The 45,182-nt window shown below is 73.3% G+C and carries 39 protein-coding genes and 1 pseudogene (1 of these 40 only partly in view); 20 read left to right on the top strand and 20 right to left on the bottom strand.

Annotation, left to right across the window (positions count from 1 at the left end):
• Positions 1–74 precede the first annotated feature (74 nt).
• Genes AB0881_RS15240 through AB0881_RS15225 form a run of 4 tightly spaced genes read left to right on the top strand, consistent with a single transcriptional unit; the run spans position 75 to position 2,727 of the window.
• On the top strand, positions 75–806 hold the full coding sequence (locus AB0881_RS15240) for an endonuclease/exonuclease/phosphatase family protein (protein ID WP_366617427.1): 732 nt from the start codon (positions 75–77) through the stop codon (positions 804–806).
• Between the two features lie 37 nt (positions 807–843).
• Entirely contained in the window at positions 844–1,338 is a 495-nt protein-coding gene (locus AB0881_RS15235) for a GNAT family N-acetyltransferase (RefSeq protein ID WP_366617425.1), read from the top strand.
• 17 nt (positions 1,339–1,355) lie between these two features.
• Entirely contained in the window at positions 1,356–1,952 is a 597-nt protein-coding gene (gene coaE, locus AB0881_RS15230; protein ID WP_366617423.1) for a dephospho-CoA kinase, read from the top strand.
• A 22-nt stretch (positions 1,953–1,974) separates the two neighbouring features.
• Positions 1,975–2,727, top strand: a complete 753-nt coding sequence (locus tag AB0881_RS15225) for an integrase (protein WP_366617422.1) — start codon at positions 1,975–1,977, stop codon at positions 2,725–2,727.
• Between the two features lie 15 nt (positions 2,728–2,742).
• Here the strand turns inward: AB0881_RS15225 and AB0881_RS15220 are convergent, their stop codons facing one another.
• Positions 2,743–8,613 carry a TIR domain-containing protein gene (locus AB0881_RS15220; RefSeq protein ID WP_366617421.1) on the bottom strand — a complete coding sequence of 1,957 codons (5,871 nt, stop codon included), beginning with the start codon at positions 8,611–8,613 and terminating at the stop codon, positions 2,743–2,745.
• A gap of 68 nt (positions 8,614–8,681) precedes the next feature.
• Here AB0881_RS15220 and AB0881_RS15215 point away from each other — a divergent pair, with 68 nt between their 5' ends.
• On the top strand, positions 8,682–9,905 hold the full coding sequence (locus tag AB0881_RS15215) for an SLC13 family permease (RefSeq protein WP_366617419.1): 1,224 nt from the start codon (positions 8,682–8,684) through the stop codon (positions 9,903–9,905).
• A gap of 1 nt (position 9,906) precedes the next feature.
• Here AB0881_RS15215 and AB0881_RS15210 read toward each other — a convergent pair whose 3' ends face one another.
• From AB0881_RS15210 to AB0881_RS15200, 3 genes are read right to left on the bottom strand one after another with little or no spacing between them, the layout of a single operon-like run.
• Positions 9,907–10,872 carry an inositol monophosphatase family protein gene (locus AB0881_RS15210; protein ID WP_366617417.1) on the bottom strand — a complete coding sequence of 322 codons (966 nt, stop codon included), beginning with the start codon at positions 10,870–10,872 and terminating at the stop codon, positions 9,907–9,909.
• Between the two features lie 52 nt (positions 10,873–10,924).
• On the bottom strand, positions 10,925–11,743 hold the full coding sequence (locus AB0881_RS15205) for a hypothetical protein (protein ID WP_366617415.1): 819 nt from the start codon (positions 11,741–11,743) through the stop codon (positions 10,925–10,927).
• Entirely contained in the window at positions 11,743–12,792 is a 1,050-nt protein-coding gene (locus tag AB0881_RS15200; RefSeq protein WP_366617412.1) for a hypothetical protein, read from the bottom strand. The genes AB0881_RS15205 and AB0881_RS15200 overlap by 1 nt, the downstream gene beginning before the upstream one ends.
• Positions 12,793–12,904: 112 nt before the next feature.
• On the opposite strand from AB0881_RS15200, the gene AB0881_RS15195 reads away from it, so the two are divergent.
• Together AB0881_RS15195 and uvrB are read left to right on the top strand one after the other, a co-directional pair.
• Positions 12,905–14,065 carry a histidine kinase gene (locus tag AB0881_RS15195; protein ID WP_366617410.1) on the top strand — a complete coding sequence of 387 codons (1,161 nt, stop codon included), beginning with the start codon at positions 12,905–12,907 and terminating at the stop codon, positions 14,063–14,065.
• A gap of 70 nt (positions 14,066–14,135) precedes the next feature.
• A complete protein-coding gene (gene uvrB, locus AB0881_RS15190; protein ID WP_366617408.1) occupies positions 14,136–16,253 on the top strand; it encodes an excinuclease ABC subunit UvrB in 2,118 nt (705 codons plus the stop codon).
• A 61-nt stretch (positions 16,254–16,314) separates the two neighbouring features.
• Here the strand turns inward: uvrB and AB0881_RS15185 are convergent, their stop codons facing one another.
• Complete coding sequence (locus AB0881_RS15185) at positions 16,315–19,890, bottom strand: WD40 repeat domain-containing serine/threonine-protein kinase (protein ID WP_366617406.1); 3,576 nt, start codon at positions 19,888–19,890, stop codon at positions 16,315–16,317.
• A 181-nt stretch (positions 19,891–20,071) separates the two neighbouring features.
• On the opposite strand from AB0881_RS15185, the gene AB0881_RS15180 reads away from it, so the two are divergent.
• Both AB0881_RS15180 and AB0881_RS15175 read left to right on the top strand, forming a co-directional pair.
• Positions 20,072–20,587 carry a GNAT family N-acetyltransferase gene (locus tag AB0881_RS15180; protein ID WP_366617405.1) on the top strand — a complete coding sequence of 172 codons (516 nt, stop codon included), beginning with the start codon at positions 20,072–20,074 and terminating at the stop codon, positions 20,585–20,587.
• 95 nt (positions 20,588–20,682) lie between these two features.
• Positions 20,683–21,315 (top strand): DedA family protein, encoded by a 633-nt coding sequence (locus tag AB0881_RS15175; protein ID WP_366617403.1) that lies wholly within the window; start codon positions 20,683–20,685, stop codon positions 21,313–21,315.
• 36 nt (positions 21,316–21,351) lie between these two features.
• Here the strand turns inward: AB0881_RS15175 and AB0881_RS15170 are convergent, their stop codons facing one another.
• Positions 21,352–21,546 carry a DUF397 domain-containing protein gene (locus AB0881_RS15170; protein WP_366617401.1) on the bottom strand — a complete coding sequence of 65 codons (195 nt, stop codon included), beginning with the start codon at positions 21,544–21,546 and terminating at the stop codon, positions 21,352–21,354.
• Complete coding sequence (locus AB0881_RS15165; RefSeq protein WP_366617399.1) at positions 21,543–22,397, bottom strand: helix-turn-helix transcriptional regulator; 855 nt, start codon at positions 22,395–22,397, stop codon at positions 21,543–21,545. Before AB0881_RS15165 ends, AB0881_RS15170 begins: the two co-directional genes overlap by 4 nt.
• A gap of 155 nt (positions 22,398–22,552) precedes the next feature.
• Here AB0881_RS15165 and AB0881_RS15160 point away from each other — a divergent pair, with 155 nt between their 5' ends.
• Positions 22,553–22,810 carry a hypothetical protein gene (locus AB0881_RS15160; protein ID WP_366617397.1) on the top strand — a complete coding sequence of 86 codons (258 nt, stop codon included), beginning with the start codon at positions 22,553–22,555 and terminating at the stop codon, positions 22,808–22,810.
• A pseudogene (locus AB0881_RS15155) lies at positions 22,723–23,127 on the top strand (ATP-binding protein); the annotation flags it as partial. The gene AB0881_RS15160 and the pseudogene AB0881_RS15155, both read left to right, overlap by 88 nt.
• Before the next feature lie 105 nt (positions 23,128–23,232).
• Here the strand turns inward: AB0881_RS15155 and AB0881_RS15150 are convergent.
• Complete coding sequence (locus tag AB0881_RS15150) at positions 23,233–23,808, bottom strand: DUF4126 domain-containing protein (protein ID WP_366617440.1); 576 nt, start codon at positions 23,806–23,808, stop codon at positions 23,233–23,235.
• A gap of 138 nt (positions 23,809–23,946) precedes the next feature.
• Here AB0881_RS15150 and AB0881_RS15145 point away from each other — a divergent pair, with 138 nt between their 5' ends.
• Positions 23,947–24,966 carry an SGNH/GDSL hydrolase family protein gene (locus AB0881_RS15145; protein ID WP_366617439.1) on the top strand — a complete coding sequence of 340 codons (1,020 nt, stop codon included), beginning with the start codon at positions 23,947–23,949 and terminating at the stop codon, positions 24,964–24,966.
• A gap of 7 nt (positions 24,967–24,973) precedes the next feature.
• Here the strand turns inward: AB0881_RS15145 and AB0881_RS15140 are convergent, their stop codons facing one another.
• Genes AB0881_RS15140 through AB0881_RS15130 form a run of 3 tightly spaced genes read right to left on the bottom strand, consistent with a single transcriptional unit; the run spans position 24,974 to position 27,670 of the window.
• Positions 24,974–26,116, bottom strand: a complete 1,143-nt coding sequence (locus AB0881_RS15140; protein ID WP_366617396.1) for a nitronate monooxygenase — start codon at positions 26,114–26,116, stop codon at positions 24,974–24,976.
• A 4-nt stretch (positions 26,117–26,120) separates the two neighbouring features.
• A complete protein-coding gene (locus AB0881_RS15135; RefSeq protein ID WP_366617394.1) occupies positions 26,121–26,501 on the bottom strand; it encodes an OB-fold domain-containing protein in 381 nt (126 codons plus the stop codon).
• Between the two features lie 2 nt (positions 26,502–26,503).
• Complete coding sequence (locus tag AB0881_RS15130) at positions 26,504–27,670, bottom strand: thiolase family protein (RefSeq protein ID WP_366617392.1); 1,167 nt, start codon at positions 27,668–27,670, stop codon at positions 26,504–26,506.
• Between the two features lie 127 nt (positions 27,671–27,797).
• On the opposite strand from AB0881_RS15130, the gene AB0881_RS15125 reads away from it, so the two are divergent.
• Positions 27,798–29,096, top strand: coding sequence for an MFS transporter (locus AB0881_RS15125; protein ID WP_366617391.1), 1,299 nt, complete (start codon positions 27,798–27,800; stop codon positions 29,094–29,096).
• A 13-nt stretch (positions 29,097–29,109) separates the two neighbouring features.
• Here the strand turns inward: AB0881_RS15125 and ehuA are convergent, their stop codons facing one another.
• The 9 genes from ehuA to pip form a co-directional block, all read right to left on the bottom strand.
• Positions 29,110–29,988, bottom strand: a complete 879-nt coding sequence (gene ehuA, locus AB0881_RS15120; protein ID WP_366617389.1) for an ectoine/hydroxyectoine ABC transporter ATP-binding protein EhuA — start codon at positions 29,986–29,988, stop codon at positions 29,110–29,112.
• Entirely contained in the window at positions 29,975–30,628 is a 654-nt protein-coding gene (ehuD, locus tag AB0881_RS15115) for an ectoine/hydroxyectoine ABC transporter permease subunit EhuD (RefSeq protein ID WP_366617388.1), read from the bottom strand. The genes ehuA and ehuD overlap by 14 nt, the downstream gene beginning before the upstream one ends.
• Positions 30,628–31,335 (bottom strand): ectoine/hydroxyectoine ABC transporter permease subunit EhuC, encoded by a 708-nt coding sequence (gene ehuC, locus AB0881_RS15110; RefSeq protein ID WP_366617387.1) that lies wholly within the window; start codon positions 31,333–31,335, stop codon positions 30,628–30,630. Before ehuC ends, ehuD begins: the two co-directional genes overlap by 1 nt.
• Before the next feature lie 3 nt (positions 31,336–31,338).
• Entirely contained in the window at positions 31,339–32,232 is an 894-nt protein-coding gene (gene ehuB, locus AB0881_RS15105) for an ectoine/hydroxyectoine ABC transporter substrate-binding protein EhuB (protein ID WP_366617386.1), read from the bottom strand.
• 165 nt (positions 32,233–32,397) lie between these two features.
• Positions 32,398–33,306 carry an ectoine hydroxylase gene (gene thpD, locus AB0881_RS15100; protein WP_366617384.1) on the bottom strand — a complete coding sequence of 303 codons (909 nt, stop codon included), beginning with the start codon at positions 33,304–33,306 and terminating at the stop codon, positions 32,398–32,400.
• Complete coding sequence (locus tag AB0881_RS15095) at positions 33,303–33,698, bottom strand: ectoine synthase (RefSeq protein WP_366617383.1); 396 nt, start codon at positions 33,696–33,698, stop codon at positions 33,303–33,305. The genes thpD and AB0881_RS15095 overlap by 4 nt, the downstream gene beginning before the upstream one ends.
• 67 nt (positions 33,699–33,765) lie before the next feature.
• On the bottom strand, positions 33,766–35,028 hold the full coding sequence (gene ectB / locus AB0881_RS15090) for a diaminobutyrate--2-oxoglutarate transaminase (RefSeq protein ID WP_366617381.1): 1,263 nt from the start codon (positions 35,026–35,028) through the stop codon (positions 33,766–33,768).
• Positions 35,029–35,155: 127 nt separating this feature from the next.
• On the bottom strand, positions 35,156–35,695 hold the full coding sequence (gene ectA, locus AB0881_RS15085; RefSeq protein WP_366617379.1) for a diaminobutyrate acetyltransferase: 540 nt from the start codon (positions 35,693–35,695) through the stop codon (positions 35,156–35,158).
• Positions 35,696–36,186: 491 nt separating this feature from the next.
• Positions 36,187–37,158: a prolyl aminopeptidase gene (gene pip, locus AB0881_RS15080; protein WP_366617377.1), complete on the bottom strand. Its 972-nt coding sequence runs from the start codon at positions 37,156–37,158 to the stop codon at positions 36,187–36,189.
• Between the two features lie 318 nt (positions 37,159–37,476).
• On the opposite strand from pip, the gene AB0881_RS15075 reads away from it, so the two are divergent.
• The 7 genes from AB0881_RS15075 to scpB form a co-directional block, all read left to right on the top strand.
• Positions 37,477–38,904 carry a hypothetical protein gene (locus AB0881_RS15075; RefSeq protein ID WP_366617375.1) on the top strand — a complete coding sequence of 476 codons (1,428 nt, stop codon included), beginning with the start codon at positions 37,477–37,479 and terminating at the stop codon, positions 38,902–38,904.
• Between the two features lie 258 nt (positions 38,905–39,162).
• Positions 39,163–40,848 carry a CTP synthase gene (locus AB0881_RS15070; protein ID WP_366617374.1) on the top strand — a complete coding sequence of 562 codons (1,686 nt, stop codon included), beginning with the start codon at positions 39,163–39,165 and terminating at the stop codon, positions 40,846–40,848.
• On the top strand, positions 40,845–41,495 hold the full coding sequence (locus tag AB0881_RS15065; protein WP_366617372.1) for an NUDIX hydrolase: 651 nt from the start codon (positions 40,845–40,847) through the stop codon (positions 41,493–41,495). Before AB0881_RS15070 ends, AB0881_RS15065 begins: the two co-directional genes overlap by 4 nt.
• Before the next feature lie 4 nt (positions 41,496–41,499).
• On the top strand, positions 41,500–42,549 hold the full coding sequence (locus AB0881_RS15060) for a site-specific tyrosine recombinase XerD (RefSeq protein ID WP_366617370.1): 1,050 nt from the start codon (positions 41,500–41,502) through the stop codon (positions 42,547–42,549).
• 187 nt (positions 42,550–42,736) lie between these two features.
• Positions 42,737–43,612 (top strand): ParA family protein, encoded by an 876-nt coding sequence (locus AB0881_RS15055; RefSeq protein WP_366617437.1) that lies wholly within the window; start codon positions 42,737–42,739, stop codon positions 43,610–43,612.
• A 222-nt stretch (positions 43,613–43,834) separates the two neighbouring features.
• Positions 43,835–44,662 (top strand): segregation/condensation protein A, encoded by an 828-nt coding sequence (locus AB0881_RS15050; RefSeq protein WP_366617434.1) that lies wholly within the window; start codon positions 43,835–43,837, stop codon positions 44,660–44,662.
• A protein-coding gene (gene scpB, locus AB0881_RS15045; RefSeq protein ID WP_366617369.1) for an SMC-Scp complex subunit ScpB crosses the window boundary here: on the top strand, positions 44,659–45,182 show its 5' portion. It continues 154 nt past the right edge of the window; only the first 524 of its 678 coding nucleotides appear in the window; it begins with the start codon at positions 44,659–44,661; the stop codon falls past the right edge of the window. The genes AB0881_RS15050 and scpB overlap by 4 nt, the downstream gene beginning before the upstream one ends.

Genomic DNA, 45,182 nt, shown 5'->3' with positions numbered 1-45,182 from the left:
GTCATAGGCCACATATCCGAGTCGTTCATAGAGGGCGCGGGCCCTGGGATTGGACTCTTCCATCGATCTTCACGGTGGCGGCGCCGGACGGCACCGCCAGGGCCGCGGCCGCCGACGGCCGGGTCCGGGTGCTGAGCTACAACATCCACGACGCCGTCAACCAGAGCGGCGAGCTCGACCCCGAGGGCGTCGCGAAGACGATCGAGGGGCAGCGCGCCGACGTGGTGCTGCTGCAGGAGGCCGGGCGCGGCTCGCTGCTGTCGGGCACCACGGACGTGGGCGTGTGGCTGTCGCGGCGGCTCGGGATGAAGCTGCTGTGGGGGCCGGCCGCCGACGGGCAGTTCGGCAACGCGATCCTGACCTCGCTGCCGGTGGTGCGGTCGGGGACCGGCCGGATGCCCAAGGGCGACTGGTCGCAGATCCGCGGGTACGTGTGGGCCCGGCTGAAGGTCGGCGGGCAGACCATGGACGTCTGGTCGACCCACCTGGAGGGCGGCGCCGACGAGTCCCGCGAGCGGAGCCGCGAGATCGCCGGGCTGCTGCGGGCCTGGGGCGGCGCGCCCCGCACGATCATCGGCGGCGACTTCAACGCCGAGCCCGGCAGCACCGAGATCGCCTCGATGCTGACCGGCACCGAGCTGCGCAGCGCCGCGGTCGGCGGCGACGCGTCCCCGACGACGGCGGACGGGCGCCGGGTCGACTGGGTCTTCGGCACCGACGACCTGCTGTTCGGCGACTACGACGTGCCGCGGTCGGCGGCGTCCGACCACTATCCGGTCGCGGTGACCGTCCGGATCGCCGGTTGACCGTCCGCGCCGTGCCCGTCCCGCTAGGGTTCGCCCCATGAGCGAACAGGCGGCGGTCTCGATCGGGAGGGCCGGGCCCGGCGACGCGGGCGAGATCCTCACCGTGCAGCGCGCGGCGTACGTCGCCGAGGCCCAGCTCTACGGCGATCCGTTCATCCCGCCGCTGGTGGAGTCGTACGACCAGCTGCGCAGGCTGATCGCCGGCGACGCGGTGGTGCTCGCGGCCCGGTCCGGGCCGCGCCTCGTGGGGGCCGTCCGGGCGCAGTTCAGCGACCACACGTGCCTGGTCGGCCGGCTCGTCGTCGCCCCGGACATGCAGGGCCGCGGCGTCGGGAGCGGCCTGATGGAGGCGCTGGAGGCGGAGGTGGCCGGCCGCGCGGACGCGTGCGTGCTGTTCACCGGCCACCTCAGCGAGGACAACCTGCGCCTGTACCGGCGGCTCGGCTACAGCGAGACCCACCGGGAGCGGATCGCGGCCCACCTCACGCTGGTCCACATGCGCAAGCCCCTCGTGGCGGCGGCCGCGGGCTGACGCTCTACTGTGGTCCCGTGCTGAAAGTGGGACTTACCGGCGGTATCGGGTCGGGCAAGAGCGCGGTGTCGGCGCTGCTCCAGGAGCGCGGCGCGGTGATCGTCGACGCCGACAGGATCGCGCGGGAGGTGGTCGAGCCGGGGACGCCCGGACTGGCCGCGGTGGTCGCGGAGTTCGGGGACGGCGTGCTGCTCCCCGACGGTTCCCTGGACCGGGAGCATGTGGGGCGGATCGTGTTCGCCGACCGCGACCGGCTCGCCGCCCTGAACGCCATCGTGCACCCCCTGGTGGGGGCGCGGATGCAGGAGCTGGAGGACGCCGCCGCGCGGGACGCCGTCGTCGTCCACGACGTCCCGCTGCTCACCGAGAACGGCCTGGCCGCCGCGTACGACGTGGTCGTGGTCGTGGACGCCCCGGTCGAGACGCAGGTGGAGCGGCTGACCGGCCCGCGCGGCATGGCCGAGGAGGACGCCCGCGCCCGGATCGGGCACCAGGCGTCCCGCGAGGCCCGCCGCGCGATCGCCGACCACGTGATCGACAACTCCGGCTCGCTGGACGACCTCAAGGCCCAGGTGGACGCCCTCTGGGAGACCCTGACGCGCCGCGCCGCCTGATCCGTTCGGGCATGATGGCCCGATGCGGGTGACGTGGGCGACGGATCAGGGCAGTCCGGACCGGCGGAACGAGGACTTCGTGGCGGCCGCCCCGGGCGCGGTGGTCGTCCTCGACGGCTGCGGGCTGCCGCTGGGCACCGATCTGGGCTGCGTGCACGGCACCGCCTGGTACGCCCGCTCGCTCGGCATGAGGCTGCTCTCACGGCTCGTGGACGGGCTGGGCGAGGCTCCGCAGGCCGCGCCCCCGGTAGGGCCTCCTGAGGGCGCTCACAGCCCCGGAGAGCGTCCTCTGGTCGCCCGGCTGGCCGGCGCGATCGCCGACGTGGCGGCGTCCCACCGCGCGACGTGCGATCTGTCGTACCGGACGACGCCCGCCGCCACCGTCCTGGCCCTGCGCGTGCGCGGCGATCTCGTCGACCACCTCGTCCTGGCCGACTCGACGCTCCTCTTGGAGGGCCCGGACGGACTCCAGGAGATCACCGGCGGCCCGTACTACGCCGCCGCCGACCCCCGCGCCGCCGAGTACGCGATCACCGGCACCGTCCCCCTGGCGGATCTCCGCGACGCCTACCTGCTCACCGACGGCGCCACCCGCCTCGCCGACCTGTTCGGCGCGACCGACTGGCGCGGCCTCGCCGGCCTGATCGCCCGCGAGGGCCCCGCGGCGCTGATCGCCCGCACCCGCGAGGCCGAGCGCACCGACCCCGCGGCGACCCGCTGGCCCCGCTCCAAACCCCACGACGACGCCACCGCCGCCCACGTCTCCTTCCGGTAGGACGCGGACGCGCGGTCAGAACTCGGCGTCCAGGGGGATCTGGCGGACGTCGGGGAGGTAGGCGTCGAGTTCGCCCGGTTCGAAGCGGCACATGGCGATCGCGTACCAGAACTCGCCCGAGGCGTCGCCCTCGCGCTTGTAGCGGCCTTCGGGGGACAGCGCGGCCCAGCCCTCCGGGAGGCCCAGGAGGGTGGCGCGGCGGGCGGGGGCGCCCTCGGCGGGGACGTTCCAGACGATCACGGCGCCGTCGTCGCCGGCGCTGGCGAGCAGGGAGCCGTCCGGGCTGAAGGCGACCGACCAGACGCGCTGGGTGTGGCCGGTGACCGCGTGCAGGTGGCGGCCGGTGCGCGGGTTCCAGAAGCGGATGGCCAGGTCGTCGCCCGCCGTCGCCAGCAGGGTGCCGTCGGGGCTGAACGCGCACGTCCACAGGCGGCCGGTGTGCCGGGTCAGGACGTGCGTGGCGGTGCCGGCGCGCACGTCCCAGACGCGGGCGGTGCCGTCGTTGCTCGCGCTGGCCAGCAGCTCGCCGGAACGGTCGAACGCCACCCGGTAGACGCGGTCGCCGTGGCCCTCCAGGGCGGTGAGGCACTCGCCCGTACGGGTGTCCCAGACGCGGACGAGGCCGTCGTCGCAGCCGGTGGCGATGGTGCTCCCGTCCGGGCTGAAGTCGATCGAGCGGACGCGGCCCCGGTGGTCGGCGAGGTTGACGGTCTCGCGGCCGGTCGTCCAGTACCAGAGGCGCACGCTGTCGTCGTCGTTGGCGGTGGCCAGGACGTCGCCGTCCGGGCCGAACGCCTGCGCCCACACGTGGTCGGTCTCGACGTTCAGCTCGCGCTCGAACGTGCCGGTGCCGGCCTGCCACAGGTGGACGCCGCCGTCGTTGGTGGCGGTGGCCAGCTGCGTCCCGGCCGGGTTGAACGCGGCGGAGGTGAGGTTGTCGGCGACGCCGTGCAGCTCGCGGACCAGGCGGCCGGTCCGGGGCTCCCAGAGGCGGACGAGGCCGTCGTTGCCGCTGCTGGCGAGGAGGGTGCCGTCGGGGCTGAACGCCACGCCGGTCGCGCGCCGGCCGTGGCCGCGCAGGACGACGCGGCACTGGCCCGTCTCGGCGTCCCAGATCCGGGCGGTGCCGTCGTTGCTGGTGGTGGCCAGCTGGGCGCCGTCCGGGCGGAACGCGAACGGCCACACCGCGCCCCGGTGCCCGGCCAGCTCCAGCCGCTGCCGGCCCGTCTCGGGGTCCCACAGCCGGACGGATCCGGCGCTGTCGGCGGTGGCGAGCCGGGCGCCGTCGGGGCTGAACGTGGTCTGGTAGATCGCGCCGCCGTGGCCGGGCAGCGCCGCCCTGGGGCGGCCCTGCTCCCAGAGCCGCACCGAGCCGTCGGTGTCGCCGGTGACCAGGAGGTCGCCGCCGGGGTGGAAGGCGATCGCGTAGACGCGGCCGGTGTGGCCGAGCAGCTCTTCGCGGATCTCGCCGGTGCGGATGTCCCACAGGCGCACGACGCCGGCCTCGTCGCCCGCCGCGAGGAGGGCGCCGTCCGGATGGAAGACGGCGCGGAACACCGCCCCCTGGTGGCCGGTGAGCGTGCGCCGTAGTTCGCCGGCGGCCAGGTCCCACACGCGCAGGGTCCCGCCCGCGTCGCCGGTGACCATGAGGGAGGCGGCGGGGTCGAACACGGCCGTGTAGACGGGCGCGTCGTGGCCGGGCAGCTCGTGCCGCAGGGCGCCGGTGGCGGAGTCCCAGACGCGGATCGTCCCGCCGGCGTCCCCCGCCGCGACCAGCGGGTCGGGGCCGGGGCCGACGACGACGGGCCAGACGCCGTCGGGGTGGACGGTGAGGGTGTGCGCGGTGCGGCCGGTGGCGAGGTCCCAGATCCGGACCGTCCCGTCGGCGGCGCCGGTGACCAGGCGGTTCCCGCCGGCGTCGAACGCGACGGCGTACGCGCGGCCGCGGTGCCCGAGGAGGGTGCGCAGCGGCGCGCCGGTGACGGCGTCGCAGATGATCACGCCGCCGTCCTCGCAGCCCACCGCCAGCACCGAGCCGCCGGGGCTGTAGGCGAGCGGGCGGGGCAGCCGGCTGGTCTTGAAGTGGAACCCGTACGGGACGCCCACCGCGGCCGGCGCGACCTGGATGTCGATCGGGCGCCCGGGGGCGACCGCCGCCTCGCGCAGCTCGGGGGAGCGGGCGATGCGGTCGGGCAGGTCGGCGGCGATGAGCGCGGCACGCGTCCAGCGGCCGCCCGCCACGTCGGCGTCGCGCAGGTCCGCGCGGGCGAGGCGGGCCCGGGACAGGTCGGCGCCGCGCAGGTCGGCGCCGGTCAGCCGGGCCTCGTCCAGCCGCGCCCCGGCCAGCGAGGCGTCCCGCAGCACGGCCCGCGACAGGTTCGCGCCGACCAGCTGCGCGTCGGTCAGGTCGGCGCCGGTGAGGTCGACCTCCTGCAGGTCCCGGTACGACAGGTCCTCGCCCTGGAGGCGGGCGCCGCGCAGGTCGGTGCGGGCGGGCGTGCGCAGCCGCGTGGTGATCTTGATGGCGTTGGCGCGGGCGGTGTCGGCGGCGGCCGGATCGGCCAGCACCCCGGCGGCCCAGTCCTGGCAGGCGCGGGTGTCGGCCAGGTCGCACAGGAAGTCCACGGTGAGCTGCGACAGCGGGCGCAGCGACAGCGCCCGCGGCGCGCCGCCGGCCGCGAAGTCCCGGGCGATGTGCCGCGCCACCAGCCACTCCATCACCGACGCGTGGATGAACCCGAACAGGCCCTCCTCGGTACGGACCAGCAGGCTCCCCGCGCCCATCGCGTGGGTGACCTGGTGCGGCGACAGCCGCCCCTCAGCGAGGCCGCTCAGCGCGCCGGCGACGTCGGCCAGGTCCGCCAGCCGCAGGAACTGCTCGTCGCCCTCCCACAGCCGCAGCGCCAGCGTGTCCACGGCCCGCCACATGTCGTCGGCCGCGAGCCCCGAGGGCCCGCCCGTCTGCCGGACCCGCTCGGCCTCGTACGCCAGCCAGGACGACAGGATCTCGTGGTACAGGTCGGCGGGGCTGACCGTCGAGCGCGCCTGCGCCACCGCGCGCAGCCGGTCCTCGGGGAGCTCGGCGATGAAGCTCAGCATGCGCGGGTTGCCGGTGAGGTTCAGCAGCTCCTCGATCTCGCCGAGCGTGCGCAGCCGCTCCTCGGCGGCGGCCACGTCCCCGTCGTACCGGCCGACCAGGTACGAGCGGACCTGGCCCGGGTCGAACTCCTCCAGGCCGAGGACGCGCCGGTGCGGCAGCACGCCCACCTTCTCGCCCAGCGCGGTCAGCACCTGCGCCTGCGACTTGAAGTGCTGCGTGCGGCTCGCCACGACGATCTTCGCCTTGTCCTGCGCCGCCTGGAGCAGCGTGTCGAGGTGGTCGGCGGCCTGGTCGTAGGTGACCCGGGTGACCAGCTCGTCGAACCCGTCGAACAGCAGCACGATGCGGCCCTGCCGCAGCATGTAGTGGAACGCCTTGAGGTCGATGAGCTCCTCGCCGTGGTTGGCCAGGTGCGCGGCGACCAGCCCGTCCACCGAGTGCGCCTTGTCGAGCGCGCGCAGCTCGATGAGGATCGGGATGACGTGCGGCAGCTCCGCCGGGATGCGGCGGGCCAGCTCGCGCAGCGCGAACGTCTTGCCGCGGCCGAAGTCGCCGAGCAGCAGCAGGAAGCGCCCGTGGTCGGCCGCCAGCAGCCGCAGCATCTCGCCGACCACGTCCTCTTGCACGTCCTCTTGAACGCCGTCCTGGACGCCGCCGCGCGCCTCCGCGGAGCGGTCGGGGAGGCGGTCGAGGTCGCGGTACCGCTGCGGCACGTACAGGGACGGCGGGTACAGCGCCCCGGAGGCGAGCCGCGCCGTCTGCCCCGACACGTACTCCGACAGGTCCAGCAGGCCCTGGAACTCGGTCAGGCTGCGCAGGCGGATGCCGCGCCGCAGCGCGTCCTCGCGGAGGGAGCGCGGCGGCGCCGGCCCCAGGAACACCAGCTCGGACCCGTAGTCGGCGCCGTCGGCGTGCACGTGCCGGACGAACGCGTCGACGTCGTCCTCCGTCACCTGCCCGACGTGCGCGCCGATTCGGTACTGGCGGACGAAGCCGTCCTCCATGTGCGCGAGCAGGAGGTGCGGCGGGTCCGCCTGGATGCGGCGGATGGTGGCCTTCTCGAACCGGGTCTCGCACGCCTCGGTGATGCGGTCGAGGAGCCGTTCGGTGGGGTCGGGCGTCGGCTCGACGGGGCCGCCCGCGTCCGCCCGGGCGCCGTCCGCCGGGGCGAACGGCGGCTCCACGGCGGGGCGCTCCGGTTCCCGCGCCCGCGGCACGGGGAACGTCCCGGACGCCTTCGCCCACTCCCGGTCGAGCCGCTCGGGGCCGCGCCGTGCCGCGTCCTCGGGGACCCAGCGCTCCAGGCCGTCCCGCTTGACCACGAGGACCTGGTGGCGTCCCGGCCCCAGCGCCGGCACGGACGGCACGCCCGTGCCCGTCAGCGGGATCGCCCCGAACTCGGTCCCGGTGCCCTGGAGGAAGACGTTCACGTGCCCTCCCAGCAGGGAGTCCACCGCGTCGGCGTCGCGCAGCGCGCCCGGCTCGCCGGCGACCGGCGCGTGCTCCACCGCCGCGAGCCGCAGCCAGCCGTCGTCCTCGAAGTGCCGCAGCCGCTCGGTGAACCAGGCGGTTTGCGCCTGCCCCACCTGCCCGTACCGGTCCTCGGGCCGGTGCGACTGCGGCAGCGTGGAGTTCAGGCCCGCCACCACGACCTTCAGATCGGCGACCGGGAACAGCGTCCACGGCTGGGCGCTGTCGAAGATCAGCGCGTCGAGTCCCTGGTAGAACTCCTTGAACAGCCCCGAGAAGTGCCGCCACTTGGGCCAGTACGGCGGCTGCGGGTCGATGTCGTCGGCCTCGCAGCTGGAGAAGTACGCCTGGCAGGCCGCCCGCGTCACGTCGTGCGTGCCCGGGACGACCACGACGCGCTGCGCCTCCAGCCCCAGCAGCGCGCGCAGGCTCGTCAGGAACGACAGCGCCTCGCCGAACTCCTTGCGGCTCCCCGAGTGGGTGAGGTTGCCCGTGACGACGAGCAGCTCGGGGCGCGGGACGCCCATGTCCGCCAGCCGCGTCACGTCGCTGTAGATGTGGTCCTGCAGTTCGGTCGCCGTGGTGGGCTCGCCCGGCTCCGCCAGGGTGCGGCCGAAGCGCGGCCCCGGGATGTGCAGGACGCTCAGGTGCTCGCGCGGCTCCTCGCCCCCGCCTCCCGCCTCGGCGGGGAACGCCGGCGCGACCACGGGAGCGCGCCGGAGAGGGCGTTCCCCTGAGGCGCCGGGGAGCCGGCCGTGGGCGGCGGGGTCCTCGGGCTCCGGCTCGACACGTCCCTGCAGGGAGGGCCGCCCGGAGGGGGGCGCGTCCCCTCGGCCTCCTCCGGGGAAGCCGGGGCCGTCCAGCGGGCGGGCGTGCCCCGCGAGCGCCTCGCCGATCCGCCGCATCAGCAGCCCGCGCGCCTGGTCCGGGTCGTCGACGCCCACCAGGTCCACGTACGTGATCGTGGACAGCAGCCCGTCGATCGGGCACTCCTCGATCCGCACCGTCACCAGCTTGCTCGCCGGATCGTCCGGGTCGGCGCGCAGCGCCGTCATCCACTCCCACCGGCCGTACCGCGACCGCAGGTAGTTGCGCGACAGCACCGCCACCACGACCTTGGCCTCCGACAGGCCGCGGTCCATGAAGTCGATGAAGTTGGTGCCCGGGACGAAGTCCCACGCCTGCATCATCGTCCGGTGCCCGGCCGCCTCCAGCTGCCAGGCGATCCAGGACGCCCAGCGCTCGTCGGCCGGCGAGTAGCTGATGAAGAAGTCGGTCGGGCGCTCCTGCCGCGAGGGGTCACCGGGGGGTGTCATGCGGTCAGTATCGCGCGCGATCGCCGGGTCCCGCAGGGCGGCGCGCGGCCTATGGGATCATGGCCCGCGTGGTGACGCCCGGCCCTCCCCTCCGCCGCCTGGTGCGCGGTGCGAGCGCGCTCGACTGGATCCGCGTGGGGCTGCTGGTCCTGGGCCTGGTGTTCGTGGCGACCGGCCTGCTGCCCGCGCACGAGGCCGAGGCCAGCCTGGGGCGGATCCTGCCCATGCTGGTGTTCCTGTTCGCCGTCGTGGTGCTGGCCGAGCTCACCAAGGAGGCGGGGGTCTTCGACCTCATCGCCGAACGGATCGCGCGCGCCGGCCGCGGGGCCTACGGGGTGCTGTTCCTGCTGTGCGTCGCGTTCGCCTCGGTGACGACCGTGTTCCTGAACCTCGACACCACGGCGGTGCTGCTCACGCCCGTCATGCTCGCGCTGGCGGCCCGTACCGGCATCGCCGCCCTGCCGCTGGCCATGACGACCGTGTGGCTGGCCAACACCGCGAGCCTCCTGCTGCCCGTCTCCAACCTCACCAACCTGCTCGCCTCGGACCGGGTCGCGCTGAGCACGCCCGAGTTCGCCGCGCGTATGTGGGCGCCGCAGATCGCGTCCCTGGCCGTCACCATGGCGCTGCTGTGGGCGTTCTACTGGCGGCGGGGCGCGCGGGGGCAGGACCGCTACGAGCCGCCCGCGCCCACTCCCGTCCGCGACCGGGTGCTGTTCGGCGGGACGGGACTGGCCTGCCTTGCGTTCATCGGCGCCGTGCTGGCCGGCGCCGAGACCGGCTGGGAGATCGCGGTTGCCGCGAGCGTCGCGGCCGTCATCGCCGTGGCGGCCTTCGCCGTACGGGACCGCTCGCATCTGAAGCCCGCGCTCATCCCGTGGCAGCTGCTGGTGTTCGTCACCGGCCTGTTCCTGGTCGTCCCGACCCTGAGCCGCTACGGGCTCGACACGGTCATGCGCGGCCTCGTCGGCGAGGACGGCGGGGCGGGCGGGGCGGTCCGTGCCGCGTTCTCGGGCGCGGGCCTGTCGAACGTCCTGAACAACCTGCCCGCGTACGTGGCGGGGGAGGGCGTGATCCCCGCCGGCAACCACGACCAGCTGCTCGCGCTCCTCATCGGCACCAATGTCGGGCCGGTCATCACCCCGTGGGGGTCGCTGGCCACGCTGCTGTGGTTCGAGTGGTGCCGCCGGCGGGGCGTGACCGTTCCGATGCGCCGGTTCGTCCTCACGGGAGCGGCCCTGGGCGTGCTGGGCTGCGCCGCCGCCACCGGCGCGCTGCTCCTCACCGGTTGAGTCACCAGAGGACGCGGAACCCGCCGTCCGGCCATCCGGCGGCGTCGCGGGCCAGGTCCGGCGCCCCCGCCGTCGTCTCCAGCAGGCGGTCCAGCAGCGCCGGGCGGGCCGCGACGAAGCTGAGCTCGGCGGGGGAGCGGCCGAGGCACGCCTCGTACGGGGAGCCGTCCAGGCCGCGCAGCTCCGCGCCCGCCTCCGCCGCCAGCAGCGCCCCGGCGGGCAGGTCCACCATCTCCGGCCGGTAGCCGACGATGCCGTCGATGTCGCCGCGCGCCAGCATCGTCCACGCCACCAGCGGTGCCCACAGCTGGAGCAGCCGGCCGCAGCGCGCCTCCAGCCGCGACCTGAGGAGGAACGCCACCGGATCGCGGCGGCCCACCGGGTGGCCCTGCGTCCACGCCAGGACGGGGTTCTCGGAACGGCCCGGACGCCCCGGCCCGTCCAGCAGCAGCGGCTTCCCCGCGGGGCCGAGCGTGCCCTCGCCCCGGACGGCCGACCAGGTGCGGCCGCTCACCGGGTCGTGCACCACGCCCAGCACCGGGACGGAGTCCGCGCACAGCGCCAGGCCCACCGCGTACACCGGCATGCCGATCGCGACGTTGTTGGTGCCGTCGAGCGGATCGACCAGCCACACCAGTCCGCCGTCGCCGTCGCCGTCGCCGCCGTCACCGCCGCTCGCCCCGGATTCTTCGGCGATGATCCGGTGCCCGGGGAACGCGGCGCGCAGCCGCTCCAGGATCAGCGCCTCCGCGGCCACGTCCAGCTCCGTCACCACGTCCCCGGCCGCGTCCTTGAGCCGCACGCCCGGAACCTCGCCCCCCGAGCCCCCCGGGCCCCCTGAGCCGCCCAGCCGCGCGCGCAGCAGCGCCCCCGCCGCCTCGGCGGCCGCCACCGCCACCGAACGGGCGGCGGCGAGAAGGGCCGGAGACGCGGGGCGCGCGGAGCCGGCGGGGCTCGGTGTGGTCATGGTGGCTCTCCAGTCGGCTCGCGGCCGGTCGGGCCGGAACGGGCTCGGGACGTCAGCGCCGGGCCCCGCCGGAACCCGGCCGGGCGGCCGGGCTGCGGTACGGGCCGGGCGGGTCGCATTCCGGCGCGGCGCGCCCGCCCGCCGCCCGCGCGGCGTCGTCCAGCACGGCGTCGTCCAGCGCGGTGTCGTCCGGCGCGGCCAGGGACGGGTGGGCCGCCTCGATCCGGCGGGCCGAGCGCAGCGCCGCCCGCGCCGTCTCGTCCGGCCCGCACCGCAGCCGGCGCGACTCGTGCGACGCGCCCTCCAGCGGCCCCAGCGACAGGTCCCCGCGGCCCGGGTCCTGCCGCCCCAGCGCCACCGTCGCGGCGTCCGGGCCGCCCTCGATCACCGTGCTGTGGAACACCCCGGCCGGCAGGCTGTAGACCGCGCCGGTGCCGTGCACGCCGGCGTCGCCCTCCGCGTACCGGACCGTGCGGGCCGTGGCGCGCAGCTCGTCCACCTCGCCCCGGCTCACCACCTCGAACACCCGGTGGGTGGCGCCGCCGGGCCCGGCGGCGGGGGCGTCGGCCACGTCCGCGCGCGTGTTGCGCACCGAGCCGTACAACACGAAGCTCACCAGCTCCCAGCTATGGCAGTGGACGGCGGACGTGGTCGCCCGCACGGGCTCCACCTCCGGGGACCAGATGTGCAGGCACACCCCGAGATCGCCGCTGCGCTCCACCGGGATGCACAGGAAGCCGAGCGGGTGCCGCACCGCGCTCGCCGCCGCCCGGCCCGCGCCGATGTCGCCGAGCACCCGCCGCGCCCAGTGCGGCAGGGACTCCGCCGCCGTGCCGGCGGCGATCTCGCGGCGGATGTCGGCGTAGCGCATCACTCGTACGGGTCCTTGGGCCGCAGCGCCTTGCGGACGATCTCGACCACGTCCCGGTCGGTGTACCCCTGGGCCAGCTCGATGCCGATCACGTCGAACAGCTTGCGCACCTCCTCGACCGTCGGCTCGTCGTCCAGCGGCGCCAGCCGGGCCTGCTCCACCGGGACCCGGCGGGCCTGGTCGAGGCTGATCTGCAGCTCCGCGCTCACCCAGCCGTAGTAGAACTTGCCGCTGTCGACCACCAGCGCCTCGCCGCGCGGGTCGTCGCGCGTGACGACGACGCGGGAGGCGGACAGGTCGTACCGCAGCGTCGTCATCGTCCGGGACAGGCCGATGTCGATGTCGAGCATCCCGAACCGCTGCTTGTGCCAGCACGCCGCCAGGATCGTCGCGTACGCCTCCTTGCGGGTGCGCTCCAGCGTCCACGGCTCGCCGGTGGCGTCCGGGCCCTCGGCGACCGAGCGCCGGTGCCGCGCGTAGTCCTCGCAGACCGCCGCGTCCGACGGGTCGATGATCTCCATCCGGAACAGCAGCGCGCGCCGCTCCCGGCGGGCCGCGGCCACGCACTCCGGCAGCGTCCGGGCGCGGATGTAGGTGCCGGTGCCGCCCTTGAAGAACCACCGGTCGGTGTCGCGCCGGGCCTCCTCCAGCACCTGCGCCACCTGGGCGCCGCTGATCACCCGGACGACCGCGCTCTCGTCCAGCGCCCTCCGGGTGCCGGCCACGACCTCCTCGAACGACTCCAGCCGGTCCAGCTTGCGGTCGAGCCCGTCCAGCGTCGCCGACGACGACCGCAGCGTGTCCCTGACCTCGGCCTCCACCGGGGCCCGGCGGCCTCTGTCGCGCAGCACGGAGGTGGCCAGCAGGCCCACCACCGCCAGCACGGCGCTGTTGGTGATCTCGTCCTCGTTCGGCATGTTCACGCCGAGGCCGAGCACGGCGACGACCACGGCCAAGATCAGCGCGATGAGGGCGTCGGCGTTCTTCCCTAGCCAGGTGGCGAAGCGGGTCATCGTGTGCGGCATCCCCGTCCTTGTCGGCGCCGTCATGGTAACCACCCCGTCCGGCGCCGGGCCACCGCCCCAGGGCCCGCCCCGCCGCGCCTCCCGGGCGGCGGCGGCCCTTGCGGGGCGGCCCCTCCGCTGGCTATAGGCTCCTGCCATGGGTTTCCGGGGCTGGTGGACGGGGCTGTGGCCGACGCGCCGCTCCCGCGTCCTGGACATCGCCCTGGCGGTGACCGCCGCGGCGTTCGACCCCGCCTGGCTCTGGTTCGCGCCGCAGGACTTCTGGCTGCCCCGGTGGGAGGTCTCGGCCGCCAGCGCCGTCCTCGGGCTGGCACTGGTCGTGCGCCGCCGCCACCCGGTGGCGCTCGCCCTGGGCGGCACCCTGTTCGCCACCGTGACCGGCGGGGGCGGCGTGTCCGCGCTGATCATGATGTACTCGCTGGGCGCGTACACGACCTGCCGGCGCGCGATCATCGCGATCACGGTCCTGAGCTACCTGCTGTTCCTGGCCTTCCCGTCGCCCACCGCCACCGCCGACTCGTTCCTCGTGCAGGCGATCTCGGGGTTCGCGTTCACCGCGCCGCCCGTGCTGCTCGGCCTCTACATGGGCACCCGGAAGCAGCTCTTCGCCTCCCTCCAGGAACGCGCCGAACGCCTCGAACGCGAGCAGCACCTCCTGGCCGAGCGCGCCCGCGGCGAGGAGCGCACCAGGATCGCCCGGGAGATGCACGACGTCGTCGCCAACCGCGTCAGCGTCATGGTCGTCCACGCCGGCGCCCTCAAGGCCGTCGCCCGCCGCGACCCCGACCAGGCCGCCGAGACCGCCGCCGTCATCGGCGACATGGGCCGGCAGGCCCTGGAGGAGCTCCGGCAGGTGATCGGGGTGCTGCGGCAGGGCGAGGAGGCCCTCGCGCAGACCTCGCCCACCCTCGACGACGTCCGCGACCTCGTCCACCAGTCCACCGCCGCCGGGCTCACCGTGGAACTGGCCGTGCGCGGCGAGGAGCGCCCGATGCCCGCCGCCGTGGGGCGGACGCTGTACCGGCTCGTCCAGGAGGCCCTCACGAACGTGCACAAGCACGCCGGGGACGCCGACACCGCGATCGTCGTGGGCCTGGCGCCCGAGGCGGTCGAGGCCGAGATCAGCAACGCCGCGCCGCGCGAGGCGCCCCGGCACGGCCTGCCCAGCGGCGGGAACGGCCTGCTCGGCCTGCGCGAGCGGGTGACCGCGCTCGGCGGCACCCTGGAGGCCGGCCCCCGCGACGGCGGCTTCGCCGTCAGGGCCCGCATCCCGCTCCCCTCTGACCTGCGGAAATAAACCGCCGTCCCGGATTGTCGTCCCCCCTGCATACAGTTGGGGGACGGGACTTTCAGGGGAAGAGGCGAGGATGCGGCCGATCACGGATTTGCAGCGGACGGTGGCGCCGTTCGAGGTCGTCACGGAGATGACGCCCTCCGGCGACCAGCCGGCGGCCATCGCGGGCCTCGTCGAGCGGGTGACCCGCGGCGACAAGGACAGCGTGCTGCTGGGCGCCACCGGCACCGGCAAGACCGCCACGATCGCCTGGCTGGTGGAGAAGCTGCAGCGGCCCGTCCTGGTCATGCAGCCCAACAAGACCCTGGCCGCCCAGTTCGCCAACGAGCTGCGCGAGATGCTGCCCAACAACGCCGTCGAGTACTTCGTCTCGTACTACGACTACTACCAGCCCGAGGCGTACATCCCGCAGACCGACACCTACATCGAGAAGGACTCCTCGATCAACGACGAGGTCGACCGGCTGCGGCACTCGGCGACCAACTCGCTGCTCACCCGCCGCGACACCATCGTGGTCGCGTCCGTCTCCTGCATCTACGGCCTGGGCACCCCGCAGGAGTACGTCGACCGCATGATCAGGCTCCGCGTCGGCGACGAGATCGACCGCGACGACCTGCTCCGGAGCCTGGTCGGCAGCCAGTACACCCGCAACGACCTCGCCTTCACCCGCGGCACGTTCCGGGTGCGCGGCGACACGATCGAGATCATCCCGCAGTACGAGGAGCTCGCCGTCCGGATCGAGATGTTCGGCGACGAGATCGAGAAGCTCGCCACCCTGCACCCGCTGACCGGCGAGGTGCTCAGCGAGGACCAGGAGCTGTACGTCTTCCCGGCCTCCCACTACGTCGCGGGCCCCGAGCGGATGGAGCGCGCGATCCGCGACATCGAGGCCGAGCTGGAGGAGACCCTGGCCCGGATGGAGTCCCAGGGCAAGCTCCTGGAGGCCCAGCGCCTGCGCATGCGCACCACGTACGACATCGAGATGATGCGCCAGGTCGGCACCTGCTCCGGCATCGAGAACTACTCCCGCCACATGGACGGCCGCGGCGCCGGCACCGCGCCCAACACCCTCCTCGACTTCTTCCCCGAGGACTTCCTGCTGGTCGTCGACGAGTCGCACCAGACCGTCCCGCAGATCGGCGCGATGTACGAGGGCGACGCCTCCCGCAAGCGGATGCTCGTCGAGCACGGCTTCCGGCTCCCGTCCGCGATGGACAACCGCCCGCTGAAGTGGGAGGAGTTCCTGGAGCGCATCGGCCAGACCGTCTACCTGTCGGCCACGCCCGGCTCGTACGAGATGAACCGCGTCCAGGGCGACGTCGTCGAGCAGGTCATCCGCCCCACCGGCCTGGTCGACCCCGAGATCGTCGTCAAGTCCACCAAGGGCCAGATCGACGACCTCGTCCACGAGATCCGCGAGCGCACCGAGAAGGACGAGCGCGTCCTGGTCACCACCCTGACCAAGAAGATGGCCGAGGACCTCACCGACTACCTCCTCGAACTCGGCATCCAGGTCCGCTACCTGCACAGCGAGGTCGACACCCTGCGCCGCATCGAGCTGCTGCGCGAGCTGCGCGCCGGCGAGTTCGACGTCCTGGTCGGCATCAACCTGCTGCGCGAGGGCCTCGACCTTCCCGAGGTGTCCCTGGTCGCCATCCTGGACGCCGACAAGGAGGGCTTCCTGCGCTCCGAGACGTCCCTGATCCAGACGATCGGCCGCGCGGCCCGCAACGTCTCCGGCCAGGTCCACATGTACGCCGACACGGTCACGCCCTCGATGGAGCGCGCGATCGACGAGACCAACCGCCGTCGCGCCAAGCAGATCGCGTACAACGAGGAGCACGGCATCGAGCCCACGGCCCTCCGCAAGCGGATCGCCGACATCCTCGACTCGCTGGCCCGCGAGGACGCCGACACCGAGACCCTGATCGGCGGCGCCGGCCGCCAGCAGAGCCGCGGCAAGGCCCCCGTCCCCGGCCTGGCCTCCCGCACCCGCGAGGCGGGCCGGCACGCCGCCGACCTCGTCGGCGAGCGCCCCCGCGAGGAGCTGGAGGGCCTCATCGAGCAGATGACCGCCCAGATGCACCAGGCCGCCACCGACCTCCAGTTCGAGCTCGCCGCCCGCCTCCGCGACGAGATCAAGGAACTCAAGCGCGAGCTCCGCGAGATGAAGGAGGCCGGCGTCAAGTAGCCCGCGCCCGCCGCGAACGGCCGGAGCGCCCGCCGCGAAGGGCCGGGGCGGCGCCCGCCGCTCACTGCCCGGGGGCGCAGGTGTCGCGGTGGTCGAGGGACGGCAGGTGGTGCCGCCACTCCCGCTCGGTCAGGCCGCCGCCGGTGCTCTCGCACACGGCGGCGATGTTGCGGGCGGGGGAGAGGTCGTGGGTGATGACGGTGCCGGCGTCGGCGACGCTCTGGAGGGCGCCGCCGTCCGGGGAGAAGGCGAGGGCGCGGATCTCGGACTGGTGGCCGGTCAGGGCGACCGCGTAGAAGCGGCCGGAGCGGACCTCCCACAGGCGGATCGTGCCGCCCGCGTCGCCGGTGGCCAGGAGCCTCCCGTCGGGCGAGAACGCCGCGGCCCGGACGTAGCGGCCGTGGCCGCGCAGGACCAGGCCGTTGGAGCGCAGCGTCCCGCCGTCCGCGAGGAGCACCTTCTGGTCGTCCTCGGCGCCTTCGGCCGCGGCGATCGTGCGCCCGTCCGGCGCGAGGGCGAGGGGCGTGCCGAGCGCCTGGTCGTTGGTCCGGGCGAGGACCCTGCCGGACGGGTACTCCACCAGGCCGGACCTGCCGTCGGCGAGGACCGCCTTGCCGTCGGCGCGGAAGAGGAGGCGCCTGCTGTGCGTGCTGGGCGCGGCCGGCACCGAGCGGATCCGCTTGAACGTCCGCAGGTCCCAGAACCGGAGCTCCTGCGCGGGGCCGCGCTTGACCAGCAGGGCCAGGCCGGCGCCGTCCGGTGACAGGGCCATGAGCCTGACGTCCTCGTCGAGGTGCGGCAGGACGATCGTGCGCAGGGCCGTGCCCTTGCGGGCGTCGGCGATGGTGATCGTGCGGGGGTCGATCCGCACGGCGAGCCTGCGGCCGTCCGGGCTGAGGGCGAGGCCGGTGTTCTCGCCGGTGGACAGGATGTCGCGGGGGAGGCCGAGCGCCCCGCCGGCGGGGCGCTGCCGGCGGACGTCCCAGAAGCGCACCTGGCGGCCCTGGACGTAGGCCATCGCGGAGGCGTCCGCGGAGATCGCCGCCTCCAGGGACATGCCGCCGTGCTGGATCGTCCGGGCGCCCAGGAACGGCCCGACGTCGAGCGAGGCCACCTGGCCGGTCGTCGGCTCGACGCAGCGCAGCGTGCGGTCGCCGACGAAGCGGGTCTGGGAGCAGCCGCTTCCGGAGGCGTACCGGACGACCGGCGGCAGGGCCCGCGTCATGCCGGGGCCTTGGCGTTCGAGGCGCCACATGGTGCGGCCCTGCGCGAGGAAGCGGCCGTCCCGGCTGAAGGCCACCGCGGCGTTGGACACCGCGGGTCCGAGCACGGCGAACGGCGCGTCGGCGCGCACGTCCCAGACCACGATCTCGGCGGGCCTTCCCGCACCGCCGGAGCGCACCACCGCGAGCAGCGCGCCGTCGGCGATCAGCTTCTGCGTGCCCGCGTAGCGTCCCTTGAGCTCGGCTTCGAGGCGGGGGAGCCGGGCGGCGGCTCCGGGCGTGCGGGCGAGGGCCACCCCGCCCTTCGCGGTGACGCTCGCGATCGTCCGGCCGTCGGCGGTGGCGGAGAGCGTCTCCAGGCCGTCCTGCTCGCGCCGCCCGCCCAGCGGGACCTGCCTGAGCGTCCGCAGGTCCCAGGCGGTGCGGGTCTCGCGGCCGTTCACCAGGAGGAGGGTGCCGGACGGGTTGAGGTCGATGCCGTGGAAGACCGTCTCCAGGCCCTCGCCGGCGGGCAGGCGGCCGCGCTCCTTCCCGGTCGCGGTGTCCCAGACGTGCGCGACGCCGTCGTTCGTCCACGTGATCAGGGTGCGGGCGTCGTCGGTGACCGCCACGTCGCGGATCCGCGGGCCCGGCACCGGGAAGGCGTGCAGCCTCCTGCGGGCGCCGACGTCCCAGACGGTGACCGAGGCGCCGGCCTCCTCGTCGCCCGGCGCCGGGTCCGCCACCGCCAGGACGCGGCCGTCCGGCGACGGCTCCCGCAGATGCGTCGTGCTCACGCCCGGCGGGGCGAACATGTCGCTCTCCCACTGGTAGCGCAGCGCGACCAGCGTCTCCCGCGTCTCCCGGGTGTCGGCCAGGGCGGCGGCCGCGACGGCGAGCCGCCGGGCGGTGCGCGGGTCGTTGCGGCGCATGGCCACGGCCAGGGCCGCCAGCCGCCGGGCCTCCGCCTCGTCGCGCTGGTCGGCCACGGTACGGCCCTGCTGGAAGACGAGCCCGCCCGCGCTGATCGTCAGGACGAGCAGCACGGCCAGGACGCCGGAGACCGCGGTGCGCAGCGTCGACCGGCGGCGGGCGGCGGCGCGGCCGGCGTCCAGGAACGCCTGCTCCAGCACGTTGACCGCCAGGTGGCGGCGGCCGCTGACGGCCCAGCTCAGCGCGCGGTCCAGCCGGGTCCCCTGGAAGAGGTCGCCGGTCTTGCGGCCGTGGCCGTCCCACAGCCGGATGCCGGCGACCAGTTCCTGGTGCTCGGCCAGGCCTGAACGTTCCGCGTCCGCCCAGTCCCGCAGGCGCGGCCAGGCGCGCAGCAGCGCCGCGGTGGCGAGGGTGAGGTGCCGCCCGTCCCAGGTGAGCAGCCCGGCCCGGCCGAACGCCCCCAGCACGGAGTCGATCACCTCGGCCGGCGTGCGCCCGTCGTCGAACTCCTCGCGCGCCGCCGGCCGGACGAGCTCGTCGCCCGCCGCCACCATCCGGAGCAGCACCTGCGGCACCGCCTGCCGCGCCGCCGGGTCCAGCCCCTCGAAGATCGCCTCGGCGCGCTCGCCCAGCGTGGGCGCGGCGGCCCGCGGCGTGCGCCCGGCGGCGGCCGCCCGCTCGCCCTGCCGCAGCAGATCGGCGTCCGGTGCCCCGCCGAGAAGGTCCAGCAGCAGCCGCGGCGCGTCCGGCCGCCGCCCGGGGTCCTTGGCCAGTGCCGCCGCGACGATGGGGCGGAGCCGCTCGGGCACCGCGGAGGTGTCCGGTTCGGTGGTCGTCACCGCGTGCATCAGCGAGGGCAGCGTGTCGCCGGCGAACGGGGCGTGCCCGGACGCGGCGAACAGGATCGTCGCGCCCCACGCCCACACGTCGACGGCGGGCCCCGGGTCCCGGCCCCGGAACACCTCCGGCGCCATGTACCGGGGCGTGCCCTTGACGCCGGTCGCGCTCTGCGACATGTCCTCGTGGCGGGCGATCCCGAAGTCGATGACGCGCGGCCCGTCCGGCCCGAGCAGCACGTTCGCCGGCTTGAGGTCGCGGTGGACGACGCCCGCCCGGTGGATGGTCGTGAGCGCGGTCGCGATCCCGACCGCCAGCCGGTACAGCTCGTCGGGCGCGTGCGCGCCGCCCTCCTCGACCGCCTGCTGGAGGGTGGGGCCGGCGACGTACTCGCTGACGACGTACGGGGGCGCCGACTCCAGGTCGGCGGCCAGCACCCGCGCCGTGCAGAACTGCGAGACGCGCCGGACCGCCTCCACCTCGCGGGCGAGCAGGTGGCGCTGCCGGAGCGAGTAGTCGCCGTGCAGGGCCTTGACCGCGACGCGCGTCCCGTCCGGGCCGTACGCCTCGTAGACCACTCCCTGCCCGCCCGCGCCCAGCCGGCCGGCGAGCCAGTAGTCACCGAGCCGCGCGGGCTCGCCGGGTGTCAGGGGGACTGGGGCCACGGCCGCCTCCTGGAGCTTGACAGACATGATCGTCTCTGGATGACGCGACCCGGTACCGCGATGTTCGAGCACCACCGGGACGGGGCCACATCCGGCCCCGTCCCGGGCAGCCGCCCCAGTGGCCCGCGCACGCGGATCCATTGGTGAGGCGGTGCGGGCGGTCCGGCCTTACGATCGCGGGATGGAACTGGCGCCTCGTACGGCACGTCCGGTCGATCTGCCGCTTCTGGTCGCGATCGAGGAGAGCGCGGACGGGATGTTCGGCCCGCTGGGGATCGAGTTCCCGGCCGGGCCGACGGTGATCGAGACGATGATCGAGAAGGGCGGCGGCGAGATCGTGGTGGCGGGGGACCCGCCGCTGGGGTTCGCGGCCGTGCAGGAGCTGGACGGGGCCGTCCACCTGGAGCAGATCGCCGTGCACGCGGACCGGGTGCGGCAGGGGATCGGCGCGCTGCTGCTGCGCGAGGTGCTGGAACGGGCCCGGCGCGCCGGGGCGCCCGGGGTCTCGCTGCTGACCTTCCAGGACGTCCCGTGGAACGCGCCCTGGTACGCGAAGCACGGCTTCGAGGTCCTGCCCGCGGAGCGCTGGGGACCGGGCCTGCGCGGCCACTGGGACGACGAGGTCGCGGCCGGCCTGCACGACCTGGGGCCGCGCGTCGTCATGTGGGCGCCCCTCGGCCAGGGCGGCGACGCGTAGGTGTGATCGGCACCGCGTTCCGGACGGCCGAGGACGAGTGATCTTGCGGCTAGGCTGGCCCGGGGCGGCACGACGAGGTCGTGCGAGGGTGCGGAATGGAATGGGTCGCGGAGACCGTCCGGACATTGGGGGATCTTTCGCTCGCGCCACTGCTGGCGGTCGCGTGGCTGCTGGCGTTCGCCGAGTCGGGGCTCGGGATTGGAACGCTCGTTCCCGGCGAGACGGCGGTGCTGGTGCTGGGCGCGTCGGCGGCGGAGCCGGTCCGGTTCGCGGCGATGCTGCTCGCGGTCGGGCTGGGCGTGACGGCGGGCGACCATGTCGGCTACCTGATCGGGCGCCGGTACGGGGAGGCCATGGGCCGGACGCGGATCGTGCGCAAGGCCGGGCAGCGGCACTGGGACCGGGCGATGGCGGTGCTGCGCCGGCGCGGCGCCGCCGCGGTGCTGCTCACCCGCCTGGTGCCGGTGGTGCGCACGCTCACGCCCGCCGCCGCCGGGGCCGCCGGGGTCCCGTACGCGCGCTTCCTGCCCGCCTCGCTGGCCGGTTCGCTGGTGTGGGCGGCCGTGTACGTGGGGATCGGCGCGTTCGCCGGCGCGTCGGCGGAGCGCATCGAGGCGCTGGTGGGCCGGGGCGGCCTCGCGGTCTTCGCGGCCGCGGCCTGCGCGGCCGCCGCGGTGGCGGTGCTCCGGAGGAGGCGGCGCCGTTCCGGAGTGCCCGCCGATGAGTGATGCGCCGAGCATCCCGCAGCCCACCGGAGGCCGTGGTCAGTGGTTCTTGAGATCCTGTAGCAACGAGCGCCAGGTGGCCGCGTGGAGGGCGAGGACGGGCCCGTCCGGGTTCTTGGAGTCTCGTACGGCCACGCGGGCCTTCCATTGTGCGACTTCGACGCACTCCGAAGTCTGCGCTTGGCTGTGAGTGCTGGTGCGCCAGGCGGCATTGGACAGTTCTGGTCCGCTCATGCGTCCGACATTATTCGCTGGATCAGGTCCCGGGAGCGCGTTTCGCTGAGGGCCGCCATTCGTATTCGGCGGAAGGCGTTCCGGTAGCGTTCGACGCTTGTGGAGTCGTCGAGCATCAGGCGTCCCGTGAGATAGGTGATCAGCACCGTGCTCAGCACACTGGGATCTCCGATGTCCAGCAGCCAGAAGGATTCGTTGACGCCCGGGTCGGCGGTCGAGGCGAACGGGAGGACCTGAATGGACAGTCGCTCCCGTTCCGACTCGTTGACCAGCCGTTGGAGCTGCGCCCGCATGACCGCAGGCCCGCCCCGTGCTCGACGCAAGGCGGCCTCATCCAGCACGAGCCGGATCTTGGGTGGGTCGGGCTGGTCAAGTATGCGCTGACGGGCCATCCGGAACGCGACGAACCGGTCCGCGCGTTCGGGCGGGATCTCGGGGACGTGCGCTCGCATGATGGCGAGTGCGTAGTCCTCGATCTGAAGGAGTCCGGGGATGAAGCCGGTCTCGATCGCGTCCAGGGCCGAGGCGTCGCGCTCCAACGAGGCGTAGTCGCAGTCGGAGCGGGATGCGATGTCCTTGAAGGCGCACCACCACCCTGACCGGTGCTCTTGTTCGGCGAGCGTCATCAGGGCTTTGTGCAGGTTCGCGTCAACGCCATAGGCATCGAGGATGAACCCGAGGTCGCGGAGGCGCAGTGACTGCAGGCCGTTCTCGATCAGGCTCAGTGAGGAGCCCGAGCGTTCGAGGCGGCGGCCCGCTGCCTGGAGGGTATAGCCCGAGTCTTCGCGTACTTGGCGAAGTGCTCGGCCTATCCGGCGGAGGCGAGCGGATGACGGGGGGTCTTCCGGCATGTGTTCATACTGTCACGCTTAGTAGCTGGAGGAGATGGGATCCGCTGGAGACTCAAAATCCAGTGGCTGGACGTCGCGAGGCATGTCGAATGCCTGGTGGGGGCCGCGCAGTGCGATGAATCTGGGTGCGTGACGGTCCGGTGGAAGGGGATCTGATGGCGCCGAGTGAGATGCGGTATTCGCTCCTGGCGGGGCTGGCGTGGCGGTTGTGGACGGTCTCGCTGAGCTGCCGGCTGGACTTCCCGCAAGGGACGCAGCCGGTGCTGTTCGTACGGTGCGGGAACGCGCGATGGGAGCCGGTCCTCGCCGTCGAGCGCGGCCGGGCATGGCTGCTGCTGTGGCGGCGGGCGGAGCTGAACGCGGCCCGGCTGGACGAGGCGGCGCTGCGGATCGCGGCGGGGGCCGGCGCGTGAGCGCGACGCTGGACGGGGCCCTGTGCGTGACGCTGCCGGGCCTGGAGCGTTCGGCCGTGGAGGCCCGGGCGTTCGTACGGGACGTGCTGGGGGAGGGGCATCCCCTGCTCGATGACGTCCGCACGTGCGTGAACGAGGCGTTCACCAACGCGGTGGAGCACACCGCTTCGGGGCGGGGCGGGCGGGTGTCCGTCCGTCTCGCGGTGGCGGGCGGGGCGCTGGTCGCGGAAGTGGGTGACGACGGGGCTGGGGGCGCGCGGCCCCGGCTGCGGGACGACCCGATGGGCGAGGACGGGCGGGGCATGCGGATCATTGATGCGCTCGCCTCGGGCTGGGGCGTGCGTGTGGAGGGCGGCCGGTGCGTGGTGTGGATGCGTTTCGTCCAGTCGTCCCGCGTGAGGCCCGCCCGGAGTGAAGGGCGGTCAGGTGGGTGCCGCTCGGCGCCTCCGGAGGCGGCGGCGGAGCCGCAGCAGCCGGTACGCGGCGTACGCCAGCACGGCCAGCCCCGCCAGCGCGACCAGCGGCGCCAGTACGGCGAGCAGGCTCATGCCGAGGGAGATGGCGTCCTCGACCGTGCTGGCCACGGGCGCGCCGGTGCCGAGCGTTCCGGCGTTGACGACCGGGCGCACGGACGCCTTGGCGAGGTGGAACAGCAGGGCGACCGCGATGCCGGCGATCCAGCCGAGCCACGGGGTCTGCTCCTCCAGGCGGGCGGCGGCCTCGGTGGCGGCGAACGCGGCGCCGCCGGAGGCGGGGCGGATCGCGGTCTGGATCGCGTCGTTGACGGTGTCGACGGCGGGGATCTTGTCCAGGACGATCTCGGCGGCCAGCAGGACGGCGAGCAGGGCCAGCGTGCGGCCGTCGGCGAGCCAGCCGAACTCGGCGGGCAGCCGGACGAGGTCGGTGTGGCGGTCGAGGAGGCCGACCACCAGGAGGGGGATGTAGGCGTTCAGGCCGGCCGCGGCCGACAGGCCGAGGCCGGTCAGTGCGGCGAGCATGGCCCTCCCGGACTAGCGTGTCGCTCCAGGATCCACCACCGGCGGGCCCGCCGGGTGCGGTTCTTAATAATCTACAATGTAAAGGCGGGAACCCGCGAGGCGCCGGAGGCGTCTGGACAGGGCGAGGGGAGGCAACGGATGCGCATCGGTGCACGCGGCCGGTCCGTCGCGATCCTGGTCGGGCTGCTCCTGGTCGCGATCACTCCGCTGGTGGCGCTGCCGGCGGTGCGGTGCGAGGTCTTCGGGATCGGCTGCCCCGAGCCGGTGAAGGCGGCGCACGCCGACCCGGCGAGGACGCGCGAGCGCCAGCCGATCAGCCCGATCGAGGCGGCCACCGGGGGAGCGTACGTGGCGCTGGGCGACTCGTACTCGTCGGGCCTGGGCGCCGAGGCGACCGCCGCCGACCACAACCCGCTGGCCCGCTGCCAGCGGACGTCCAAGGCGTACTACCACCAGGTCGCCAAGGCCTACCCGTTCAAGGCCACGGCGTTCTGGGCGTGCTCGGGGGCGACCACGCGGACGGTGCAGACCGGCAAGTCCGGCGAGCCGTCCCAGCTGACCCGCATCGACGCGAACACCACCCTGATCACGATCAGCGTGGGCGGCAACGACGTGGGCTTCTCCAAGATCCTGGCGGGCTGCGTGGTCAAGCTGCCGTGGAGCAAGAGCTGCTCGGAGCAGGGCGGGGACGTCGCCCAGCGGATGGCAGAGCTGCGCACCACGCTCCCCGACCTCTACCGGAAGATCGCCGAGAAGGCGCCGAAGGCGCGCCTGATCGTGATGGGGTACCCGCGGGCGTTCTCCGAGACCGACGGCGCGGGCGGCGACAACATCAGCGTCGCCGACCAGCAGTGGCTGAACGCGCGGCACCGGGAGCTGAACGAGCTCATCCGGCAGACGGTGGCCGAGGCCGACCAGCGCGTCGCGGCGACCGGCGGTGCGGGCAGCGTCGAGTTCGTCGACGCCTACAGCGCGTTCGCCGGGCATGAGGTGGGCAGCCCGGACCCGTACATGAACGGCCTGGCGGTGAGCGTGTCGCAGCTGGCGGCCGAGCCGCGCAGCTTCCACCCGACGGTCCGCGGCCACGAGGCGCTGGCCCGCCTGTTCACCGACCAGATCCGCAAGGGCCCGGGCCGCCCCCTCAACCAGTTCTACTGAGCCGCTCTCACTGGGAGATGGTGTTGAGGCGGTCGAGGGCGTCGGCGAACTCCTCGACCATGTCGTAGACGACCTGGCGGGCCGGCTTGACGGTGTTCATCTGGCCGACGACCTGGCCGACGTAGTAGTTGGCGAGCTGCCGGGCGCCGGGGTTGCCGGACTGGGCGATCTTGTCGATCTGGGCCATGGCGCCGTGCGCGATGATCATCTGGAGCGGCATGCCGAGCGGGCCGGGGCTGTCCGGGCCGTCCCACTCGTCGGTCCAGGCGGAGCGGAGCTGGCGGGCGGGCTTGCCGGTCCGGGAGCGGGACCGGACGGTGTCGCGCGACGTTGCGGCGAGCAGCTTCTCCTTGACGGGCGGCGGGGTCTCGGCCTCCTCGGTGGTGAGCCAGACCGAGCCGCACCAGACGCCGGAGGCGCCGAGGGCGAGGGCGGCGGCCATCTGGCGGCCGGTGCCGATGCCGCCGGCGGCCAGTACGGGGACGGGGGCGACGGTGTCGACGACCTCGGGGACCAGGACCATGGTGGAGATCTCGCCGGTGTGGCCGCCGGCCTCGCCGCCCTGGGCGACGATCAGGTCGACTCCGGCGGCGACCTGGCGGCGGGCGTGCTCGGCGGTGCCGACGAGGGCGGCGACGGGGACGCCGGCGGACTTGGCCTTGTCGACCATGAGCGGCGGCGGGGTGCCGAGGGCGCTGGCGATCAGGCGGATCGGGTGCGCCAGCGACACCTCGATCAGCTCGGTGGCGCCCTCCTTGGTGACCTGCATGCCGCCGCGGGAGCGGCTCTTGCGGGCGCGGTCCAGGTCCGGCGGCGGGATGTCGTACTTCTCGAAGAGGCTCTGGAGGAACGTCCAGTGCTCGGCGGGGACGGCGGCGAGCATGGTGTCGAGGCCGCCCCCCTCGCGGCCGGCGCGCTCGGCGGACTCGTCGATCTTGCCGGGGACGAGGACGTCGACGCCGTACGGGCGGCCGCCGACGTGGTCGTCGATCCAGCGCAGTTCCTCTTCGAGGCGTTCGGGGGAGTAGGCGACGGCGCCGAGGACGCCCATGCCGCCGGCGTTGGTGACGGCGGCGACGACGTCGCGGCAGTGGCTGAACGCCAGCAGCGGGAACTCGATGCCGAACATGTCGCAGATGTCGGTTCGCATGGCTTCAGGCTCCCTTGAACAGCACGTAGGACTCGCCCTCGTCCGGGTGGACGAACGTGGCGCGGAGGGGGAGGCCCTCGCGCAGGCCGGCGGTGTCGAGGCCGTCCAGCCGGGCGTGCAGCCAGGGTCCTTCGGCCAGTTCGACGAGGGCGAGGGTGGCGGGCTCGCCGGTGCGGGCGTGGGCGACGGTCCATGTGATGAGGGTGGCGGTGCCTTCGGCGTCGGCCCAGGTGAGGTCCTCGCTGCCGCATTCGGGGCAGGCGGTCTGGTCGGGCGCGTACCAGCGGTCGCAGGGCTCGCAGCGCCGGACGACCAGCTTGTCCGCGGCGGTGCCGTCGAAGAACGGGTCGGTGCGGCCGTCGCGGCGCAGGATGCCGATCTCCATGCTCAGGCCCCCTTCGGGTGCGGGCTGACGATCATCGTGGAGTGGTGGTCGAGGATGCCGCCGTTGCCGCTGACGAGGATGACGTCGTTGCGGTCGGCCTGGCGGTCGCCGCCGTCGCCGCGGGCCTGGATGACGGCCTCCGACAGCGGTGTCATGCCCCACATGTAGTACGCCGACAGCTGCCCGCCGCCGGTGTTGGTGGGGAGGGCGCCGCCGGGGCCGAGGGCGCCGGACGCGGCGAACGGGCCGCCCTCGCCCTTGGCGCAGAAGCCGTAGTCCTCCAGCGTGACCAGGACGGTGTAGGTGTAGCAGTCGTACAGCTGGGCCTGGCTGATGTCGGCGGGGGTGACGCCGGCCATCTTCATCGCGATGGGCCCGGAGGTGAGCGCGCCGGTGGTGAGGCCGAACTCGCTGCCGCGCTCCTTGCGGTGCCCGGGGTGGCCCTGGCCCCAGCCCCACAGGTGGACGGGCGGCCGGGCGAGGTCGCGGGCGCGGTCGGCGGAGGTGATGACGACCGCGATGGCGCCGTTGGAGACCAGGCAGCAGTCGAGCAGGTGGAGCGGTTCGGCGACCCAGCGGGACGCCTGGTGGTCGGCGAGCGTGATCGGGTCGCGCATCTGGGCGAGGGGATTGCGGGTGGCCCAGTCGCGGGTGCTGACCGCGATGGCGCCGAGCTGCTCGCCGGTGGTGCCGTACCGGTTCATGTGCCGCTGGGCGGCGAGGGCGTAGAACGCGTTGACGCTGCGCAGGCCGAGCGCGGCGGTCATGCCGCCGAAGCCGTACCATTCGCGGGCGTCGCGGTGGTACGCCGAGCCCGAGGACTGCTTCGGTTTGAGCGGGGCGTCGGAGAAGACGCAGGCCACGGTGGTGGCGGCGCCGCTGAGGACGGACATCGCGGCGTAGGAGACCATGGCGCCCGCGGTGGCGCCGTAGGAGTTCATCTGACTGAGCAGGCGCAGGTCGCGCAGGCCGAGCGTGTCGGCGACCTCGATGCCGGGGGAGCCGCCGAGGCCGTGGCTGACGAGCAGCCCGTCCAGGTCGCCGAGCGCGAGTCCGGCGTCGGCGACCGCGAGCCGTACCGCGTCGGCCGCCAGCCGCCGGGGGCTGCGCCCGTACACCTTGCCCAGCTCGGTCATGCCGAGTCCCGCGATGGCCGTGCCGTCAACCATGGGTCACCGCCGTGCCTCCTTCGTGTCGTTGCCCACCGCCACCGTACCGAATGACGTTCTATTTAACATCGACAGGTATGAAGTGCTCGTTTGGACATGTTGTCGCCGGTGCTGTAGCAACGATCGTGTGACATCCAGTGACAGGCCCGCCCCCGCGTCCCGCGACGACCGGCCGGCGCCGGCCGCCCCCGCCTCCGGGCTGGCGGGACGCGACTTCCTGCTCCTGCTGGCCGGCACGCTCGGGATGTTCTCCAACCACGCCGTCCTGCTGTCGGTGGTGCCGCTGTTCTCGGTCGGCGGCGGCGCCGGCCACGGCGGCGCGGGCGCGGCGACCGCGACGTTCATGGCCGCCACCGTCCTCGTCCAGCTCGGGATGGGGCGGCTGACCCGCCGGTTCGGCGCGCGCCCGCTGCTGGTCGCCGGGGCGTTGCTGCTGGGCGTGCCGGCGTTCGGGTACGCCGCGTCGGCCGCGCTGCCGTGGGTGCTGGCCGTGTCGGCGGTACGCGGCGCGGGCTTCGGGATCGTCACGGTCGCGGGCGCGGCGCTGGTGGCGGCGCTCGTCGCGCCCGACCGCCGCGGCCGCGCCCTCGGCCTGTACGGCCTGACCATCGGCCTGCCGCAGGTGCTGGTGCTCCCGGCGGGCCTGTGGGCGGCCGGACGGTACGGCTTCGTCCCGGTCTTCGTGGCGGCCGGGATCGTCAGCGTCCTCGCCGTCCCGCTGGCCGCGGCGATGTCCCGCCACCCGGCCCTGGCCCCGGACCGCACACCGCGCCCGCGCGGCCCCCGGACGGCGCCGTCCGCGCGGAGCGCGAGGCGGGCGGCGCGCCGGTACGCCGGGCCCTGGACGTCGCTGTTCGTCTCCTCCTGCGCGTTCGGCGGCGTCGCCTCGTTCCTGCCGCTCGCCCTGGACGCCGCCACGGCGGCGGTCGCGCTGCTCGCGCTGTCGGCGGCGATCATCGCCGGGCGGTGGACGGCGGGCGTGTGGAGCGACCGCGCGGGCGCCGGGCGGCTGGCCGGGCCCGGTGTCGTCGCCGGCGGGCTGGGGATGGCGGGGCTGGCGGCGGCGGCCGCCGCGGACGGCACCGGCGCGGCGGTCACCGCGGTCGCCGCGGCGACGCTCTACGGCCTGGGATTCGGCCTGGTCCAGAACGACACGCTGGTGGTGATGTTCCAGCGCTCCGGGCCGGCCGGGCACGGCTCGGCGAGCGCCGCGTGGAACATCGCCTTCGACGCCGGCACCGGCGCGGGCGGGGCCGTGATCGGGCTGCTGTCCGGCGCCCTCGGCATCTCCGTCTCGTTCGCCGCGGCCGCCGCCGGGATGGCCGCGGCGCTCCCGCTCGCCTGGCTGGACGCCCGCCGCGGGCGGGTGGGACCGCCCGCGCCCCGGGGCGACGGAGGCGCGGGCGGTCCCATGGCGGCTTCCTAGCCGGCCGGGCCTCCTAGGAGGCCAGGACCGCCTGGAGGAAGTCGCGCGTGCGCTGCTCGGACGGCTCGCCGAAGATCTGCTCCGGCGGGCCCTCCTCGACGATCTGCCCCTGGTCGAACATCAGGACCCGGTCGGAGATGTCCTTCGCGAAGTGCATCTCGTGGGTCACGCACAGGATCGTCAGGTCGCTCTCGCGGGCGATGTCGCGCAGCAGGTCCTGGACGCCGACGACGAGCTCGGGGTCCAGCGCCGAGGTGACCTCGTCCAGCAGCAGCACCCGGGGCTCCATCGCCCGGGCGATCGCCACCCGCTGCTGCTGGCCGCCCGACAGCTGGGTCGGATGGGCGTTCTCCTTGTCGCCCAGCCCGACCAGGTCCAGCAGCTCCCGGGCCTTCTCGGCGGCCTCGTCCTTGGACTTGCCGAGCACGTGCACGGGCCCTTCGGTGAGGTTGCGCAGCACGTTCATGTTGGGGAACAGGTTGAACTGCTGGAACACCATCCCGACCTGCTTGCGCATCTCGTGCAGGTGCTTCTCGTTGGCCGGGACGAGCTTCCCGCCCTTGTCCATGTGCGACAGCGGCCGGTCGCCGACCCGGATCACCCCGCTGTTGAGCCTCTCCAGCGTCATCAGCAGCCGCAGGATCGTGGTCTTGCCCGAGCCGCTGGGCCCGATCAGGGTCACCCGCTCGCCCGGGGCGACCGTGAAGTCCAGCTCGCGCAGGACCACGTTCGACCCGAACCGCTTGACGACCTTCTCGAAGACGATGCCCGGCGCGGTGCTCTCGCCCTTCTTGAGCGGTACGGCGGAGGACTTGGCCTCGCCCTTCGGCTTCCCCTTGGAGACGGGGACCTCGGGCGAGGAGTCCTCGGGTGTGGTGTCAGTAGGTGGCATAGCGCCTCTCCAGGCGACGGACGAGGATCGAGGACACGACGCTGACGACGACGAACAGCAGTCCCACGACCGTGATCGGCTCAAGGAACTTCAGCGTCTCCGCGCCGATGTGGTACGCGGCGCCCAGCATCTCCGCGACGTTGATCGCCAGCAGCAGCGGCGAGTCCTTGAACATGGCGATGAGGTAGTTGCCGAGCGTCGGCACGACCTTGCGGACGGCCTGCGGCAGGATCACGTCCAGCCAGACCCGGCTCTTGGGCAGGTTGAGCGCGACCGTCGCCTCCCACTGCCCGCGGGGGACGTCGGCGATCCCGGCCCGGTACACCTCCGAGGTGTAGGCCGAGTAGTGCAGGCCCAGCCCGATGATCCCCGCGGTGAGCGGGCCCAGGGTGAGCCCGAACGAGGGGAACACGTAGAAGATGAAGAACAGCTGCACCAGCAGCGGCGTGCTGCGGATGAACTCCACGACCCAGCGGGTGGTCTGGCTGACCAGCGTGATCGGCGACCGGCGCAGCAGCGTCCACACCAGGCCGAGCACCAGCGCGAGCAGGTAGCCGAGCACGGTGGCGACGATCGTGACGCGCAGCCCGTTCAGCAGGTCGGGCAGGATCTCCCCGGTGTAGGTCCAGTCCCAGGTCATCAGCCCGTCACCCCCGCCCCGGTGCCGGCCGTGGCCGGTACCGCCTTGGCGCTGGGCCGGCGGCCGAGCATGCGGTCAACGCGCCGCTCGGCGTACCGCACCAGCAGCTGCAGCAGCTGCGCGATCACGAAGTAGATCACCAGGATCGCGACGTAGGTCCACAGCGTCTCGCCGGTGGAGGACTGGATCTGCTTGGCCCGGAACGTCAGATCGCCGATGGTGATCAGCGAGACGATCGCGCTGCCCTTCATCAGCTCGATCAGCAGGTTGCCGAACGGCGGCAGCATCAGCGCGACCGCCTGCGGCAGCAGCACCCGCCGCATCCGCTGGACCGGCGTGAAGTTCAGCGCGATCGTGGCCTCGTGCTGCGCCTTCGGCACCGCGTTGATCGAGCCCCGGACGACCTCGGCGCCGTACGCGCCGACGTTGAGCCCGAGCGCGAGCACCGCGGCGGCCATCGGGGTGAAGCGGAGGCCGATCAGCGGCAGCGCGTAGAAGAACCAGTACATCAGCACCAGGGTGGCCGTGCCGCGGAAGAACTCCACGTAGACGCGGTTGAGAACGCGCACGGCACGGTTCCGCGAGGTCCCGGCCAGGCCGAAGACCAGCGCGAGCACCAGGGCCAGCGCACTCCCGTACACCGTGAGCTGGACGGTGATCCACGCGCCCTGGAGCAGCTGCTGGTAGCTGTCGAGGACTTCGCCCACGGGTCAGACCGCGCAGAACTTCGCCGCCGTGTCACCGGCGCCGGGCAGCTCGGCCTGGCTGAAGCCGAACGGCTGGATGATCGGCAGCAGCTTGTTCTGCTGCTTGAACTCGGTGAGCTTGTCGTTGAAGGCCTTGAGCAGGTCGGTGTCGGCCTTGCGGAACGCGAAGCCGCCCGCGCCGAACTGCTCCTTGCCGTCGATGACCGGGACGAACGCCTCGGTGACCTCGTACGGCTCGCCCTGGTGCTTGGACAGCAGGTCGACCAGGGAGATGCGGGTCAGCGCGATCGCGTCGATCCGCTCGGCCTTGAGGCCCTCGTACGCGCTCGGCTGGTCCGCGAAGGTCTTGATCTGGCCCTTGGGAACGCCCAGCTTCTCGGCGTAGCCGCCCTCCACCGCTCCCGTCAGCACGCCGATGTTGGCCTTGGTCTTGGTGACGTCCTCGAACTTCAGGATCTTCTTGGGGTTGCCCTTGGGCACCATGAACGCGGTCTTGGCCACGTAGTCCGGGTCGGAGAACGCGACCTCGGCGCAGCGCTCCTTGTTGATGAACATGCCGGCCGCGATCACGTCGAACCGCTTGGCCTTCAGCCCGCCGATCAGCCCGCCGAAGTCGACCTGGACGCCCTCGACGTTGTTGATCCCGAGCTCCTTGAAGATGGCCCGCGCCAGCTCCGGTGCCTCGCCGGTGAGCTTGCCGGACTTGTCGGTGAAGCCGTACGGGGCCTCGTTGGCGAAGCCCACCCGGATCTTGCCCTCCTGCTTGGCCTTGGCCAGCGTGCCGCCGCCCGCCTTCTCGGCCTCCGGGTCGGTCGTCGTGCAGCCGGCCGCGGCGAGCGGGATCGCCCCCGCGAGCAGGGTCGCGGTACGCAGGAAGTGGCGTCTCGAGGAAGTCATCTTTGATCTCCTGTGTAATGGCGGCGACCGCCGGGGGCCGGTAATCGGCCCCCGGCGGTCGCGCGCCCGATGGGTCGGGGACGCGGGGATCGGGAACGGTCGGAGTCGAATGGTCGGAGTATGGCCGGAGTCGAGTCGATTGAGTTAGGACGGCAGGGTAGACCCCTACGCGCCGACGGGTGTGAAATCGCGCGCACCGATGAACGACGGACGCGGCGCTGAGGCCGAGAACGGCTCGGTACAGGCGTTGTCGACGCTGTTGAACACGATGAAGACGTTCGACCGCGGGAACGGCGTGATGTTGCCGTTCGAGCCGTGCATGCAGTTGCAGTCGAACATGGTGGCGGACCCGGCGGCGCCCGTGAACAGCTCGATCCCGTGCTTGTCGGCGAGGATCGAGAGGCTGTTGGGATCGGGCGTGCCGATCTCCTGGTTCTTCAGAGAGGACTTGTAGTGGTCGTCGGGCGTCTCGCCGACGCACGACACGAACGTCTTGTGCGAACCCGGCATGATCATGAGGGCGCCATTGTGCACGAAGTTCTCGGTGAGCGCGATGGAGATGCTCACCGCGCGCATGCGCGGCATGCCGTCCTCCGCGTGCCAGGTCTCGAAGTCGGAGTGCCAGTAGAAGTCCGTGCCGGTGAAGCCTGGCTTGTAATTCACCCGGCTCTGGTGGACGTAAACCTCCGAGCCGAGGATCTGCCGGGCCCGGCCGACGACGCGGGGGTCGCGGACCAGCTCGGCGAAGACCTCGCTGATCTTGTGGACCTCGAAGATGGAGCGGACCTCGTCGGACACCCGCTCGGTCACGGTGCGCTCGTCGCGGCGGACCTCCGGGTCGGCGGACAGGCGGCGCAGCTCGGCGCGGTAGTCCTCGACCTCCTCGGGCAGCAGCAGCTGGTCCACCGAGAGGAATCCGTTGGTGTCGAACGAGTCGAGCGTCGCGGCGTCGATCGGCCCGTCCTCGGGGCCGCCGTACACGACGGGGTCCTGCCGGTACAGCAGGGCCGCCTCGCCGCACTTCCGGGTCGGATAGGCGTCGTCGATCGTCGGATGGCTCTCGATGATGCTCATGCGTCCTCCTCAGTGATCAGCGGGTAGACACCGTTCTCGTCGTGCACCTCCCGGCCTGTCACCGGCGGGTTGAAGACGCACACGGTGCGCACGTCCGTCTTGGCGTTGAAGGTGTGGCGGTCATGCTCGTTCAGCAGGTACATGACGCCGGGCTCGATACGGTGCTTCTCGCCCGTCTCCCGGTTGACGAGCTCGCCCTCGCCCTCGACGCAGTACACCGCCTCGATGTGGTTCGCGTACCACATGTCGGTGCTGGTGCCGGCGTACAGGATGGTCTCGTGCATCGAGAACCCGACCTTGTCGCCGGCCAGCACGAAGCGGCGGCTGCACCACGTCGGGGCCTGCACGTCGCGCTCGGTGCCGATGATGTCCTTGAGAGAACGGACGATCACTTCTGGTGTTCCTTTCCTCGGGTCGAGCCGGTACGGCCGGCGGTCGCGATCGCGGCGGGGGCCGCGGTCAGACCGCCACCGTCGCGCGCACGGCGCGGACCGACTCGGCGATGATCTCCAGCCCCGTGGCGAGCTCCTCGGCGGTCGTGGTGAGCGGCGGCAGCAGCTTGACCACCTCGCCCTCCGGACCGGAGGTCTCCATGAGCAGGCCGCGGCCGAACGCCTCGGCGCAGACCCGCGGGGCCAGGTCCGCGTCCCGCATGACCAGGCCCCAGGCCAGGCCGCGGCCGCGGACGGTGTCGACCGCGCCGGCGTGCTCCAGCGCGATCTCGTTCAGGGCGCGCTCGACCTGCTCGCCCTTGGCGAGGGTCTGCTTCTCCATGCCCTCGCCGGTCCAGTAGTCCTCCAGCGCGGCGGTGGCGGTGACGAACGCCGGGTTGAAGCCGCGGAAGGTGCCGTTGTGCTCGCCGGGCTCCCACACGTCCAGCTCGCGGCGCATGAGCGTGACCGCGAACGGCAGCCCGTAGCCGCTGAGCGACTTCGACAGGCAGACGATGTCGGGCGTGATCCCGGCCTCTTCGAAGCTGAAGAACGCGCCGGTGCGGCCGCAGCCCATCTGCACGTCGTCGACGATCAGCAGGATCTCGTGCCGCCGGCACAGGTCGGCGAGGCCGCGCAGCCAGTCGGCGGTGGCGACGTTGATGCCGCCCTCGCCCTGGATCGTCTCGACGATCACGGCGGCGGGCTTGTCGAGGCCGCTGCCGCTGTCGTCGAGCATCGTCTCCAGCAGGAGGAAGTCGGGGGTGCGGCCGTCGAGGTAGTTGTCGTACGGCATCGCGACGCCGTGGCCGAGCGGGACGCCGGCACCGTCGCGCTTCATCGAGTTGCCGGTGACCGCCAGCGCGCCGAGCGTCATGCCGTGGAAGGCGTTGGTGAAGCTGATGACGCTCTCCCGGCCGGTGTATTTCCGGGCCAGTTTGAGCGCCGCCTCGACCGAATGGTTTCCGGCGGGGCCGGGGAACTGGACCTTGTAGTCGAGCCCGCGCGGCTTCAGCACGATCTCCTGGAACGTCTCCAGGAACTTCCGTTTCGCGACGGTGTACATGTCGAGGCCGTGCACCACGGAGTCGCTCATGAAGTAGTCCATGAGCCGCTGTTTCAGCTGCGGGTTGTTATGGCCGTAGTTCAGCGTTCCGGCACCGGCGAAGAAGTCGAGGTAGGTCTTGCCGCTCTCGTCGGTCATCGTGCTGCCGCGGGCGGTGTCGAACACGGTCGGCCAGCCCCTGCAGTAGCCGCGGACTTCGGATTCGAGGTGAGCGAAAACATCCATTGTCTGCCTCCCGGGCAGGTGGGGTGGATGGGCGGTGTGGTCTACGGGCGGCATGCCGTACGGCACGCTGTACGGCACGTCGCGTGGCGCGGTGGTGACACGGGGGTGCCGGCCGCCGAGCCGGGGGCTAGGCCGCCGGCAGGGGGCCGATGCGGAAGAGGGCCTCCGGCTCGTGGCCCTCGGGGAAGTGCTCGCGGCCGAACAGCGGGGTCCGCTCCAGCGCGCAGCCGCGATTGCGGGCGAAGGACTCGAACATCCTGGTGGAGGGGGTGTTGTCGGGGGTGACCGTGGCCTCCACGTACCCGCCGCCGCGGGCGGCGACCCGGTCTCCGAGGTCGTCGAGCATGCGGCGGGCCAGGCCCTGGCCGCGGTGGTCGTCGTCGACGGCGACCTGCCAGACGAACAGCGTGTCCGGGGCCGCCGGGCGGGTGAAGCCGGTGATGAAGCCGCACGGCCGGCCGGTTCCGGCGTCCCGGGCCACCACGGAGGTGCCGGCGAAATCCCGGCACCAGAGCACGTAGCTGTAGGGCGAGTTCACGTCCAGAACCCGCGAGTCCCGTGCGAGCCGCCACAACTCCGGCCCGTCCTCTAGATGCGGTTCCTCCAGCCGTATGGCCGAGTTGTGTCCGGATCGGTCAGGGGGCGATTGCAGGGGTTGCGCTGCCATGTCCAGGTAAGTTACCCAAGTTCGGGCCCTGATCGCTACGGAATGTTATATGCGAGATGTTTAGAGTTTTCCGCAGCGGGTATAACAATACGCTTGTTATTTTCGGGGTCATTTTCGGCGCCGCGGGACGCGATCGGCGGGCGCCATTCCCTGCGATACGCAGGGGTAACCGGGGGGACGGGCAGGTGGGCGCGCGGAGGTGCCGTCGCGGGTCACTCTAATGATTTGTTACGGCGAGATGACGAAATCTTTGTCTCATTTTTGTGACGTGAATCACACCGGACCTGTGTCAACGTGCCGCGTGAGGTCGGCGTCACGTTGCGTCGATCGAGGTGGGAGGCGTGCGGCGGGCCCCGTGCGCCGCACGGGGCCCGCGGGGACGCGGCTCCGGCCCGCCGGCCGGTTGTCAGGTTTCCGTCAGGCCGGAGCGTCAGATGGTGTAAGGGGGCGGCCGGGCGCCGCCGCGGGGGCGCCCGGCCTGCCCGGCCCGCTCAGCCCGCTCTGCCGGCGAAGCGGTCGGTGGCCTCGATCAGCCGGTGCAGGATCCCCGGCTCGCTGTAGGCGTGCCCCGCGTCGCCGACGATGTGGAAGTCGGCCTCGGGCCAGGCCCGGTGCAGGTCCCACGCCGTCGCGGCCGGCGTGCACACGTCGTACCGGCCCTGGACGATCACCGCGGGGATGTGCCGGATCTTGTCGACGTCCCGCAGCAGCTGCTCCTCCTCGAAGAACCCCTCGTTGACGAAGTAGTGGTTCTCGATGCGGGCGAACGAGACCGCGTAGTCGGGCTCGCCGAACCGGTCGGCCCGCTCCGGGTCGGGCAGCAGCGAGACCGTGCGGCCCTCCCACTGCGACCACGCCCGGGCCGCGGCGACCCGTACCTCGCGGTCGGGGGAGTGCAGCCGCCGGGCGTACGCGGCGATGAGGTCGTCGCGCTCGTCCTCGGGGATCGGCGCCAGGAAGTCCTCCCACAGATCGGGGAACAGCAGCGACGCGCCCTCCTGGTAGAACCAGTACAGCTCGAACGGCCGCAGCATGAAGATGCCGCGCAGCACCAGCTCCGAGGTCCGGTCCGGGTGGGCCTGCGCGTACGCCAGCGACAGCGCGCTGCCCCACGAGCCGCCGAACACCAGCCACCTGTCGATGCCCAGGTGTTCACGCAGCCTTTCCATGTCGGCCACCAGGTTCCAGGTGGTGTTGTTCTCCAGCGACACCGCGGGGTCGCCCGCGTGGGGCAGGCTGCGGCCGCAGTTGCGCTGGTCGAACAGCACGATCCGGTACGCCGCGGGGTCGAACTGCCGTCGGTGCTCCGGGCTGCACCCGCCGCCCGGCCCGCCGTGCACCATCACCGCCGGCTTCCCGTCCGGGTTGCCGCTGACCTCCCAGTAGATCTGGTCGCCGTCGCCGACGTCGAGCAGCCCGGAGTCGTACGGCTCGATCGGCGGATACAGGGTCCGAAACTCCATGACCGGTGATTGTCCCATCGGGGTGAGGTCGCGGCCGGGAACGCCCGTACGCTGGGAGTCGCGGCGTTCTATGCGTGCGAATAGACCGCGGGGATCAAGAAACTAAACCCCAAACTGGGCAAACGCCTTGCTGGTCGGCACTAGAGTGCCTTGGGTGAGCGAAGCGACGAGCCGCCGGGCGGACTTCGGCCGCCGGGCGAGGAGTGCGGCGAACACCATGGGTACGGCGACGGGTACGGCGATGTGTACGCCGATGTGCACGCCGATGCGCATCAGGGCCCCGCGAACGCGGCACCGCGCCGCCAGGCGAGGAGACACGTGAGCGAGCTGAACGGATCGGGGTCGCGCCCCGTCCAGAACACCGGCACGCCCTGGCCCGCCACGGCCCGGGACGCGGCCGCGCAGCCGATCAAGGCGGCCGGGCGGCAGCCCGGCGACGCGGCCCGCACCGAGCCCGAGCGGCAGGAGGCGCAGCCCTGGGACATCGTCGAGCGGCTGCGCCAGATGGCCGACCTCATCGGCGACGCCCTGTCGGCGGGGGAGCGCAAGGTCAGCGAGGCGCAGACCGACGCGCAGAACCAGATCTCCGCGATCCAGGCGGAGAAGGAGTCGGCGCAGCGGGACGCGGCGGCGGCGTGGGGCGAGGTGCAGCGGGCGCGGGGGCAGGCCGAGCAGGCCGACCGGCGCGCCGTGGAGGCCGAGCGCCGCATCACCGAGGCGCAGGCCGAGGCGTCCACCCAGATCTCCGCGATCCAGGCGGAGAAGGAGCAGGCGCAGCGCGACGCCGCCGCGGCCTGGAACCAGGCCCAGCAGGGCCGCGCCCAGGCCGACCAGGCCCGCGGCCAGGCCGAGCAGGCCCGGGTGCAGGCCGACCAGGCGCGCGCCCAGGCCGAGCAGGCCCGCTCCCAGATGGAGCAGGCGCAGGCCGGGATGGAGCAGGCCGACCGCCGCGCCGCCGACGCCGAGCGCCGCGCGGGCGAGGCGGAACGGCGCGTCGCCGAGGCCGAGGCGACCGTCCGGCAGGCGATCACCCAGCGCGACGCCATGAGCGAGGCCCGCGACGACGCGCTGCGCGCCGTCGAGGACGCCGTCGCCGGCCGCCGCACCGCCGAGGGCGAGCGCGACCGGATGGCCGAGCAGGCCTCCGAGCTGTCGCGGGCGCTGGAGGCGGCGCACGGCGAGATGTCGGGCCTGCGGGCCAAGCTCGCCGACGCCGAGGTGAAGATCCAGAACCTCCAGCACGCGGTCACCGGCGCCGCCAAGGAGGCCGAGGACGCCCGCCGCCGGCTGCAGGCCGCCGAGTCCGAGCGCGAGCAGGCCCTCGACACCGCCGCCCAGTCGCTGGAGGCGGCCAAGAAGGCCGAGCGCGAGCGGGACGGCGCCGTCCAGGCCCGGGAGGCCGCCGAGCGCGGCCGCGAGGCGGCCGTGCAGGCGCAGGCCCGCGCCGAGTCGGAGGCGACCCTGGCCCGCGGCCAGGTCGACCAGGCCGGCCGGGAGCGCGACAACGCCGTCTCCGGGATGCGGCAGATGGCCGCCGAGCGGGACGCGATCGCCGAGAAGCTCAAGGAACGCGACCAGTGGGTGGACCAGCTCGCCCAGGCCGTGACCGAGCAGCGCGCCGCGATCGCCGAGCTGTCGCAGGAGCGCGACGCCGCCCGGCAGGCCGCCGACCAGGCCCGCTCGCTGATCGACGAGCTCACCCGCCAGCTGCGGACGATCATGCCGACCGCGGCGCCGCGGATCTGAGCCGCCACCCGCGCGAAAGCCGCGGAACGCCCCGGAACGCCGCCCGCGACCGCGCGGGCGGCGTTCCTGCGTTTTCACGGTGTACGGCCCGCCCCCGCGCCCGATTCGGCCATCCGGCCCGGTACGGAGCCTCTGACCAGGGGCCCGGCGCGCCCCGCCGGGCACGACCCGGACGGCGCATGCCGCCGTGCCTGTTATTCTGGTGGCCCGTGGACAGTGCGGTACCGTCCGCCTCGCAACGACCACGGGAGCGCCTTCTTGCCTTCGGCAGCCACTGGTAGATCACGTCCTACCAAGCACCTCTTCGTCACCGGCGGTGTCGCCTCCAGCCTCGGCAAGGGACTGACGGCGTCCAGCCTGGGCCGGCTACTGGCCCTGCGCGGCCTTCGCGTCACGATGCAGAAGCTCGACCCGTACCTCAACGTGGACCCCGGGACGATGAACCCGTTCCAGCACGGTGAGGTCTTCGTCACCGACGACGGGGCCGAGACCGACCTCGACATCGGCCACTACGAGCGGTTCCTGGACACCCGCCTGCACGGGTCCGCCAACGTCACCACCGGCCAGGTCTACTCCAACGTGATCGCCAAGGAGCGGCGCGGGGAGTACCTGGGGGACACCGTCCAGGTGATCCCGCACATCACCAACGAGATCAAGGACCGGATCCGCGGCATGGCCGCCGACTCCGAGGTCGACATCGTGATCACCGAGGTCGGCGGCACGGTCGGCGACATCGAGTCGCAGCCGTTCCTGGAGTCGGTCCGGCAGATCCGGCACGAGATCGGCCGCGACAACTGCTTCTTCCTGCACGTGTCGCTGCTGCCGTACATCGGCCCGTCGGGCGAGCTGAAGACCAAGCCGACCCAGCACTCGGTGGCCGCGCTGCGGTCCATCGGCATCCAGCCCGACGCGATCGTGTGCCGCTCCGACCGGCCGATCACCGACGGGCTGAAGAACAAGATCAGCATGATGTGCGACGTGGACCGCGAGGCCGTGGTCTCGGCCGTCGACGCCGCCAGCATCTACGACATCCCCAAGGTGCTGCACGCCGAGGGCCTGGACGCCTACGTGGTGCGCCGGCTCGGGCTGCCGTTCCGGGACGTCGACTGGGGCGCCTGGGACGAGCTGCTGCGCCGGGTGCACCGCCCGGCCCGCGAGGTCACGATCGCGCTGGTCGGCAAGTACATCGACCTGCCCGACGCGTACCTGTCGGTCACCGAGGCGCTGCGGCACGGCGGGTTCGGCAACGACGCCAAGGTCAGGATCCGCTGGGTCAAGAGCGACGAGTGCGAGACGCCCGAGGGCGCCCGGCGCGAGCTGGACGGCGCCGACGGCGTGCTGATCCCCGGCGGCTTCGGGGTGCGCGGCATCGAGGGCAAGCTCGGCGCGATCCGGCACGCCCGCGAGAACCGCGTCCCGCTGCTGGGCATCTGCCTCGGCCTCCAGTGCATGGTGATCGAGTCGGCCCGGTCGAACGGCGGGCTGCCCGACGCGGGCAGCGCCGAGTTCGACCCGGCCACCCCGCACCCGGTGGTGGCCACGATGGCCGACCAGGTCGACGTGGTCGCCGGCGAGCGCGACATGGGCGGCACCATGCGGCTCGGCCTCTACCCGGCCGACCTGGCCGAGGGCTCGATCGTCCGGGAGCTGTACGGCGAGGCCAAGGCGTCCGAGCGGCACCGCCACCGCTACGAGGTCAACAACTCCTACCGCGAGCAGCTGGAGAAGGCCGGGCTGGTCTTCAGCGGGCTGTCGCCCGACGGGCGGCTGGTCGAGTACGTCGAGCTGCCGCGCGAGGTGCACCCGTTCTTCGTCGGCACCCAGGCGCACCCGGAGTTCCTGTCCCGGCCGACCCGCCCGCACCCGCTGTTCGCCGGGCTGATCGCGGCGGCGCTCGACCATGCGGAGCTTCGCGGCGGCGCCGGCGCGGTGCCCGCCCCGTGAGCGACCGCGACACGCCGCGAGCGCCGGACGCCGTACGGGACTCGCCCGCGAAGTGGGAGGTCACCGGGTCGGACCGGGAGTTCGAGGGCCGGATCTTCGCCGTCCGGCGGGACGCGGTCCGGATGCCGAACGGCGCCACGACCGAGATCGTGCACCGGGACGTGATCGAGCATCCCGGCTCGGTCGGGATCATCGCCGTGGACGCCGCCGGCCGCGTCCTGCTGCTGCGCCAGTACCGGCACGCCGCCGGGCGGATGCTGTGGGAGGCGCCCGCCGGGCTCCGCGACGTGCGCGGCGAGCCGCTGCACGAGCTGGCCGCGCGGGAGCTGCTGGAGGAGGCCGGCCACCGGGCGGCGCGCTGGGACGTCCTCGCGGACGTGCTCACCTCGCCCGGCATGTCGGACGAGCGGGTCCGCATCTTCCTGGCCCGCGACCTCACCGAGGTGCCCGCCGACGAGATCGACTTCGAGCGGGTGCACGAGGAGGCCGACATGCCGGTGGTGTGGGTGCCGCTGGACGAGGCCGTCCGCAAGGTGCTGGCCGGCGAGCTGCACAACGCGATCGCGGTCACCGGGATCCTGGCGGCGCACGCCGCCCGGGCCGCCGGCTACCGCGGGCTGCGGCCGGTGGAGGCGCCCGAAGGCTGACATGATGGGCGCGTCCCTCTCGGCCGCCCCGCCCTGGGAAGAGGTGCCGCAACTGACCCCGAGCACGACCGGCCGGAGCCTCGCGCGGCCCGGCGCCGACGAGACGTGGCCCGGCACCGCCCTGGGCGCGGCGGTGCGCACCTACCTCGGCCACCTGGCCGTCGAGCGGGGCCTGGCCGCCAACACGCTCAGCTCGTACCGGCGCGACCTGCGGCGGTACGTGACCGTGCTGGACGGGCGCGGCCGCACCGCGGTCGACCAGGTCACCGAGGACGACGTGCGCGCGTTCCTGGTCGGCCTGCGCGAGGGCGGCGCCGGGCATCCGCCGCTGTCGGCGGGCTCGGCCGCCCGCGCGGTGGTCGCCGTCCGCGGGCTGCACCGGTTCGCGCTGCGGGAGGGCCTGGCCGGCACCGACCCGGCCCGCGACGTCAAGCCGCCGACGCCGCCCCGCCGGCTGCCCAAGGCGATCTCCATCGAGGACGTCGAGCGGCTGCTGGCGGCGGCCGGGACCGGCGCCGAGGGCGGCGGCGACGCCGACACCGCGCGCGCCCTGCGCGACCGGGCGCTGCTGGAACTGCTGTACGGGTCCGGCGCCCGCATCTCCGAGGCGGTCGGCCTGGACGTCGACGACCTCGACCTCGGGGAGGGCTTCGCCCGCATCGCCGGCAAGGGCGGCAAGACCCGCGTCGTCCCGGTCGGCGAATACGCGGGCCGCGCGATCGACGCCTACCTCGTCCGGGCCCGTCCGGTGCTGAGCGCGGCGGGGCGGGGCGGGCCCGCGCTGTTCCTGAACGCGCGCGGCGGCCGGCTGTCGCGGCAGGGCGCGTGGATGGTGCTGCGCGCCGCCGCGGAACGGGCGAAGCTGTCCGACGTCTCCCCGCACACGCTGCGGCATTCGTTCGCGACGCATCTGCTCGACGGGGGAGCGGACGTGCGGGTGGTGCAGGAATTGCTCGGACACGCCTCGGTGACGACGACACAGGTCTACACTCTGGTGACGGTGCAGCTGCTGCGCGAGGTCTACGCCACCTCCCATCCCCGCGCACGGGGCTGACCGTTCCTTTTTCACGCCCGGGACCGCCCGTCCCTGGCCGGCGCAAATCGCGACCAAGGGCGCGCGTCGGCTTGTGACCGCTGGTGTCAAGCCTTAGAGTCCCGGTTCTGGATGGCATTTTCGGCCACCGGGGAGGATTCTGTTGACGAGCACGCAGGCTACGGGAGGGGTCCTCTCCTCGGCCACCATCGAGACCGATCCGAGCCGAGCGCTCGGGCCGACGCAGCGTCCCGTGCCCAGCTTCCCTGACCCTGAGCCGCTGGCCGAGCACGGCCCCGCCCGCATCGTGTCCATCTGCAACCAGAAGGGCGGCGTCGGCAAGACCACCACCACGATCAACCTGGGCGCCGCGCTCGCCGAGTACGGCCGCCGGGTGCTGCTGGTGGACTTCGACCCGCAGGGCGCGCTGTCGGTCGGCCTGGGCAAGGGCGACCCGCGCCAGCTCGACATGACGATCCACAACCTCCTGCTGGAGTCGGACACCGACTGGGAGGACGTCGTCATCGACACCGGCGTCGACGGCATGGACCTGCTGCCCAGCAACATCGACCTGTCGGGCGCCGAGGTCCAGCTCGTCCACGAGGTGGGCCGGGAGTACATCCTGGCGCACTCGCTGAAGTCGGCGGTGCCGCACTACGACTACATCCTGATCGACTGCCAGCCGTCGCTGGGCCTGCTCACCGTGAACGCGCTGGCCGCCAGCGCGGGCGTGCTGATCCCGCTGGAGTGCGAGTACTTCGCGATGCGCGGCGTGGCGCTGCTGATGGAGACCATCGACAAGGTGCAGGGCCGGATCAACCCCGACCTGGTGATCGACGGCGTGCTCGGCACGATGTACGACTCCCGCACCCTGCACACCCGCGAGGTCCTCGGCCGCATCGTCGAGGCGTTCGGCGACAAGGTCTTCCACACGGTGATCAACCGCACCGTGCGGTTCCCGGACGCGACCGTCGCCGGTGAGCCGATCACCTACTTCGACCCCAACTCGATGGGGGCCAACGCCTACCGCGGGCTGGCCCGCGAGGTCCTGCAGCGCTGGAACGCCGACGACGACGAGGACTGAGCCGCCGGCCGGTCCGGTCGCCTCCGCGGCCGTGGGACGATGGTCCCTCCAGCGGCGGCGTGACGAGAGGGACACCTGGTGGGCTCGGCTACCGTGAGCGGCGTGGACGAGACGCCACCGGAGCAGGGCACCGGGGAGACCTCGGAGACCGGAGCAGCCGGAGAGACCGGGGCAGACGCCGGTCCGGGCGCCGAGGACGCGGGCCAGGCGCGCGGCTTCCAGGTGCACCTGGACAACTTCGAGGGCCCGTTCGACCTGCTGCTCGGGCTGATCTCCAAGCACAAGCTGGACATCACCGAGGTCTCGCTGCACAAGGTCACCGACGACTTCATCGCGCACATCCGCTCGCACGGCAAGGAGTGGGACCTCGACCAGGCCAGCCACTTCCTGCTGGTCGCGGCCACCCTGCTCGACCTCAAGGCGGCCCGGCTGCTGCCCTCGGGCGAGGTCGACGACGAGGAGGACCTGGCGCTGCTGGAGGCCCGCGACCTGCTGTTCGCGCGGCTGCTGCAGTACCGCGCGTACAAGGAGGTCGCCAAGGTCTTCACCGCGCGGATCGCCGACCAGGGCCGCCGCTACCCGCGGATGGTGCCGATGGAGCCCCGGTTCGCCAACCTGCTGCCGGAGGTGCTGCTCGGGCTGGGACCCGCCGAGTTCGCGCGGCTGGCCGCGAAGGCGCTGACGCCCAAGGCGCCGCCGTCGGTGTCGGTCGAGCACATCTACCAGGCGCAGACCAGCGTCAAGGAGCAGGCCGCCATCGTCGTCGAGCGGCTGCGGGAGCTGCGCGCGACGACGTTCCGGGTGCTGACCGACGACTGCGCGGGCACGTTCGAGATCGTGGCGCGCTTCCTGGCGCTGCTGGAGCTGTACCGCGAGCAGGCGGTCGCGTTCGAGCAGCCCGAGCCGCTCGGTGAGCTGCACATCACCTGGACCGGCACCGACGAGGGCGAGGTGCGGGTGGGCGACGCGTACGAGGGCGCCAAGGAGCCCGAGAAGGCGGAGCCCGGGAAGCCCGGGAAGAACGAGCCCGGAGAAGGACGAGGCCGATGACCGAACGACCCGGCGAGGACGCGCCCGGCGGCGCCCCTCGCGATCCGGCGCTGCCCGCCGAGGCCGCCGGCCCCGCCGAGCCCACGGAGCTCACTGAGCCCACTGAGGCCGCCGAGTCCGGCGATGAGGGGTTCCCCGGCCTGCGGGCCTCGGTGGAGGCGATCCTGCTGGTCGTGGACGAGCCGGTCGCCGAGATCACGCTCGCCCAGCTGCTGGAGCGGCCCACCCACGAGATCACCGCCGTGCTGCGCGAGCTGTCGGCGGAATACACCGAGCAGGGCCGCGGGTTCGATCTCAGGGAGGTCGCCGGCGGCTGGCGCTACTACACCCGGGACGTGTGCGCCCCGGTCGTGGAGCGCTTCGTCACCGACGGCCAGCAGGCGCGCCTGACGCAGGCGGCGCTGGAGACGCTGGCGGTGGTGGCGTACCGGCAGCCGGTCAGCCGGGCCCGGGTGTCGGCGATCCGCGGCGTCAACAGCGACGGCGTGATCCGTACCCTGACGCTGCGCGGCCTCATCGA

Origin of the sequence: Spirillospora sp. NPDC029432 (assembly GCF_040703975.1) — a bacterium.
GTDB lineage: Bacteria > Actinomycetota > Actinomycetes > Streptosporangiales > Streptosporangiaceae > Spirillospora.
The sequence above is the reverse complement of the archived record's forward strand: the minus strand, read 5'-3'. Positions and strand labels throughout refer to the sequence as shown.

What these genes read in the sequence shown, in the direction of transcription:
- ehuB (WP_366617386.1), bottom strand. Translation starts at nt 32,232, where the DNA reads ATGACTTCCTCGAGACGCCACTTCCTGCGTACCGCGACCCTGCTCGCG.
- AB0881_RS15160 (WP_366617397.1), top strand. Translation starts at nt 22,553, where the DNA reads ATGGCGCCGAGTGAGATGCGGTATTCGCTCCTGGCGGGGCTGGCGTGG.
- thpD (WP_366617384.1), bottom strand. Translation starts at nt 33,306, where the DNA reads ATGAGCATCATCGAGAGCCATCCGACGATCGACGACGCCTATCCGACC.
- AB0881_RS15175 (WP_366617403.1), top strand. Translation starts at nt 20,683, where the DNA reads ATGGAATGGGTCGCGGAGACCGTCCGGACATTGGGGGATCTTTCGCTC.
- ectB (WP_366617381.1), bottom strand. Translation starts at nt 35,028, where the DNA reads ATGGATGTTTTCGCTCACCTCGAATCCGAAGTCCGCGGCTACTGCAGG.
- ehuD (WP_366617388.1), bottom strand. Translation starts at nt 30,628, where the DNA reads ATGACCTGGGACTGGACCTACACCGGGGAGATCCTGCCCGACCTGCTG.
- AB0881_RS15225 (WP_366617422.1), top strand. Translation starts at nt 1,975, where the DNA reads ATGCGGGTGACGTGGGCGACGGATCAGGGCAGTCCGGACCGGCGGAAC.
- AB0881_RS15140 (WP_366617396.1), bottom strand. Translation starts at nt 26,116, where the DNA reads ATGCGAACCGACATCTGCGACATGTTCGGCATCGAGTTCCCGCTGCTG.
- AB0881_RS15170 (WP_366617401.1), bottom strand. Translation starts at nt 21,546, where the DNA reads ATGAGCGGACCAGAACTGTCCAATGCCGCCTGGCGCACCAGCACTCAC.
- AB0881_RS15205 (WP_366617415.1), bottom strand. Translation starts at nt 11,743, where the DNA reads ATGCGCTACGCCGACATCCGCCGCGAGATCGCCGCCGGCACGGCGGCG.
- AB0881_RS15145 (WP_366617439.1), top strand. Translation starts at nt 23,947, where the DNA reads ATGCGCATCGGTGCACGCGGCCGGTCCGTCGCGATCCTGGTCGGGCTG.
- AB0881_RS15060 (WP_366617370.1), top strand. Translation starts at nt 41,500, where the DNA reads ATGGGCGCGTCCCTCTCGGCCGCCCCGCCCTGGGAAGAGGTGCCGCAA.
- AB0881_RS15180 (WP_366617405.1), top strand. Translation starts at nt 20,072, where the DNA reads ATGGAACTGGCGCCTCGTACGGCACGTCCGGTCGATCTGCCGCTTCTG.
- AB0881_RS15235 (WP_366617425.1), top strand. Translation starts at nt 844, where the DNA reads ATGAGCGAACAGGCGGCGGTCTCGATCGGGAGGGCCGGGCCCGGCGAC.
- AB0881_RS15195 (WP_366617410.1), top strand. Translation starts at nt 12,905, where the DNA reads ATGGGTTTCCGGGGCTGGTGGACGGGGCTGTGGCCGACGCGCCGCTCC.
- uvrB (WP_366617408.1), top strand. Translation starts at nt 14,136, where the DNA reads ATGCGGCCGATCACGGATTTGCAGCGGACGGTGGCGCCGTTCGAGGTC.
- AB0881_RS15150 (WP_366617440.1), bottom strand. Translation starts at nt 23,808, where the DNA reads ATGCTCGCCGCACTGACCGGCCTCGGCCTGTCGGCCGCGGCCGGCCTG.
- AB0881_RS15130 (WP_366617392.1), bottom strand. Translation starts at nt 27,670, where the DNA reads ATGGTTGACGGCACGGCCATCGCGGGACTCGGCATGACCGAGCTGGGC.
- AB0881_RS15135 (WP_366617394.1), bottom strand. Translation starts at nt 26,501, where the DNA reads ATGGAGATCGGCATCCTGCGCCGCGACGGCCGCACCGACCCGTTCTTC.
- AB0881_RS15200 (WP_366617412.1), bottom strand. Translation starts at nt 12,792, where the DNA reads ATGACGGCGCCGACAAGGACGGGGATGCCGCACACGATGACCCGCTTC.
- ehuA (WP_366617389.1), bottom strand. Translation starts at nt 29,988, where the DNA reads ATGCCACCTACTGACACCACACCCGAGGACTCCTCGCCCGAGGTCCCC.
- AB0881_RS15210 (WP_366617417.1), bottom strand. Translation starts at nt 10,872, where the DNA reads ATGACCACACCGAGCCCCGCCGGCTCCGCGCGCCCCGCGTCTCCGGCC.
- pip (WP_366617377.1), bottom strand. Translation starts at nt 37,158, where the DNA reads ATGGAGTTTCGGACCCTGTATCCGCCGATCGAGCCGTACGACTCCGGG.
- AB0881_RS15165 (WP_366617399.1), bottom strand. Translation starts at nt 22,397, where the DNA reads ATGCCGGAAGACCCCCCGTCATCCGCTCGCCTCCGCCGGATAGGCCGA.
- ectA (WP_366617379.1), bottom strand. Translation starts at nt 35,695, where the DNA reads ATGGCAGCGCAACCCCTGCAATCGCCCCCTGACCGATCCGGACACAAC.
- AB0881_RS15220 (WP_366617421.1), bottom strand. Translation starts at nt 8,613, where the DNA reads ATGACACCCCCCGGTGACCCCTCGCGGCAGGAGCGCCCGACCGACTTC.